Genomic DNA, 57,671 nt, shown 5'->3' with positions numbered 1-57,671 from the left:
GAAGATGACAAGATTGAAGGGTTAGCTCGCCTGGCTCAAGCCATCAAGGACCAAGGAGCTTTAGCAGTCTTACAAATCTATCATGGAGGCCGCATGGTTCCCCCAGTTTTAATTGAAGGAAAACCAGTAGCTCCTAGTGCTATTATTGGTTCCCATGGTAATGTGGTAGAACCTCGTTCTCTTAAGCATTTGGAAGTAGATGAGATATTACAGGCTTTTCTTGATGCAACGAGAAGGGCCATAAAAGCAGGTTTTGATGGAGTGGAGTTACATGGGGCCAATACTTACTTAATCCAGCAATTCCTTTCTCCCCATTCCAATCGACGACAAGATAAGTGGGGAGGTAGTTTGAATAACCGTATGCGGTTTGCCAAGACCTTGGTTAAGCAGGTCAAAAAACTAGTCAAGGAAGAAGCAGATAGACCGTTTTTGGTTGGCTACCGTTTCTCCCCAGAAGAGATTGAAGATCCAGGTATTGAATTATGGGATAGTTTGCAGCTGATAGAGCAGCTGATTGCAATGGGGGTAGACTACCTTCATCTCTCCTTAAGTCATGTTTTCCGACCTTCCCTGCGGAATCCTAAGTCACCAGAGCCGATTATTCACTCCGTCATAAAAAAAATCAATGGACGAGTGCCCCTGATTGCAGTTGGTGGGATTCAGACCTGTCAAGATGTGGAAGAGATTCTAGCAGAAGACATCCCACTCTTCTCTGTTGGTAAGGCCATGTTACTAGATCCCGACTGGCCAATCAAGGTTTCTCAAGGACGGGAGTATGACATCATTACCCGCTATCGAGATGAACTGCAAGAAGAGTTGAGACTCCCGACAGCATTTGTCAATTCCTTACGGGATTATTTAGAGGGAAAATAATGACGTTCAGGAATGAGGTATCATGTGTGATGGAAATGCTGAACAGTAGATACCTATTCTTACAATAAAGGAGTAAAAGGTGAAAAAAACATTTGAGACACGTAAGCTATATTTTGGCTTTCCAGTATTCTTTTTGGGTTACAAAGATGATATTCATGGATACAATATAACAACCTCAAGTTCTGCTTATTCTTTAGGCAGTATGATGGTGATTGGCATGAGGACAAAGGGAAATGCAGTGACTGAAATCAGCAAACATGGTCACTTTACTGTCAATGTTCCAAGAGAAGAGTTGATTGAGGAAGTGGAACTTGCTGGTTTTAATAGCCGTAAAGATAAATTTTCCTTAACTGGCTTGACCTACACAGTTGGTGAAACAGTTGATGCTCCTTTGGTAAATGAATGCCCAATTTCTATTGAGTGCGAAGTTGTTGAACTTGTAGAATGTGGTAAGTTGACCAACATTATCGGAAAAGTAACGCGCAGAGTAGTAGAAGAAGACTTGCTTGATGAGCATGGTGATTTTAAGGGCAGTGAATTTTCACCTATCAGCTATATCGGTGATGGTTCAGGTCGACACTATCGTTACTATAATGAAAAATCCTTACGAATGGGAACGCTGATCAAAAAACGAAGAGAAGCGGAAGGGAAGTCGGATTAGACAAAATAAACCACCCTTCATTTCGAGGGTGGTTTGTCGTTTATGTTAAGAAAGCATTTATACATCCTTGTATAGTCTGTTAAGCATCATTGATTAACTGTGGCTTTCCCGATTATCGGCCCTGCTTCGTTGCAGTAAGGTAGTTTTTCTACCTTTAGAAAATGAAAGGTACTTAAACGTAGAGCCAATAATGGAAAATACCGCAGTAGATGCGCTATCCAAACTGACATCACACCTTACATCGAGGCGTGAGATCTACTAAAATTTGAAACCAAAGACCTGACTTAAAGCAAAGCTTATCACAGTGGCGGGACCGCGTTGGATTTGCACCAAACTTCCATGTTTTCAAAAGTACTAAAATCAATTCCTAGCATCATTATTATAACTTATCTCCGCCAGTTTGACAACTAATTTGTATCAAAATGACGGCCTTTATTATAAAACCTTTATTATAAACTGAGAAGCTCTATTCATACATCACTCCATTATAAGAGAGCATCTTTCTCTCATCAAGGCAGATTTTAGCGGGGATACAAAAGAAGAAGCTGAATGATGGGAGCTTGAAAACTAGTCATAGATAGAAGTGCTGAATGAGGACCACAGGTTCTTAGGTGGTCATTTAGGTAAGGGTACTAGGAGTAAAAAAGTTCATAAAAATTTCAAGAAAAATCATTATTTCTGTTGATATGTTAATGGCTTTATGTTATAATTTTTTCGTGGTACAAAGGCGTACTAATCAATAAGCAATGTAGCTATATGAAACGACTATGACTTAATGGAGAGTTTTAGTCTGGTTTTCATATGGCTTATTTTTATGGAAAAGTTACATAGAAAGGAGAAGAAATGTACAAGATTTTCTATAAAACAGAATTGTGCATAGGAGAGGGTGCTCTAGAGCAGCTAAGAAGTTATAAGAATGAGCACATCTTGGTTGTTGCAGATCCCTTCCTAAAGCAAACGGGTCAGTTGGACAGTGTATTAAGTCATCTGGATCCTAGCAATCAGAGTCATGTTTTTGATGATATTGTACCAGATCCACCGATTGAAACCATTATTGCGGGTATTCAGTCAGTAGGTGGTCAACAAATCAGTATCATCCTTGCGATTGGTGGTGGTTCCGCTCTTGATGCAGCTAAAGCTATTTACTATTTTGGTAAGAAAATGGCTGTGTTCACAGATGTGATTCTAATTGCTATTCCAACAACCAGTGGAACCGGTTCAGAAGTGACAGAATTTGCCGTTATTACTGATAGGCAAAAAGAAATCAAGTATCCCTTGGTTTCAAGAGAAATACTACCAGATGTAGCCATTTTAGATTCCTGTTTAGTATCTTCTTTACCTGGAAATATAACAGCAGATACGGGGATGGATGTTCTGACCCATGCTATTGAAGCCTATGTTTCGACCAAGGCAACGGATTTTTCAGATGCTCTAGCAGAAAAAGCCATAAAATTAGTTTTCGAATACCTACCTAAAGCCTACCAAAACGGAAACGATTCAGTGGCTCGTGAAAAAATGCATGTTGCGTCAACTCTGGCAGGCATGGCCTTCAATACTGCATCCTTAGGGATCAACCATGGCTTAGCCCATGCGACAGGAGCAAAATTCCATATCCCTCATGGACGAGTAAATAGCATTCTAATGCCCTACGTCATCCAGTATAATGCCAATATCAGTGCTCGTGGCTTAGGTGATAGTGATAGAGCAACAGCTATCCGTTATCAAGAAATTGCTAAGCTAATCGGTTGTAGCGCGACTAGTCCTGTTTTGGGTGTTCGACAGCTGATTGACGCAGTGAAAAAATTGCAACGAAAACTTGATTTGCCGATGACCTTACGGGAATATGGTGTGTCTGTTAGTGACTTTAATCAGTACAAGGAAGAAATTGCAGCAGCAGCGGTAGTAGATAAGTGTACTGCTACAAATCCACGACAGCCGAGCACGGAAGAAGCTTTGGCAGTTTTGGAAAATGCTTTCTAGATTTATGTTGATAACTACCCTACTTTGTGTTATAATATACTAACTAGGGCGTTATCCAAACTTCTATTGAGAGAAGGTGGACAAACTGGAAGAAAAACAGAGAATGATACAAGAGTATGTACCAGGGAAACAGATAACCCTGGCCCATCTCATTGCAAATCCTGATGAAGTCATTTATGAAAAACTAGGTTTGCTGGTCGATAAAAAAGGAGCTATTGGCATACTGACGATCACTCCTAGTGAAGCTTCCATTATTGCGGTGGATCTTGCGACCAAGGCGGCAGATGTTCAGATCGGTTTTGTTGACCGATTTAGTGGCTCTGTTGTCATGACGGGAGATGTGTCTTCTGTTGAAGCTGCTCTAGTGGCTGTGTTACAGGGCTTGGAGGAAATTCTTCATTTTTCAAGTACAGTTGTAACGCGGACATAAGCTTTCAGAAGAGGTAGGTATGAAAGGTAGAATACTAATAGCAGACAAGGATCCAATGGTCAGACGTGAAGTCAGACAACTATTGGAAAAGGCTGATTTCGAAGTTGTGGCAGATGCTAGCGATGGCTTTGAAGCAATTGAACTAAGTCAAAAATACCGTTCAGATTTAGTTGTGATGGCTATCCAGCTACCTTTATTGGATGGTTTGACAGCTAGTAAAAAAATATTGGATGATGAACTGGCCTATGGTGTTCTATTACTAACTACCCAAAGTGATGAACAGCATATCGAAAAAGCCAAACGATATGGTGTTAGTGGCTACTTAGTAAAACCTCTGGATGCCAAATCATTGATTCCCATGGTGGAAGTATGTATTGCAAAAGGCAGACAATTTCAACAAATGAATCATGAGATGGCTAAATTATCAAAAAAAATCAATGACCGTATCATCATTGAAAAAGCAAAAGGCTTATTGATGTCTCGTGATCATCTATCAGAATCAGCAGCCTTTAAGCATATTCGAACCATCAGTATGCAGAAAAGAGTTCCCATGGTGGAAATTGCTAAACTATTGGTCATGCATGATGAGTTTTAATAATGATACAGTGAAGCAAATCCTGTAACCATGTCACTGTGACGGTGATAAATAGTGCAGGATTATAATTGAATAGAAGAGGCTGACAATGATGTGAGCCTAAAAGCAATGACGCTTGAAGAATGGTAATAGAAACTATCTATTAGCATTACTTTAGGTGTCTTTTTTTGGAGGTAAGGTGATGTCCGATAAGATATTAAGTGTTGGCATTGATATTGGTACCGCTACAACTCAACTGGTGTTATCTGAATTGATTGTGGAAAATATAGCCTCCGTTTTCACTATTCCACGTGTATATATTACAGATAAGCGAGTTCTGTATAGGAGTGAAATTATCTTTACTCCCATTTTTGAAAATCTTTTGATAGATGTTGAGTCTATAAAAGAATTTGTCAGATTGGAATACCAAAAAGCAGGTATTTCGAAGGATATGATTCAGATGGGGGCTGTCATCATAACAGGTGAAACAGCTAGAAAGGATAATGCTAGTCAAGTCCTAGAGGCCTTAAGTGGCTATGCAGGTGATTTTGTTGTTGCTACTGCTGGCCCAGACTTGGAGAGTATTATTTCTGGTAAGGGAGCAGGTAGTTATCAGTACTCTCAGGAGCACCACACTTCTGTAGCAAATATTGATATTGGTGGAGGAACATCAAATATCTCTGTTTACCGTGAAGGAGACTTGATTGATACCGCTTGTTTTGATATTGGCGGTAGGCTTGTGAAAATTGATCCAGCTAGTCACTATATTACCTATATTGCTCCAAAACTACAAGAAATTATTATCAAAGAAAAATTAAACTTGGCGGTAGGAGCTCTCCTTAATCGACCAGATCTGGAACGCCTGATAGCTATTTTGGTATCTGTACTAGAGCAAAGTTTGGGCTTAGATACAAATAGTCCTTACTATGAATTGCTCCAAACTAATCATGGTTTGAAATTGGACTATCCTATCCAGTGTGTTTCATTCTCAGGTGGTGTGGCCGATGCGATTTTTCAAGCGGATCGTTCTGTCAGTGAATTTCACTATGGAGATATAGGGATACTACTTGGAAAAGCAATAGCACAATCGAAAATCTTCTCAAACAAGAAGGTAATTGAGTCGGTAGAAACCATTAGGGCTACGGTAGTTGGTGCTGGAAGCCATACGACAGAGGTAAGTGGGAGCACTATTACCTATATTTCAAAAATTTTGCCGATCAAGAATATCCCAGTTTTGAAATTATCTAGTCAAGATGAGATGGGGGCGCAGCAAAAGTTGGCGGAGGCTATCAGGGAAAAAAGCCGATGGTTCATGCTTGAAAATGAAGTTCAAGAATTGGCTTTAGCCTTAGATGGTATAAAGAGTCCAAGTTTCGTAAGGGTACAAGAATATGCCCAGGCTATTCTTGAAGGGATGAAAGATAGTATTGATCGAGGAATTCCTTTGTTGGTTGTTGTCAAGGAAGACATGGCAAAGGTACTTGGTCAAAGTTTGTTTGCATTGTTGCCTAAAGATTATCCCTTTGTTTGTATCGATTCTGTTGATGTGCAAAATGGAGATTACATTGATATTGGCAATCCTTTAGTTGAAGGCTCAGTTTTACCAGTCGTTGTAAAAACCCTAGTATTCAGTTAATCAGTCAATATCAAAAGGAGGATAAATTTAATGATATTAAAAACAAAGTTATTTGGTCGAGTCTATGAATTTCATTCTGTAAAAGAAGTCTTGGCCAAGGCTAATGAATTTAAATCAGGAGATCATTTGGCTGGCGTAGCGGCCGAGTCGGCAGAAGAACGCGTGGCAGCCAAGGTAGTTTTGGCTCAGCTAAAACTTTCTGATTTGTTCAATAATCCAGTCGTTCCATATGAAGAGGATGAGGTAACGCGTATTATCATTGACGACGTTAACCTTCGTACCTATGAAAAAATAAAAAACTGGACAGTTGAAGAACTGCGTGAATGGATTTTGGACAATAAAACGACCAATATCGATATTCAATGGTTATCACGTGGTCTGACCTCAGAAATGGTTGCTGCAGTAGCTAAGCTAATGACCAACTTGGACTTGATAGTAGCAGCACAGAAAATTATCATTACTAAGACTGCAAATACAACAATTGGTGTTCCAGGAACCTTCTCATCTCGTTTACAACCTAACCACACAACTGATGATCCAGACGGTATTATGGCTTCAACCATGGAAGGATTTGCATACGGATGTGGAGATGCCTTGCTTGGTTTGAACCCAGTGGATGATTCAGTGGAAAGCACCAAACGGATTTTGCATAAGTTCAATGACTTCATTGAAGAATATAAAATTCCAACTCAACATTGCGTGCTGGCCCATGTAACGACACAAATTGAGGCCATGAATCAGGGAGCTCCGACAGGATTGGTCTTCCAGTCTATTGCTGGATCTGAGAAAGGAAATACAGCCTTTGGTTTTGATGCTAAAATCATCCAAGAAGCGCGTGACACAGCCTTGAAAGTCGGAACTGCAGCAGGTCCAAACGTCATGTACTTTGAAACTGGTCAGGGCTCCGAGTTGTCTTCAGATGCCCACCATGGAGCTGACCAAGTAACTATGGAAGCTCGTTGTTATGGCTTTGCAAAACGTTTCGATCCTTTCCTTGTCAATACCGTAGTTGGTTTCATTGGTCCAGAATATCTTTACGATTCAAAACAGGTTATCCGTGCAGGTTTGGAAGATCATTTCATGGGTAAATTGACAGGTATTTCTATGGGATGTGACATTTGCTACACCAACCACATGAAAGCTGATCAAAATGATGCTGAAAACTTGCTTGTTCTTCTTGGTGCTGCAGGTGTCAACTACATCATGGCTATTCCACATGGTGACGACATTATGTTGAACTACCAGACAACTGGTTACCATGAAACAGCGACCATGCGTGACTTGTTAGGTAAGCGTCCAATCAAAGAATTTGAAATCTGGATGGAAAATATGGGCTTAATGAAAGATGGCCATCTGACTGAAATTGGTGGTGATGGTTCAGTCTTCATGAAGTCAAAGATATAGGAGGAAGTCACTGTGAATGAACTAGAATTAAAAGAAATGATTCGCTCCATTTTGAATGAAATAACTGAAACGCCAGTTGTGTCAGAACAAATGGATGCCCCTTCCTCTTCGCATCAACCTAAGCAAGAAGATTGCCAAATTGAAGATGGAATCATTCCTGATATTACCGAGGTAGATATTCAGAAACAATTCCTTATTCCAAATGCTATCAATGAAGAGGCCTATCGTAAGATTAAACAATTTACACCCGCTCGTTTAGGTTTGTGGAGGGCAGGAAACCGTTATAAAACGCAAACAATTTTGCGCTTTAGGGCAGACCATGCTGCGGCCCAAGATGCTGTTTTCTCCTATGTCTCAGAAGATTTCGTTAAAGAAATGGGCTTTATCCCAGTACATACCAAGGCTTCCTCTAAGGACGAATACCTAACACGACCTGATTTGGGAAGAATTTTCCCAGAAGATCAGCAGGAAATCATTAAAAATAGCTGCAAGAAGAATGCTAAGGTTCAAATTGTTGTAGGTGATGGATTGAGTTCGTCAGCCATTGAAGCAAACATAAGAGATTTCCTTCCAGCCTTGAAGCAAGGCTTGAAAATGTTTGGTCTAGAATTCGACGAAGTACTCTTTATCAAACACTCCCGTGTTGGAGCTATGGATCATATTGCAGAATTAACAGGTGCTGAAGTCGTTTGTATCTTGATTGGAGAACGTCCGGGACTAGTAACGGCAGAATCTATGAGTGCTTATTTGGCCTACAAACCTACAATGGGCATGCCAGAATCACGTCGGACAGTTGTTTCCAATATCCACAAAGGTGGTACTCCTGCGGTTGAGGCAGGTGCTTATGTTGCGGAAATCATTAAAAAGATTTTGGACAATAAAAAATCAGGTGTTGATTTGAAATAAAAAGGAGGTCCTATTGTGATAAACGAACGTTTAGGAGCATCTGTACTTAGTGCTCTACTCATTTCCAATGTTGATGCTAGCCTGGCTGCTTCCTTGGAGCTAAAACCGCATCATAGAAGTTTAGGGATTATTACATCAGATTGTGATGATGTAACCTATGTTGCGCTAGATGAGGCAACTAAGTCTGCCGATGTTGAAGTGGTTTATGCAAGAAGTATGTATGCTGGTGCTGGTAATGCCTCAACAAAACTTGCTGGTGAGGTCATTGGTATTTTAGCTGGTCCTACTCCCGAGGAAGTACGAAGTGGCTTGGATGTTGCCATTTATGAAATCGAAAACGGTGCAAGCTTCTATAGTGCAAATGATGAGAACACAATCCCATATTTTGCCCATTGTGTTTCCCGTGCAGGTTCTTATCTTTCCCAAGGCGCAAATGCCGAAGAGGGAACTGCTATTGCTTACTTGATTGCACCGCCAGCAGAAGCAATGGTTGGACTTGACGCAGCTCTGAAAGCTTCAGATGTGACCATTGGTGCCTTCTATGGTCCACCAAGTGAAACAAACTTTGCTGGAGGTCTTCTAGTAGGTTCGCAATCAGCTTGTAGAGCTGCCTGTGATGCCTTTGCTAGAACAGTCATCTCTATTGCAAGCAACCCGAAGAATTATTAAAGGGGGATTAGATGGCTAAAAGAGCACTAGGACTAATTGAAGTAAAAGGGTATCTAGGTGCTGTTGTAGCTGCCGACCTAGCTGTAAAAGCTGCCAATGTTTCCATTATCAATATTGAGAAAATCAAATCTGGTTTGAATACCGTACATATTACAGGAGATGTTGGTGCTGTAAAAGCAGCAGTAGCTGCTGCAGTCGCAGAACTCGAAAATAAATCTTTTTATCGTGGTAGCCATGTCATTGCTAGTATGGATGAGCAGACTGAAAAACTGATCAGGGCTGAGAAGAAACTCAAAAAAGAAGAGCCCCTTCCAGTTGAAGAACAAAAAGTGGAAGAGCAAGCTGAGCCTCTCAATCCATTGAAGGAAGAAGTTGCTGTTTCTGTAAATCTTGTAGAAAGCCCTGAGCCATTGGGAACTACAGAGCAAGTTAATGAACAAGCTAAGGAAACTACTGAAGTAGTGAAAATACCTACAAGCATAGAAGAGGAAGCGGTCGAAACACCTTTTGTTCCTAAGTTTTCACAAACAGAGCTGGAAAAATTAAAAGTTGTCAAACTCAGAAGCATAGCTTACCGTGAAAAAGATATTCAATTAAGCAAAAAAGAAATAAAATTTGCTAACAAGCGTCAGCTTGTCCAAGCCTTGATGGAACTCTCAAGAAAGGAGTAATACTGAATGTACTTAGAAGATAAGGATTTAGTATCAATACAGGAAGTTCGCAACCTTGTTCGCCAAGCAAAGATTGCTCAACGTGAACTAGCGCAGATGTCCCAAGAACAGATTGATACGATTGTCAAAGTCGTTGCAAAAGCTTGTTACGATGAGCGTGAACGACTGGCTAAGATGGCTGTTGAAGAAACGGGATTTGGTCGCTGGCAGGATAAAGTTATCAAAAATACAGTGGCATCAAAGGTTCTTCTGGAGCATATCAAGAATATGAAGACTGTAGGTATCTTGCGCGAAGATACAGAGAAAAAGATTATCGAAGTTGGTGTACCAGTTGGCGTGATTGCTGGTCTGATTCCTTCGACAAACCCGACCTCAACAGTCATGTATAAAGCCCTCATCTCCTTGAAGGCTGGAAACAGTATCGTCTTTTCTCCACACCCAAGCGCCTTGAAGTGTATTGTTGAAACAGTGGAGATTATTAAACGCGCTGCTAAAACAGCTGGCTGTCCAGATGGAGCCATCAGTGTTATTGAAAAAACTTCCATTGCGGCAACTAATGAGCTCATGCGCCACAAAGATACAAATCTTATTTTGGCAACAGGCGGCACAGCCATGGTAAAAGCAGCTTATTCATCTGGAACGCCTGCGATTGGTGTAGGACCTGGTAATGGACCAGCCTTTATCGAACGGAGTGCGGATATTCCAACAGCTGTTCGCCATATTATTGAGTCTAAAACTTTTGATAATGGTGTGATTTGTGCCTCTGAGCAATCTGTCATTGTTGAAGAGGACATGAAAGACATTGTTATCGCAGAATTTAAAAAGCAAGGTGCGTACTTCTTACCACCTGCTGATGCTAAAAAATTGGGAGAGTTTATCATTCTTCCAAGCGGTGCAATGAACCCGAAAATGGTTGGTAAGACACCACAAATCGTTGCTGAACGAGCAGGTATCTCGGTACCAGCAGACGCAAGGGTCTTGATTGCAGAAGAAACACGAGTTGGAAAAGATGCACCATATTCAATGGAAAAACTAGCTCCAATTCTTGGCTTCTATACTGTTAAAACATGGGAAGAGGCTTGTGATTTAAGTATTAAAATTCTGCATCATGAAGGGGTTGGACATACCCTGTCCATCCACTCTAAGAATGATGAGATTATTCGTGAGTTCGCCCTGAAAAAACCAGTTTCTCGTCTATTAGTCAACACCCCTGCAGCTCTTGGTGGTGTTGGTGGCACAACAGGTTTGTTCCCAGCCTTCACCTTAGGATGTGGAGCAGTCGGAGGAAGTGCAACATCTGATAACGTTAGTCCACACAACCTTTACAATATCCGTCGTGTTGCTTACGGAACATCTGAATACATAGATTTCTTAAAAGCAGAAAATTTGATGGATAGTTATAAGGGAACAGTTGCGGATGCAACAAGGGAATCTCTCTCATCTTCAAGTCTTAAAGAAGATGAACTGGTTGAACTACTTGTAAAACAAGTATTAGCTAAATTAAGTCATTAAAAAATAATTTTTGGAGGTCATAACAATGGCAAGTGCAAACGCATTAGGAATGGTAGAAACACGCGGCTTGGTTGGCGCAATCGAGGCAGCAGATGCAATGGTCAAAGCAGCAAACGTTACCCTTGTTGGTAAAGAACAAGTTGGTGGCGGCTTGGTAACTGTATTGGTACGTGGAGATGTTGGCGCTGTTAAAGCTGCAACAGATGCAGGTGCAGCGGCAGCAGAAAATGTAGGTGAATTGGTATCTGTACACGTTATCCCACGTCCACATTCAGAAGTAGAAGTTATTTTACCACAAGCTAAAAAAGAAGAAGAATAAAAAATCGGAGGACATCACAATGGCAAACGCAAACGCATTAGGAATGGTAGAAACACGCGGCTTGGTTGGCGCAATCGAGGCAGCAGATGCAATGGTCAAAGCAGCAAACGTTACCCTTGTTGGTAAAGAACAAGTTGGTGGCGGCTTGGTGACTGTATTGGTACGTGGAGATGTTGGCGCTGTTAAAGCTGCAACAGATGCAGGTGCAGCGGCAGCAGAAAACGTAGGCGAGTTAGTATCTGTACACGTCATCCCACGTCCACATTCAGAAGTAGAAGTCATTTTACCAAAATAGCGAATAAGTGTACTGGCTACCTAGATGTGTAAAAGGATTTGGGTAGCCAGTTGATTAAAAAATCGTTAAAGGATGTGAGTGTATGTCGGTTTTTACAGAAGTAAAGATTAGAAAGCTACTCAAGGAGCTTTCTATTGCTGACGGAGGAGTTTTCCAGTTAGGTGAACATGAAAAACTGACTCCATCAGCAAGAAGTTACTTGAATGACCATCATATTCGAGTGGTCCAAACGCGTTCCAATAATCAGCAACTTACGACATCTCCACAAGCGATACATCAAAAAGTAACTACTTTAGAAGATTCAGCAATCTATCCACTATTATTTCGTCTAACGACACTGTATCCACATTTTCTTAAAAGTAAACGTGAACTCTATCTTTCATTCGAACAATCAAAATTTGAGAAAGTCAGCAAAGTATTGACAACGATTGAAAGTATGGTATCTGGTCAGATACTGGATGAACTTCACGATTATGATGACCTACTACCGTCGGTGACAGAACTGGATGAATATAGTCAGCAAAGGGAACTGGATTTTAAAAAGCTTTCCTTAACCTGTGCTGTAACGAACTGGAAACTAGCTCTGTACGAAACTTACATAGCCTTAGCTACGCTTGAACAGGAGCTATCGCTGATAGGTTCTCGAGAAAATGATCTATATTTGGCTAAGCTTATTCATTTGTTACATTCTCTTCAGATTTTCCTTTGGATGACGATGGATGAGTGAAAGGTAAGGAGTGATTAGAATGGAAATGCAAGAACTAATTGATAAGATTGCTACAAGAGTTCAGGATGAATTAGAAGGAAGCTTTGAAATTGAGGCAAGTGGACGCCATATCCACCTTTCTCAAGAAGATTTGGAAACCTTATTTGGAAAAGGTTATTCTCTAACCAAAGCCAAAGATTTATCCCAGCCTGGACAATTTGCTTGTAAAGAGCGCTTGACTATTCTGGGTCCCAAAGGCTCTTTTCAGAATGTGGTGATACTTGGTCCCGTCCGTGGTGCTACACAAGTTGAAGTTTCATTGACAGATTGCTTGAAGCTCGGTGTCAATGCGCCTATTCGCGAGAGCGGACAGATTGAGGATACTCCAGGAATTGTCTTGATAAATGGAAGTCAGGTAGTATCTCTGGACAAGGGATTGATTGTTGCTAAACGTCATATTCATATGACCCCAGAAGATGCCGCTAAAGCAAATGTAGTGAATAAGGAAATTGTGCAAGTAAAAGTAGGTGGAGAACGAGGACTAATTTTTGATGATGTAGTCATTCGAGTTCACCCTAAGTTTGCGACCTTTATGCACATTGACTATGATGAAGCCAATGCTTGCGGATTTAAAAAAGGAATGCGTGGTCGCATTATAAAAAAAGGATAGAGATGGGGTAGAAAGGGTTAAAAATGGATAATTTAGAATTTTTAGTTCAAGAGATTACCAATCGCCTTCTAGACCGCCTTAATGGTAGTTCCCATCACATCAATCTGTATCTTATTGGCGATAAGACAGTGAGCGGGTTTTCAGAAGAATATCGTATTGTGCAGGGTATTGATGAGGCAGAGTATATTATTGCAAATGGTTTGCCCTTAGATTCCCTCTTACGAATTGCTCAGCTTTGTCCCAATAGTTCAGAAGAAACGGAAGTTGTTAATAGTCTATTAGCTGGTAGAAAGGTTCTGGTTTCAAATGAATCTTTTGACCTAGAGTGCTACAGACAGTCAGCTAAGAAGTTGCTTTACCAAGAACTACTTCAGAGAAAATTAAAACTGGAGCAGTATGGTGTGCAGTTTTACTCTCAGAAGGACTTGCCAGCCCTTTTGAAACAAGGCCATATAGAGGTTCAACCCACTCATCAAACTACTGAGAAAAAAGTTTCAAAAAAACCAAAACTCATCACAGAATCTAGGCTGCGTGCCTTAGATTTGGAAGATGATGGAATGTTTCATGTTGAAAAGGGGACCATTATAACTGCCTTGGCGCGTGACTATTTAAATCGCCGTCGAATAACAATCATAGAATAAAAGGAGAGAGAGTATGTTTGTTGGAACAGTAAAAGGGAGTCTTTGGGCTACTAGAAAAGATGAGAACTTAAATGGATTGAAGTTTTTAGTGGTCGAGCGCCAACTAAATGAACAACAAACAGATCCATCTTTGGTTGTTGTCGCGGATTGCATCGGTGCTGGAGAAGGTGATCAAGTGATGGTGACTACAGGCAGTGCAGCTAGAGTTAGCTTGAATAGAGAAAATATTCCTGTTGATATGGTCGTTGTCGCTATTATTGATAAGGTTGAGTACACAGCTGATGCAGAATAAATTCACTAGAAAGTGAGAAGGGGAATTATGAGTATAAATGAAATCATCATCTACATCATGGTCCTATTCATGTTGGCCGGTGCAGTTGATAAATGTATCGGAGGAAAGTTAGGGCTTAGTGAAAAATTTGAGGAAGGTATCATGGCCATGGGGGCTTTGGCACTTTCGATGGCCGGTATTATGGTTGTTGCACCATTATTAGCGGATATTCTCAAACCAATTATTGTCCCGCTATACGGCATGGTTGGTGCAGACCCATCTATCTTTGCTACAACATTCATTGCTAACGATATGGGTGGAGCACCATTAGCTCTTAGTCTAGCTGATGATCCTGTAGTTGGAAACTTTGCTGCCTATGTACTAGGATCGATGATGGGACCAACGATTGTATTTACCATCCCGGTTGCATTGGGAATCATCGAAAAAGATGATCGTCCATTACTGGCTAGAGGTATTTTATACGGCTTGGTAACAGTTCCAGTTGGCTGTTTAGTAGGAGGATTCTTGGTTCCGGGCTTACCTGTAGGGACATTGATGATTAACCTCATTCCGATAGTGATTGTTTCTGCTTTGATTTTTATAGGTCTTTTGTTAGCACCGAATGGAATGATTAAAGGCTTTGAGATTTTTGGTCATATTATTGTGGTGATTGCAACACTCGGTTTGGCTTTCGGTGCGGCTCAACTATTAACAGGTAATGAATGGTTAAATAGCCTTTATCCAAGCGGGGCAGAAACACTAATGGAAGCCTTTGGTGTCGTTGGTTCTATTGCTGTGACCTTAGCAGGAGCCTTTGGTTTAGTGGCTATCTTTACAAAAGTTGCCAATAAGCCACTTTCAGCAATTGGTAAATCGTTGGGTATGAATGAAGTCGGTGCAGCAGGTCTAGTCGCATCTTTGGCAAACAATATTGCCATGTTCCAAATGATGAAAGATATGGACAAACGCGGTAAGATTATCAACGTTGCCTTCGCTGTATCAGCATCATTTGTTATTGGCGATCACTTGGGCTTCACTGCTGGTCAAAATCCAGATATGATTCTTCCGATGATGGTCGGAAAATTGGTTGGTGGTGTAACGGCAGTTCTACTTGCTTTTGTACTCACTAAAAAAGAAGCTGAGTAGTGGAGGGACTTTATGAGTGACATCAATCGTAGCCAAATAGAAGAACTGGTTAGAAAAATTTTATTAGAAAGTTTTGTAGCTGGAGATTCTTTTAAAAAATCTAGCTCGACAGGTATTGTTTCCTTCAACCTACCTCATATAGAGGTTAGGCCTGAGGATCGTTTAGACACAGGCAATAGCAAGGATGTGGTCTATACCCGTGACCTCCTAACTCTGGAAGAAAGTCCTCGTCTGGGACTTGGCTTGATGACAATGGAAAAAACAACATTCCCATGGCATCTTGACTATGATGAAGTGGATTATGTCATTGAGGGACAATTAGATATCATTACTGGCAATGAGGTGATGACCGCAGGGCCTGGTGAAATTCTCTTTATTCCTAAGGGAAGTGATATTCAATTTTCTGTTAAAGATAAGGCAAGGTTTATCTATGTAACCTATCCTGCGGATTGGCAAAATCAGTAAAAATTTTTAAAACAAAATGTAAGCGTTATCGCATTAGGCGATGTAAATGAAAACAAAAAAATAGAGGAAGATTATTATGGCAAACAAATGTAATGTTACCGAATTTATTGGTTCAAACCCTATTGGTGATACTATTGGATTGGTGATTGCAAATGTCGATCAACAAGTACTCAGTGCGATGAAGTTGGAAAAATCTTACCGTTCCCTTGGTGTGGTAGGTGCTCGTACTGGTGCTGGTCCTCACATTATGGCTGCAGATGAAGCAGTAAAAGCAACCAACACAGAAATTGTTAAAATTGAATTACCTCGTGATACCAAAGGTGGTGCTGGTCACGGTAGCTTGATTATCTTTGGTGGTGATGATGTTTCAGACGTGAAACGGGCGGTAGAAGTAACTCTTGGTGATATTGCTCGTACATTCGGTGATGTCTATGCCAATGAAGCAGGGCATATCGAATTGCAATATACTGCTCGTGCTAGCCATGCTTGTCAAGCGGCTTTCGGTGCAGAAGTTGGTCGTGCCTTTGGTCTGATTGTGGGAGCCCCAGCTGCCATTGGTGTTGTGATGGCTGATACCGCTGTAAAAGCAGCAGATGTAGATGTGATTGGTTATGCTTCTCCAGGAAATGGAACAAGTAATTCAAATGAAACCATTCTCTTCATCAGTGGTGATTCTGGTGCTGTTCGTCAAGCTGTTATCTCTGCCCGTGAAATCGGTAAAGAATTATTAGGAACGCTTGGAGATACTCCAGTTAACTCTCAACCTTCATACATCTGATAGATAGGGAGAAAGAAATATGAAATCAAAACGTTTTGAGGCATTAAGTAACCGCCCAATCAACCAAGACGGATTTGTAACAGAGTGGGTTGAAGAAGGTCTTATTGCAATGGAAAGCCCCAACGATCCAAAACCAAGTATTAAAATTGTAAACGGTAAAGTGGTTGAATTGGATGGGAAACCAAAAGAAGAATTTGACCTGATTGATCAGTTTATTGCAAACTATGGTATTGATCTGGCTCATGCAGAAGAAGTCGTGAAGATGGACTCGAAAGAAATTGCCAATATGATTTTGACTCCTTCTGTACCTCGTTCTGAAATTGTTAAATTGACCAAGGCTATGACTCCAGCTAAAATTGTTGAAGTTGTTAGTCATATGAACGTCGTAGAAATTATGATGGCTGTTCAGAAAATGCGTACCCGCAAACAGACAGCTACTCAATCACACGTTACTAACGTAAACGATAACCCTGTTCAAATTGCAGCGGATGCGGCAGAAGGTGCCCTTCGTGGATTTGCAGAGCAAGAAACAACAGTTGCGGTTGCTCGTTATGCCCCATTCAACGCCCTAGGGATTATGATTGGTTCTCAAGTTGGTCGTCCAGGCGTATTGACCCAATGTGCCTTGGAAGAAGCAACCGAGCTAGACCTTGGTATGAGAGGATTCACAGCTTACGCAGAAACCATTTCTGTTTATGGTACTGAAGATGTCTTTACAGATGGTGATGATACCCCTTGGTCTAAAGCCTTCTTGGCATCTGCCTATGCTTCTCGTGGTCTGAAGATGCGTTTCACATCAGGTACTGGTGCAGAAGTGCAGATGGGACAAGCAGAAGGCAAATCTATGCTTTACCTAGAAGCTCGTTGCTTGTATATCACAAAAGCAGCTGGTGTACAAGGTACCCAAAACGGTTCTGTATCTTGTATCGGTATTCCTGCGGCCGTTCCAAGCGGTATCCGTGCAGTCATTGCTGAAAACTTGATTGCTACCATGCTTGACTTGGAATGTGCTTCTTCAAATGACCAAACCTTTACTCACTCAGACCTCCGTCGTTCTGTCCGCACCTTGATGCAATTGGCACCAGGTACAGACTTTATTAACTCAGGTTACTCTTCTACACCAAACTACGACAATATGTTTGCTGGCTCTAACTGGGATGCAGAAGACTACGATGATTATAATATCTTGCAACGTGACTTGCGTGTTGATGGTGGTTTGCGTCCAGCTCGCGAAGAGGAAGTTGTTCAAGTTCGCCGTAAAGCAGCCAAAGTTATGCAAGCCCTCTTCAAAGGTCTTGGTTTGCCAGCTATTACAGATGAGGAAGTTGAAGCAGCTACCTACGCCCATGGTTCAAAAGATATGCCAGAACGTGACAAGGTTGAAGACATCAAGGCAGCTGTGAATCTCTTAGAACGCGGTGTACAAGGCGTAGACCTCATTAAAGCCCTTGCCAATAATGGTTTCCCAGATGTTGCCAATGAGCTTGTAAATCTCTTCAAACAACGTGTTGCTGGAGATTTCTTACAAACATCTGCTATCTTTGACCGCAATTGGAATGTTATCTCTGCAATCAACTCACCAAATGACTACGTCGGTGTCGGCACAGGTCACCGTCTGGTTGGAGAAGAGTGGGAAAAAGTGAAGAACATTCCAAATGCCATTGATCCACGTGATATCTAGGAGGTAATCATTATGACAACCATCAATGAGGACGTACTACGTTCCATTATTGCAGAAGTAATCAAGGAAGTTGGCCTGACAAATCCTACTCCTGCAACTCAAACTACTACAACTACCAAGAAAGAAGTCCTGCCAGAAAAGGCTGTTGTTCGCACCGTCGGTGTTGCTAAACCAAGCCAATCTGTTGATGAAGTGGTCATTGCAGTAGGTCCTGCTTTTGGCACCCAACAAACCAAGACCATGGTTGATATTCCCCATACTGAAGTGTTACGACAAGTGATTGCAGGTATTGAAGAAGAAGGCTTGAAGGCGCGTGTTGTCAAGGTATATCGCTCATCAGACGTTGCCTTTGTGGCAGTAGAAGGCGACCACCTATCTGGTTCAGGTATTTCAATCGGTATTCAGTCTAAAGGAACAACCGTTATTCACCAAAGAGATTTACCACCATTGAGTAACTTAGAACTCTTCCCACAAGCACCACTGCTGACAGCAGATACTTACCGTTTAATTGGTAAAAATGCTGCTAAGTATGCCAAAGGTGAAACACCAAACCCTGTTCCAACCTTGAATGACCAAATGGCTCGTCCTAAGTACCAAGCCTATTCAGCCTTGCTTCATATCAAAGAAACCAAGCTTGTTGAAAAAGGTCGTCCAGCTGATGAAATTGAATTGATTTAAGAAAATCTTCAAGGAGAAATCGAAATGAGTGAATCAGTAGAACTATTAGTAAGAAAAATCTTAGAAGAGATGAATGGACACGACAAACCTGTAACCAGTGGTCTACCAAAAGGTACAGAAGCTACTGCAGCAGACTATCCGATTGCACAAAAACACCCAGACTGGATTGTTGTTGGTGATAACAAGAAATTTGAAGACATTACCTTGGAAAATATTGTCAATGGTAGTATCACTTCAAAAGACTTGCGGATTAAGCCAGAAATCCTCTTAAAACAAGGAGAAATTGCGCGTAATGCTGGTCGTGAAGCTATCGAATACAATTTCTCACGCGCGGCAGAATTGACCAAGGTACCAGATGAACGCGTATTGGAAATCTATAACGCCCTTCGTCCTTACCGTTCTTCTAAGCAAGAACTATTGGACATCGCAAATGAACTTGAAAATGTCTATGGCGCAAAAATCTGTTCAGGATTTGTCCGTGAAGCAGCAGAACACTATGAACGTCGTAAGAAACTAAAAGGTGATAACTAATCTGAAAATCGAAAGGAGGAAGAAGGAATGAAGTATATTATCGGTATTGACATTGGAAATTCATCAACTGAGTCTGCCTTAGCTCAGCTATACGATAATGGAACCGTCCAGTTTCTGTCCTCTGCGATTGCAGATACAACTGGTATTAAGGGAACAAAAGAAAATGTTCATGGCATTTACCAATCCCTGAAATTACTCTTAGAACCAACCTCTGTTGGTATCAAGGATGTTGCACTGATCCGTATCAACGAAGCAACCCCAGTCATTGGAGATGTTGCAATGGAAACCATCACGGAAACAGTCATAACCGAATCAACCATGATTGGCCACAACCCAAGGACACCAGGTGGACTTGGGTTGGGGGTTGGTTATACCGTTGATGTCTTGGATTTGATCAATAAGCCAATGACAGATAGCTATATCGTTGTGGCTTCTAAGCAAGTGGATTTTGATGCAGTTGCTCAACTTATCAACGCCTATGTTTCAAGAGGCTATAAGATTGTTGGTGCTGTCTTGCAGGCTGATGATGGCGTTCTGGTCAATAATCGTCTGGAGAAAAAGATTCCAATTGTAGATGAAATTTCCTATATAGACAAGGTACCGCTAGGAATGTTGGCAGCTGTTGAAGTTGCAGAAGTTGGTAAAGTTATTTCACAACTCTCCAACCCTTATGGCATTGCGACTGTCTTCCAGCTGGATGCCCAAGATACCAAGCAGGTCGTACCGATTGCCCGTGCCCTGATTGGAAATCGTTCAGCCGTTGTCATCAAAACACCAAAAGGAGATGTTCAAGCAAGGACAATTCCTGCTGGAACTATCAAGATTATTGGTCAGCAACAGAATACCAGCGTTGATATTTCAAAAGGTGCAGAAGCCATTATGGACCATGTTTCCCGTATTCAACATATTGAAAATGTTCTGGGTGAAGCAGGCACAAATGTGGGTGGTATGCTTGAGAAAGTCCGGCTTACCATGGCAAATTTAACTGAGAAACAACTGGATCAGATTAAGATTCAGGATATTCTGGCAGTGGATACTTTTGCTCCTATCACTGTAAAAGGTGGTCTTGCCGGAGAATTTTCAATGGAGCAGGCCGTTGGAATTGCCTCCATGGTTAACTCTGACAGATTACAGATGTCCCTTATTGCTCAGGAAGTTGAAAAGGAATTGGGTGTACCTGTTGAAATCGGGGGAGCTGAGGCTCACTCAGCTATTCTTGGAGCTTTAACAACACCAGGTACTAGTCAACCAATGGCTATTCTAGACCTTGGGGCTGGTTCCACAGATGCCTCCATTATTAACCAAAAAGGGGATATCCAAGCTGTCCACCTAGCTGGTGCTGGTGATATGGTCACCATGCTTATTAACACAGAGTTGGGTCTTGAAGATAGGCATTTGGCAGAGGATATTAAAAAATACCCCCTTGCCAAGGTAGAAAGTATTTTCCATATTCGACATGAGGATGGCAGTGTCCAATTCTTTGACAAACCTCTGAGCGGAGATTTATTTGCCCGAGTAGTCATCGTCAAAGACACTGGAGAATTAGTACCGCTTGACACAGACTATTCTATCGAAAAAATCAAGATTGTTCGCCAGACAGCCAAAGAAAGAGTCTTTGTGACCAACGCCATTCGGGCCTTAAAGACGGTCAGTCCAACTCAAGACATCAGAGATATTCCATTTGTGGTTATAGTAGGCGGGTCCGCCTTAGACTTTGAAGTACCGCAGTTGATAACCGATGCCCTATCTCAGAGCAATATCGTGGCTGGTCGAGGAAATATCCGAGGAACTTCTGGACCAAGAAATGCAGTAGCAACAGGTTTGGTACTTTCATACTGTAAAGAAGAGTGGGGTGATGCTTATGTTCTATCAAGCAACTAAGCCAGTTATTCTTATTTACAAGTTGGGAAAGGTGCCTGAAGAAAAGTTGACTCAGTTAGTGCTTGGTATGGAGGAAGAAGGAATTCCATTTTTAAAAGAAACTATAGAACTTTCTTCGGAAAGTATCGTTTCTCTGGCCCATCAAGCTGCTCAGTCCTCACCACTCTCGGTTGGTTTAGCTATCAATGAAAGAGAAATTGTTCTCCATTATCGAAATTTACAAACGGAACAGTTTTTCTATCGTTTAAGTAACTATCCAAACCAGTCTAATCGTGTCTTAAGGATTTTAGGGACTAATGCAGCTAAACTTGTTAAAGGAACTCCATTGATACAGGATTCTGCCTTGGAAACATCCTTTTAGAAATAGGTAATCGGAGAGAAAAGATGACACAAAATCAAATCGATGAAATCCTGCTTCAAAGAATCATTCAAAAATGTCAAGAGCTCTTAGAAAAAAAAGATGATTTACACAGCATAAATCTCTATGACCTAGCTTTTGATATTGTAAATCGTGCCAGAGAAAAAGCACAGGAATTGAAAGTACCTGTTGTGATTACCCTGGTGGATGCAGGTGCTCATGTAATCCTATCCTATCGCATGGAAGATTCCCTTTTGGTTAGCTACGATATGGCCTATAAAAAAGCCTACACAGCTGTTGGCATGAAAATGCAGTCAAAAGACCTAGCTCTATTAACAAAACCCAACCATTGGCTCTTTCAACTAGAAACAATGTCAGAAGGTCAGATTGTTAGTTTAGCAGGTGGAATTCCTATTTATTCCAAGGGACGGATTATCGGAGCAATTGGTATCAGTGGCGGCAACGCCATAGAAGATCAAACAATTGCCGAGTATGCAATTGAAGAAATAAATCTAAAATAATATTAGAAGGAGATTCTCACGATGGAGAAATACATTGGTGAATTTTTAGGAACAATGGTTCTGATAGCCTTTGGTACAGGCTTCGGATCCTCAATTAGTTTAAAACACGCCCTATCCAAAAATATGTCCCCTAGTTTCCTAACTGTAATCTTTGCCTGGGGCTTTGCCGTAATGTGCGGTGTTTATGTTGCTGGTTTCTTTGAAACAGGTGGGCACCTAAATCCCGCAGTCACAATCGCTTTTGCCTTAGGCGGCTTGTTTGATTGGAGTATGGTGGCAGGTTACATCATTGCACAAATTCTCGGCGCCTTTACTGGTGCAGCAATCGTTGTTTTGCATTACTATCCACATTTCCAAGCAACAACAGCTGAGGAAGGGAATTCAGTCGGTATTTTTGCCACTGGTCCAGCTATTCCAAACACAACCTTTAACTTCTTGAGTGAAGTAATCGCGACCTTCTTCTTCATTTTCGTTTTGTTATTGATGAATACTGCAGGTTTTGCAGTAGGTCTTGCTCCTGTTGTAGTTGCTTTCCTAGTTATGGCCATCGGGTTGTCATTCGGTTCAACAACGGGTTATGCCATCAACCCTGCGCGTGATTTCGGTCCTCGTTTGGCCTATGCCCTCTTACCTATTCCAAATAAGGGCGGAGCGAATTGGGGCTATGCTTGGATTCCAATTGTTGCACCAACTGTTGGTGCAACTCTAGCTGTATTCGTATTTAAAGCCTTGGGAATGGGCTAATCCCTCTCTCATTGTAAAATGTGATTAAAGAAAGGACGAGTAATGAGGAAAATTTTTGCAATCAATGCTGGTAGTTCATCTTTAAAATTTCAATTATTAGCCATGCCTGCTGAGGAAATCATCGCTAAAGGCATATTTGAAAGAATTGGAGAACCGGAATCGGCATTTACTTTGGTTTACAAAGGACAAAAGGAGACAGAAAAACTAGTTCTTTCAAGTTATAAAGAGGCAGTAAACTATCTATTAAAAAGATTAGATGAAAAAGGTATTATACAATCTTTAGCAGATATTGCTGGAATTGGGCATCGTGTGGCCCATGGTGGTGATTATTTTAAGGCATCGGCTTTGGTTGACGAAAGTGTCTTGACAAAGATTGATGAATTGTCCTTCTTAGCTCCAAGTCATAATCCAGCAAACTTAGAGGTTATTAAAGCCTTCAAGGAGCTTTTGCCAAATACTCCAAATGTGGCAGTTTTTGATACAGCCTTTCATCAAACCTTAAGCGAGGAATACTACCTTTACCCTCTACCTAGAAAGTATTATGACAAATACCGTTTACGCAAATACGGTTTCCATGGCACCAGCCATAAATACATTTCTTTAATTACCAAGGAAGTATATAGACAGCAAGCTCTTGATACGGATCAGTTGAAGGTCATCAGTTGTCATCTTGGCAATGGAGCAAGTATCTGTGCCATTAAGGGGCAACAATCCATCAATACTTCCATGGGCTTTACCCCCTTGGCAGGCTTAATGATGGGATCCAGAAGTGGTGATATTGACCCAGCCATTCTTCCTTTCCTAATGGAAGAAGAAGGCTTGACCCCTAGTCAAATCACAGCCATTCTGAATAAAGAGTCTGGCCTATTAGCTGTTTCCGAAATTAGTAATGATTTGCGTGATATTGAAGAAGCCTATCATAAAGGCTATTCTCAAGCCATCACAGCAATTGAAATGTTTACCAATCGAATTGCTCATACCATTGCGACCTATATGGTAGATTTAGGTGGAGCAGATGCCATTGTTTTCACAGCAGGAATAGGTGAAAATTCCAGATTGATACGTGAGAAAGTCGCAGAAAAACTTTCTGTTTTCGGTGTGAAACTTGATCATGAAGCAAATGAAAGTAGTAAAAAACTGATTAGTAAAGACGATTCCAGTATCAAATTATTTGTGCTTCCAACCAATGAAGAACTAATGATTGCAAGAGATACAATGGAATTGATCTCATAAAATTACATATTTCCTCCATTCTAGCCCTAATGAAAGGGCTAGAATTTTTTTGTTTGAATAAAAAAATAAAAAAATCGCATAAAAATACACAATAACTGTTGACAATTGTATAAAATTACTATATACTAGACATATCTTTTGAAAAGAGGAAGAAAATATGGAGAAAATTACTTTCAAGGTCCGATGATTCATTAGGAAAAATGACATCGTTTTAATAAAGAAGGAAAAAGAGGATAAAAAATGAAAAAACTATTTACTTTAGCAGCTACCTTGTTAGCTGGACTTACACTAGCAGCTTGTTCTTCAACTAGCTCATCTTCAAGCCAATCGACGCTTGAGAAAATTAAAGAAAAAGGAACCTTAGTTGTAGCGACAAGTCCTGACTATGCACCATTTGAATTCCAAACGCTTGTAGATGGCAAAAACGAAGTTGTTGGAGCAGATATTATGCTGGCACAAAAAATTGCGGATGAGCTTGGTGTGAAGTTGGAAGTCTCAGCCATGAGCTTTGACAACGTTCTGAACAGTGTCCAATCTGGCAAGGCTGACATTGCAATCGCTGGTCTATCTTACTCTGAAGAACGTGCAAAAGTTTTTGACTTCTCAGAAAGCTATTACCAAATCGCTGACGTCCTACTTGTTAAGAAAGAAAATGCGGAAACCATCTCAAGTGTTGATGCTCTTGCAGGAAAATCCTTGGCTGTTCAAAAAGGTTCTACCCAAGAAACCTATGCTAAAGAAAAAATGGCAGATGCAAAAATTATTTCATTGACACAAATGGGTGAAGCAGTTAATGAATTGAAAACTGGCAAGGTAGAAGCAGTCTTGATGGATTCTCCAGTTGCGGCAGGTTATGTTTCACAAAACAGTGACCTTGCTATTGCATCAGCACAGTTTCCAACCATTGATGAGAACTCAAAAGTTATCGCCCTTCCAAAAGGAAGTGCAGAGCTAAAAGCTGAGATTGACAAGGTCATCGCTCAAGTGAAAGCAAGTGGCGAATTTGATACCTTCCTTGAAAAAGCAGCAACTTATACAGCTGTTGAATAAGTCAGACAAACAATCATCGGAAACGGTGGTTGTTTTTGCATACAAAAAAGAATGAAGTTTTGAACTCCATTCTTACATGCTCTTATTTCACCCGCTCTAGATAGAAACTAGTCAAACGTGGAACTGTGATTCTAGCACCGTTTTCATCTGGGTAGAGGTTAAAGGTTTCCATTGGAAGGACATTTGATGAGAAGACCAGTTTGTACTCGCTATCAGTAGGCAAATCCAAGTGGACATCAAACAATTCTTGATCGTTAAAATTATGAATAGTCAAGATTTCTTGGTCATCACTCATGCGTGAAAAAGCATATAGACTAGCTTCGCTGTCAATTTTGACCCACTGGAATCCTTTATCGTAGGCCTGGTAATCATACTTCCAAAAAGCATCGTGTTCACGATAGAAAGTAGACAGGGTCTTCATCATTTGATAAAAACTGTCATGGATTGGATATAGTTTAAGTCCCCAGTCCATTTCGGTGTATTCATGCCATTCGCGGATGTGGCCCCATTCATTGCCCATAAAGAGTAATTTCTTACCTGGATGAGCAAAATAGAAGCTGTAGTAAACACGGGCCAAGTGGAATTTGTCTTCGTATTCCCCATTCATTTTATCAATGATAGATAGTTTTCCATGAACCACTTCATCGTGAGATAATGGCAGGAGGAATTGTTCATTTTGGTTGTAATACATACCAAAAGTGATTTCATTGGAATGGTATTTACGATAGACAGACGGACGTTCAACAAATTTCAAGGTATCATTCATCCAGCCCAAATCCCATTTCATATCAAAACCGATACCACCGTCTTCGAGAGAATGGGTGACCTTAGGATAACTTGATGAATCTTCCGCAATCATCAAAACACCTTTATAGTCGGTGTGAACCATGGCATTGACACGCTTGATAAAATCAATCGCTCCATGGTTAATCTTGTCATCTTCCGTTTCCCCACGCCAGTAGAGCAGGTAGGACAGGGCATCCACCCGAATGCCGTCAAAATGGAAGTTTTCCAACCAGTATTTGAGGTTTGAGAGAAGGAAAGAACGCGTCAAGCCCTTACCTAAATCAAAGTTAGCTGTTCCCCACTGGTGATTTTCGCGGTCTTGTTCGTGCGGGTATTCGTAGAGCCAACTACCGTCAAATTGATAGAGGCCATGGGCATCCTTACAGAAATGAAGTGGAACCCAATCCAGAATGACCCCAATTCCAGCCTGGTGACATTGATCAACCAAATACTTGAGTTCATCTGGCTTGCCATAGCGACTGGTAGGGCTGTAATAACCTGTAACCTGGTAGCCCCAAGATGCATCTAGAGGATGCTCAGTGATTGGCAAAAGTTCAATGTGAGTGTAGTTATTTTCCTTGACGTGTTCAATGAGAAGCGGAGCAATTTCCTTATAGTTATAAAAGGCTTCTAGTGGTGCACCACCCTCATTTTTATTGACAAATTTCTGTTTCCAAGAACCCAAGTGAACTTCGTAGATAGAAACAGGTTGCTCCTTGAAATCGTAATTGACGCGATGGTACATCCAAAGATCGTCTTTAAACTTGTATCGCGGATTGTAGGTTGTAGAGGCAGTGTTGGGACGTTCTTGGCTGAAAAAGGCATAAGGATCAGCCTTGTAAATTTCCCGACCATCGTGGGTGATAATCACATACTTGTAGTCCTCGAAAGATTTCAAACCTTCAACATAAAGCTGATATACACCATCAATTTCATGCTGTAGGGGATGGGTTCGTTGCCAATCGTTAAAGTTTCCAACCAAGAAAACTTCTCTAGCATTTGGAGCATAGACACGGAATTGCGTGCCAAGGATTTTATTGCGCTCCTTCACCAAATGAGCACCCATTTTTTCATAAAGAGTGGTATGCTCACCGGAATTCATATAGTATAAATCCAAATCAGTAAATTCTGTCATAGCAATCTCCCTTGTGGAAAAGGAGTGGACGTTGGTCACACTCCTTTTCAGTTTGTTACAAATCTTATCTAGCCACTAATTTCACGATAGAGCCAGATGTATTTCTCAGCAGAAGCAGTCCAGCTGAAATCACGTTCCATAGCCTGTTTGACCATAGCGTACCAGTCTTCTGGACGGTCATAGTAGGTCTGAAGTGCCAAATCATATACTTGACGCATATTGTAGGCATCACGACCACCAAATGTAAAGCCGGTGCCTTCTTTGCTGCCGATGTGATATGGTGTCACCGTATCTACCAAACCACCTGTTTCCCGAACCAATGGAAGCGTACCATAGTGCATAGAAATCAATTGGCTGATACCACATGGTTCAAACATAGATGGCATGAGGAAAAGGTCACTTGCTGCATAAATTTGGTGGGCAAGCGGTTCATTATAGCCACGGTAGAAGGCAAATTTTTCAGGATAGGCATGCTTGAAATGGTTAAAGGCATTTTCAACATCAGCTTCACCGTTACCCAAAATCACAAATTGGACATGGGCTTGAAGAAGATGGCTGAGTACCTCTGTTAAGAGATAGAAACCTTTTTGCCAGGTCAAACGAGATACGATACCAATCATCAGGACATGTTCATCCTGTGGAAGTCCGAATTGAGCTTGTAAAGCCAGTTTATTGGCTTTCTTATCTCCGATTGTTTCAAGACCGTAGTTCTTCACAAGATAGTGGTCTGTTTGACTGTCCCAACTATCGTAATCTATACCATTGACAATACCAACCAAGTCATGCTTACGAAGTTCCAGCACATGTTGCATATTTTCACCGAATTCTTCAGTCAAAATTTCACGCGCATAGGTATCTGAAACAGTTGTCACCTTGTCAGCATATAAGATACCCAATTTCATAAAGGAAATGCATTCGTCATGGAAACGAGCGATCCCATCTAAGTAGTAGCTGTAGTCCATTCCCAGAGCAGACCAAAGGGCTTGTTTATGGAAAATACCTTGGAAAGCTAGATTATGGATGGTGAAGACATGTTTGATGGCACGGAATTCCTCACGGTAGCTGTAGAAAGTACGGCAGAGGAATGGAAGTGCAGCAGTGTGCCAGTCATGCGTATGAATGACATCTGGGAAGAAATCCAAGGCTTCCAATAGACGACAGGTTGCATGCTGGAAAAATCCGAATCGCATAGCATCATCGTCATAGCCATACAGTTCATCACGTTCAAAGAAGTCACGGTGTTCAATGAAATAGAAGGTAACACCATCGATTACTTGGCTGTAAACATTAGCCATGGACTGAATGTCGCCTGCACGAACATCAAAACTGGACACATAGTCAAAATCAGCATGGTTATTGATAGCAATTTTCTTATAGAGTGGTAGAACCACACGGACATCCAACCCCTGTTTTACCAATTCTTTAGGTAAGGAACCGATTACATCGGCCAAACCACCAGTCTTGATGAATGGAAGTCCTTCAGATGCAACAAAGAGAACAGATTTTCTTGTCATGATTTCTCCTAGATGATTTGATGTGCTTTGATGTAGGCTGGATTTGCTTCACTGCCCTTAATATCTGTAGAATGAACAATCTTTGTCGACTTGTCAATGATGGCATTTTCAATTGTTGAACCATTTTTGATAGTTACACCATTGAGAATGATTGAGTTCTTGACAACAACACCTTCTTCAATAATCACATCACGGTCAATCACAGAGTTTTCTACCTGACCATTGATATTGGCACCGTTGGCAATTAAACTACGTTTGACTTCTGCCAGTGGACCATAGAGAGTAGGAGAAGAATCACTTGTTTGCGTATGAATTGGCCAGTCATTCTTGAAAAGAAGTTTACGTGTATCGCGGTCAATCAAATCAATCTGTGTTTTGAAATAAGATTCCACATTATTGATACAAGCTACAAAGTCACGGTGTGCATAGCCCATGATTTTGTATTGATCGACTGTATCACGAAGAATATCTTTCAACCAGTAGAGTGATGAAACCTTGTTGGCACGTTTGATCAACTCGATAAAGGTTGTACGTTTCATAATATAGGCTTCTAGAGAAACAGGACGGTTTTTATATTTACCATGGTTTTCTTCAAAGGCAACCACGCGTTTGTTATCATCGAATTTTAAGGTTTGGCAACCAATAAAGTTTTCTTTTGCGTCTGTAATATTTTTATAAAGCACAGTAATGTCTGCACCCGTTTTCTCATGTTCATCCATGACATTGGTAAAATCTTGGCTGTAGATGAAGTAAGAAGGGGCAATCAACACATATTCTTTGGTTGAATTTTCAATGAAATGAAGGTTGTCAGAAAAGGCATTGATATCATGTTGATAAACAGAGTTTGGATCTGTCACACTGTTGAGCAAACGAAGAGAGCCACGTTTACTGTTGATGTTGTAGTGTTTACCTGTACCAACGTGCTGGATAGTTGAGCGCATACGAACAGGCATATAAACTTGGAACTCTGTAATACCTGAGTTTGACATGTTTGAAAGAACGAAGTCAATTAGTCGATAGCGTCCTAAAAAACCAAAGGCTTGTACGCCACGATGTTCCATTACGTCACCAAAGTGTACATTGTTTCCTTCAATATTTACAATTCCTAGAGTATTTCTTAACATAGCAGTCCTTTCTTACTTGGTTACATTCTTATCGATCAAGAGGATATTATCAGCGTCACCAGAGAGCTTCGTTCCATCCGCAATCTTAACATTTTCAGCAACGATAACATAGTCTAGCTCAACTCCCTCACCGATGATAGCGCCAGGAAGAAGGACGGAGTTTTTCACAACAGCTTCTTTATGAACCTGAACATCAGTTGAAATGACAGAGTGTTCTACATATCCGTCAATGATAGCCCCTTTGTCAATGTAGGCTGACTTAACAGTTGCGGTTGCACCGATTACTTGAGCTGGAGAGCCCTTGTCTTCTGAATAAATTCTCCATGAACGGTCTGAAAGATCCAAGTCACCAGCATGGTCGATCAAGTCCATGTTTGATTCCCAAAGGCTGTTTACAGTACCAACGTCCTTCCAGTAGCCACGGAATGGATGTGCGATAAGGGTACGCCCGTCTTCCAAGTATTTAGGAATGATGTCATGGCCAAAGTCATGTGAAGACGTCTCAGATTTATCATCCTCTTGGAGATACTTTTTCAAGGTCTTCCAAGTAAAGATATAGATACCCATAGATGCCAAGTTGCTCTTCGGATTTGCAGGTTTTTCTTCGAATTCTTCGATACGATAGTCTTCGTCGGTATTCATGATACCAAAGCGAGAAGCCTCTTTAATTGGCACTTCGATAACAGCGATGGTTGCATCTGCTTTTTTCTGAATGTGGGTGTCAAGGAGTTTGTCATAGTTCATCTTGTAGATGTGGTCACCTGACAAGATCAAGACATATTCAGGATCGTTCAAATCAATAAAGTCAATGTTTTGGGTGATAGCGTCAGCAGTACCTTTATAAAGACCAAAACCTTCAATCTTCTCACTTGGAGGAAGTACAAAGACACCAGAGCCTTGAACATCCAAACCCCAACGTTGTGACTGGGCAACGTAAGAGTTCAAGAGTACAGGTTCGTACTGGGTCAATACTCCGACAATGTCGATACCTGAGTTGGCACAGTTACTAAGAGGGAAATCAATAATACGATATTTTCCTCCAAATGCGACCGCTGGTTTGGCAACTTTCTTGGTCAAACCTTCTAGACGTGTTCCACGTCCACCAGCAAGAATCATAGCTAACATTTTATTTTGAGCCATCTAATCACTCCTTAATATATTTTATACATAGATTATATCATACAAACAAAAAAAATGAAAGCGTTTCCTAGACAAAAATTGAAATATTTCAATTTCCTTTTCAGAAAGCTTTCATGAATATATTATAACATATTGTTTTGTGTTGGTCTATATAAATTTGGATTTATTTTTTACTAAATTTCACTTCTTCTAATAAATGACTGATAAATTTTTCGCCCATATCTGATAGCATAGCTTTTTCATGCTGAATATAGACCAACTCAATCTCGTCATCAAATTCAAGTGGGATAGACACGATATTATCACCATTGAGATTGGAATTAAGGATACCGGTAGCGATAGTGTAGCCATCTAGACCAATTAAGAGATTAAAGAGGGTGGCACGGTCGGAAACGACAATGGATTTCTTGTGGTGCTCTTGTGCCAATATTTCTTCAGCGAAATAGAAGGAGTTGTGGATACCTTGCTCGTAGCTAAGATAAGGGAAATCAGCTAATTCGTCCAAAGTTATCGATTTCTTCTGTGCCAGTGGATTTGTCTTGCTGACAAAAACGTGGGGCTTGGCAGTAAAAAGATGGGTATAGGATAGACGATTATCGTCCAAGAGTTTTAGCAAAACATCTCGGTTGAAATGGTTGAGGAAAAGCACGCCTATCTCTGAACGGAAGTTTTTTACGTCATCGATGATTTCCCAGGTCCGTGTTTCCCTTAGAAAGAGTTCATAATCTTCTAAGTCCGTGTCTTTTAAGAGGGATACGAAGGCATTGACAACAAAGGCATAGTGTTGGGAAGATACGCTGAAGAGTTGGCGTTTAGCATTTGGATTTTTATAACGATCCTCGAGGAGTTCCGTCTGTTCAACGATCTGGCGGGCGTAGGAAAGAAATTCAATACCATCCTTGGTCAAGGTAATCCCCTTGGAATTGCGGAAGAAAATCTTGATGCTAAGTTCCTTTTCCAAGTCGCGTACGGCATTGGAAAGACTGGGCTGAGTGATGAAGAGTTGTTTGGCAGCCTCATTCATACTGCCGGTTTCTGCGATTTTGATAATATAGTATAATTGTTGAATTCTCATACCTCTATTGTATCATGATTTGACAAATAATTCTAAAAAATGTATAATGCTGAAAATATATCCTTTAACTGAGTCCAGAGAGGCGAAGAAGGGAACGTGATAAATAGGGCAGATACTGCCTTCTTTTCGTGTAACCTTGCTAGCCAGCAAGGTTTTTCTCTTATATCGACTTTCTTGTTTTCTGCATTTGCATAGAATAGGAGAAAAGATGATTTTAAAAGAACAAATGTTGCTTGTTGAACAAGTCCAACTTGCCCCACGTATTTTTGCTATGACCTTACAGGGGGAGATGGTTCAGGATATGAAGATGGGGCAGTTTGTCCATATTCGTGTTCCTGATGATTCCATGCTTTTGAGAAGACCAATTTCTATTTCCGAGATTGATAAGGTCAACTCTCAGTGCAGGCTCATTTATCGAGTGGAAGGTCAAGGGACGGAAGTCTTTTCTAAGATGACTGTCGGACAACATTTAGATGTCATGGGACCGCTTGGGAAAGGTTTTGAAGTGGATTTCCTTAAAGCAGGTGACCATATTCTCATTATTGGAGGGGGAATCGGTGTTCCTCCCTTGGTCGAGGTGGCCAAACAGGCTGCGAAACGTGGCGCCAAAGTCACGTCAGTCATTGGCTTCGCCACAAAAGAGGCAGTCATTTTGGAAGAAGAATTGGCGTCTTATGGACAGGTCTATGTCACAACGGATGACGGTTCCTACGAGCGTAAGGGGAATGTCGCAACAGTTGTCGAACAGCTGACAAACGACTTTGCGGCCATTTATTCCTGTGGTGCCCCAGCTATGATGAATTATGTTGACCAACGTTTTCAGGACCATCCCCACGCCTACATCTCCCTTGAGGCGCGCATGGCTTGTGGCATGGGAGCTTGCTATGCCTGTGTGGTCAAGCCAAAGCAGGGCCAAGAGCATGAAAATAAGCGTGTCTGCAAAGAAGGTCCTGTCTTTGCAACCGGCAGTCTGATTTTATAGGAGGGTAAGATGAAAGAACGATTAGCCATTTCCTTGCCAGGCTTGGACTTGAAAAATCCCATTATTCCAGCCTCAGGTTGTTTCGGTTTTGGTCAGGAGTATGCGGACTACTATGACCTCAACCAGCTTGGCTCCATTATGATTAAGGCAACGACACGCTATCCTCGTTATGGCAATGCGACTCCCCGTGTGGCTGAAACACCAGCAGGTATGCTCAATGCCATTGGACTTCAAAATCCGGGTGTCGACACAGTCTTATCCGAAAAACTACCATGGTTAGAGCAACAATTCCCAGACTTGCCAATTATTGCCAATGTGGCAGGTTTTTCCAATGAAGAATATGCCTATGTATCAGGGAAGATTTCACAAGCTCCAAATGTAAAAGCCATCGAACTCAACATTTCCTGTCCAAACGTGGACCATGGTAACAATGGATTGCTGATTGGACAGGTGCCAGAATTGGCCTACGATGCTGTAAAGGCTGCGGTAGAAGCTTCCTCTGTGCCTGTCTATGTCAAATTAACACCGAGTGTGGCAGATATTACCCTCTTGGCAAAGGCGGCTGAAGATGCTGGTGCCAGCGGTTTGACTATGATTAACACCTTGGTTGGTATGCGTTTCAATCTTAAAAATCGCCAGCCAATCTTGGCAAATGGTACAGGAGGAATGTCAGGTCCAGCGGTCTTTCCAGTTGCCCTCAAACTCATTCGGCAGGTGGCACAGATGACCAAGCTACCAATCATTGGCATGGGTGGTGTAGATTCGGCTGACAAGGCTTTAGAGATGATGATTGCTGGAGCTTCAGCCATTGGGGTTGGAACGGCCAACTTTACAGACCCATTTGCCTGTCCAACCATTATCAAGGATTTACCAAAACGTATGGATGTTTATGGGATTGACACCTTAGAAAATTTACGCCAAGAAGTTAGAGAAAGCTTGGGTAAGCGTTGACAAAAATAAAATAAAATAGTATTATTAGAGTAACATCGTCCTTTAACCACGTCCAGAGAGGCTGAAAAGGTGACATAAAATAGCTTGAAAGTTGATTTTCAGGCGGATTTCGTCTACCTCCCTGTCCAATCTGGCAGGGTTTTTGTGTCGATTTGGAAAGGAACCTATGAAAGAGAAACGTCCAATTATCGCCTTAGACTTTGCGAGTAAAGGGGAAGTTCAGTCCTTCCTGGAACAATTCCCAGCCCATGAAAAACTGTATGTGAAAGTGGGAATGGAACTCTACTATGCAGAAGGTCCGAGCATTATTTCTTATCTAAAAGACTGCGGACACAGCATTTTTCTAGATTTAAAATTGCACGACATTCCCAATACAGTCGAATCCGCCATGCGGGTTCTGGCAAAACTAGGTGTGGATATGACCAATGTTCACGCTGCTGGTGGGGTTGAGATGATGAAGGCTGCCCGCAGAGGCTTAGGGGCGGATGCTGTCTTAATCGCAGTCACTCAGTTGACTTCTACTTCTGAAGAGCAAATGCGAAGCGACCAAAATATCCAGACCAGTTTACAGGATGCGGTTGTTCACTATGCTCAAAAGGCGGCACAAGCTGGTCTTGACGGAGTCGTTTGTTCAGCGCATGAAGTTGCATTGATTAAAGGTGCTACGAGGTCGGATTTTGTCTGTCTGACACCTGGTATTCGACCAGCTGGGGACGATGTAGGTGATCAAAAACGAGTGATGACACCGGCTGAGGCAGCGAGAATTGGAAGTAATTATATTGTGGTTGGTCGTCCGATTACGAGATCAGAAAATCCCTATCAGGTCTATTTGGCTATAAAAGAGGAGTGGGCACAGCATTCCTAGAAATAGAAATTCTATAGATAAACATGTACAAATCTGTTTGGCGAAATAGGTTTGACATTCTTTACGCACTTTAAGGAGGTCTATCATGACACTAGCAACAGAAATCGCATCACATTTGTTGGACATTAAAGCAGTTCATCTGCGTCCAGAAAAGCCATTTACATGGGCATCAGGTATTAAATCTCCGATTTATACAGACAACCGCATTACCCTGTCTTATCCTGAAACACGGAACTTGATTGAAGATGGCTTTGTTCAGCGTATCGAAGAAGAATTTCCAGAAGTCGAAGTTATTGCAGGTACTGCGACAGCAGGTATCCCACATGGAGCTATCATTGCTGACCGTATGAATTTGCCCTTTGCCTATATTCGTAGCAAACCAAAAGAACATGGGGTTGGCAATCAGTTGGAAGGTCGCATTGTCAAGGGACAAAAAATGGTGGTCATCGAAGATTTGATTTCAACAGGTGGTTCTGTACTGGATGCTGTTGCAGCGGCAGAGCGTGAAGGTGCAGATGTTATCGGTGTGGTGGCCATTTTCACTTATGAATTGCCAAAAGCAGAGCGTAATTTTGACAATGCTGGCGTGAAATTGGTAACGCTCAGCAATTACTCCGAACTCATCAAGGTCGCAAAAGTACAGGGTTATATCAACGCTGATGGCTTGACCTTGCTTAAGAAATTCCGCCAAAACCCAGCGACTTGGTTAGAAGATTAAGTAGTCATGTTTAAACGCACGATTTCTGGGAACTTATCTTCTAAAATGGTATAATGGAACCTATAGTATGTCTGACATACAATTTTTGACCGTATGAGGAGAAATAGATGATTTCAGTTATCGTGCCTTGTTTTAATGAAGAAGAGGTAATTCCCTATTTTTACGAGGCTATGGAAAAGGTTCGTAAGGAAATGGGGGAAAAATTTGAATATATTTTTGTAAATGATGGTTCCAAGGATGGCACTTTAAAAGTCTTGCGTCAGTTGTCTGGTCAGGACCAAGCTGTTCGCTACCTATCATTTTCAAGAAATTTTGGTAAAGAAGCAGCCCTCTACGCAGGCTTACAGGCGGCTCAAGGTGACTTGGTCACTGTTATGGACGTAGACTTACAGGATCCACCTGAGATGTTGATAGAAATGAAGGCTATACTTGAAGCTAATGCAGATTTGGACTGTGTGGGAACCCGCCGAGTCAGTCGTGATGGTGAACCTCCTATTCGTAGCTTTTTTGCCAAATTATTTTATAAATTGATGAATAAGATTAGCCATGTCGATGTGGTAGACGGTGCGCGTGATTTCCGACTTATGCGTCGTCACATGGTCGATGCCATTCTCTCTGTGTCTGAATACAATCGCTTTTCAAAGGGGATTTTTGCCTGGGTTGGTTTTGAAACGGAATATCTGCCCTACAAAAATGTTGAGCGAGTGGCTGGTCAAACAAGTTGGTCTTTCTGGAAATTGCTTTCCTACTCGATTGAAGGGATAATCAACTTTTCAGATACACCGCTAAATATTGCTTCCTATACTGGATTTTTCACCTTCTTGCTGTCCTTGGTCTTGATGGTGTTCGTTGTATTTAAAACTTTGGTATTTGGCGATCCTACCATCGGTTGGCCATCAACTATCTGTATCATCTTGTTTTTGGGTGGCTTGCAGTTGATGACTATTGGTATTCTTGGTAAATATTTGGCCAAAGTCTTCTTAGAAACCAAGAAACGCCCTGTTTATATTGTCAAAGAAAAAAGTTCAAACTAGGAGTTGTGTATGGAACATTCAGCCTGGCATGAATTGATCAAGGAACAGTTGCCTGAACATTATTTCGGTAAAATCAATCAATTTTTGGATAAAGCTTATGCAAGTGGGACCGTTTACCCGCCTCGCGAGAAGGTATTTGTTGCCATCCAGACAACAGCATTAGAAAAGGTCAAGGTGGTTATTTTGGGGCAGGATCCCTATCATGGACCTGATCAAGCTCAGGGCTTGTCCTTCTCTGTGCCAAATTCGGTGCCAGCTCCGCCATCGCTCCAAAATATCCTCAAGGAATTGACTGATGATATTGGAGTAAAAAAAGACCATGATTTGACAGCTTGGGCAGAGCAAGGGGTTCTCTTACTCAACGCCTGTTTGACTGTGCCGGCTGGTCAGGCCAATGGTCATGCGGGTCAGATTTGGGAGCCGTTTACAGATGCTATTATCAATGTAGTCAATAGCTTAGACCAGCCTGTCGTCTACATTCTTTGGGGTGCTTATGCTCGCAAGAAGAAGGCACTGATTACCAATCCCAACCATTTGATTGTCGAATCAGCTCACCCAAGCCCTCTATCAGCCTACCGAGGATTTTTCGGAAGCAAGCCATTTTCAAAAGCAAATGCCTTTTTACGTTCAAAGGGAAGTTCAGAAATTGACTGGCTGCGTTAAAAGCAGTTGGCTGTTAAAAGGAGAAGTCGAATGTTATTAGTAAAAAATGGTCGTGTTGTCGATCCACATTCGGGATTAGACGAAATTTGTGATGTCTTAATTGACGGAAAGAAAATCGTCAAGATTGCTGAATCGATTTCGGAAGATGTGGAGCAGGTTATTGATGCGACAGGTTTGGTGGTTGCACCAGGCTTGGTCGATGTTCATGTGCATTTTCGTGAGCCAGGTCAGACCCACAAGGAAGATATTCATACCGGGGCTCTTTCTGCGGCTGCAGGCGGCTTTACCTCTGTGGTCATGATGGCCAACACCAGTCCGACGATTTCGACTGTCGAAACACTGAAGGAAGTATTAGAATCTGCTAAAAAAGAAGCTATTCACATTTACAGTGTAGCAACCATCACCAATCAATTTGATGGGCAAAACCTGACAGATTTTCCTGCCTTACTAGAGGCTGGTGCGGTAGCCTTCTCGGATGATGGTATTCCTTTGACAAATGCTGGCGTGGTGAGAAAGGCTATGAAATTAGCCAAAGCTCACGACTGCCTCATCAGTCTGCATGAAGAAGATCCTGATTTGAATGGTATTTTGGGGCTTAACGAGCAAGTGGCTGAAAAGCATTTCCATGTCTGTGGAGCAACTGGCGTGGCAGAATACAGTATGGTTGCGCGTGATGTCATGATTGCCTATGAAACAGGTGCCCGTGTCCATATCCAGCACTTGTCTAAAGCGGAGTCAGTCAAGGTTGTCGAATTTGTTCAAGGCCTAGGAGCTAAGGTAACAGCAGAAGTAGCACCCCAGCATTTTTCACGGACTGAGGACTTACTTTTGACCAAAGGTGCCAACGCTAAGATGAACCCGCCCCTACGTCTAGAAAGTGATCGCTTGGCTGTGATTGAAGGTTTAAAATCAGGCGTCATTACCGTTATTGCGACAGACCACGCTCCTCATCATACTGATGAGAAAAATGTGGAGGATGTAACTCAAGCTCCGTCAGGTATGACCGGTTTAGAAACCTCGCTTTCATTGGGTCTAACTCACTTGGTAGAAGATGGGCATCTAAGTCTCATGCAATTACTTGAGAAAATGACCATTAACCCTGCCAAGCTCTATGGCCTTGATGCTGGTTATCTTGCCGAAAATGGACCTGCCGACTTGGTCATTTTTGATCCGACTGTAAATCGTTTGGTCACAGCAGACTTTGCATCTAAGTCAGCCAATTCTCCATTTGTAGGAGATAGCTTGAAGGGCGAGGTTCGTTTTACAATATCGGATGGTGGGATTGTTTTTGAGAAATAAGCAGTAAGCGGATTGGGAAACTAATTCGCTTTTCTCGAACCTTTTTTCTGTAAAAACGATTTCAATGTTTCTATTTTTATGAAATAAGTGTATAATAGTCTTGTGAATTCTGCACAAGAAAGGTTTGTTTATGAAAAAGAAAGATTTCTTATTACCGGTACTGTCTACTCTATTGTTGTCTCCGTTCGTATTGGCACAACAAGTGCAGGCTGCTGAAACTACGCCATCGAGTACTACGGCAAGTACCACAGCTGCTAGACAAGAAGTAGCTCCGACATCAGCTTCAACAGAAACAGCTACCACTGGAAGTGAGGAAGCGGCTGTAACAAGTCAAACTTCAGAAACAGTTGAAGCAGTTATCATCCACACAAACGATGTTCATGGTCGTATTCTTGAAGATACCCGTTCTGGCGTTATCGGTGATGCCAAGGCTGCTGCTGTTATTGAGGAAGAACGTGCAAAGGTTGAAAATACCATCGTTGTAGATGCTGGAGATGCCTTCCAAGGTTTGCCAATTTCTAACTCGACCAAGGGTGAAGATCGTGCCAATATCATGAATGAGGTTGGATACGATGCTATGGCTGTTGGTAACCATGAATTTGACTTTGGTATGGAACAGGCTATCAAGTACAAAGAAACCTTGAATTTCCCACTCCTTAGTGCCAATACCTATGTTGATGGAGCTCGTGTCTTTGAAGCTTCAACCATTGTTGATAAAACTCCAACAGTTGTTGGTGATGAGTTTGTTGTGATTGGTGTTACAACGCCTGAAACAGCGACTAAAACGCACCCTAAAAATGTTGAAGGTGTTACTTTTGCGGACCCAATCACTGAAGTCAACAAAGTTGTTGACGAGGTAGAAGCGCGTGCCTTGGCTGATAACCGCGTTTATAACAACTACATTATCCTAGCTCACTTGGGTGTTGATACAACAACTCCTGTTGAATGGAGAGGTTCTACCTTGGCACAGGCTCTTTCTGAAAACAGCAAGTTGGCTGGCAAACGTGTTATTGTGATTGACGGACATTCTCATACAGTCGAGTCAACAACCTATGGAAATAACGTTACCTACAACCAAACAGGTTCATACTTGAATAACATTGGTAAGGTAACCTTGAAATCTAACCAGTTGCTAGCTGAAGCAGGTCTAATTTCTGCAGCCGATGCTAAGAGTGTGACACCAAATGCGAAAATTGAGGCTCTAGTTGCTGAAATCAAAGCTAAGTACGAAGCTGAAAATGCTCAAGTTGTTATTGCCAACAATCCAGTGGAATTGAATGGTGAACGTTCAAACGTCCGTGTCCGTGAAACAAACTTGGGTAATGCGGTGACAGATGCGATTTACGCTTATGGTCAAACAGGTTTCTCAAACAAAACAAGCCTTGCTGTGACCAATGGCGGTGGTCTTCGTGCAACTATCGCTAAAGACCAGCCTGTCACAAAAGGTGATATTATTGCTGTCTTGCCATTTGGTAACATCGTTTCTCAAATCACTGTAACAGGTCAGCAAATTGCTGATATGTTTGCCAAGTCTTTATCTGCTACCTTGCAAGCAGATAAGGAAACTGGCGCTCCTGTATTGGATGAAAATGGACTTCCACTTTTAGAAGCTAGTGGTGGTTTCTTGCACATTTCAGGTGCCCAAGTATTCTACGATACAACCCTACCAGCTGACCAACGCGTTCTCTTGATTGGTATCCTCAATCCTGAAACAGGCCTCTACGAAGAATTAGATCTAGCAAAAACATACTACTTAGCAACCAATGACTTCTTGGCAGCTGGTGGTGATGGCTACACTATGCTTGGTGGCGCTCGTGAAGAAGGTCCTTCAATGGACAGTGCCTTCGCTGAGTATTTGAAATCCGCTGACTTAACCGTCTATGAAGTTGTTAATCCAAACTCTCGTTTAGTTTCAGTTAACTCGACTTTGGATATAGATGGTGATAATTTCCCTGACTACATTGAAGTATTGGCAGAAACTGACCCAACTGATGCTAATTCAAATCCAGAAACACTTGTTAAACCAGTGGAAAAACCAACGGCTCCATCTACACAAAAAGATGCACAAACTGGTGGTCAAACACAGACACCTGTGACAGAAGGACAGCAAGCATCTGTTGCTAAACCAGCTGTTAAACCAGCCTTGTCTACTAGTACTCCAGTTGCTACTTCTAAAACAACTACTAGCTCAGCAGCTAGCCTGCCAAATACCGGTGATCAATCAAGCCTAGCACTTAGTCTATTTGGCCTTGGTCTTGCTGGACTTGCAGTGACCGTTCGTCGTCGTAAAGTAAACTAATCAAATGACAGAAACAGGGTCTTAGGGCTCTGTTTTTGACTGGAGGAAATATGCAAACTGTATTTGACTATCAAAAAGAAGGAAGTCGACCAATCCTTACTTCCTATGTTTTGCTCAGTAATTCGCCTAGACGTAAGCAATTATTGGAGTTTCTAGAGCCTCGCATCCAATCCGTTGAAGTTGATGAACGGGGGATTGAAGAGTATTTTATGGAAAAATTTGCTAGCGATGATTTTCTTACTCGAGCAGCAAAGACATGCTGTGAAATTTCCAAGGCCAAGTCGGATATGGAACTAGAACAAGGCTATCTCTATATCTCGGCCGATACGATTGTGGTGGCAGACGGACAGATTTTCAACAAACCTCGGGATTTGGCTGAGGCGGAAGCCATGTTTCGTTCCTATTTTGGCAAGAGTCATTATGTAGTGACTTCTGTTTGTCTTCGAAGTTCTCAGTCATTAGATGTTTTTTATACGCTGGCACAGATTGATTTTGTTGACTATTATCCAGCGCTTGAGGAACACATCCAAGCTTATATTCATGAAAAACAGCCCCTCGATAAGGCAGGTGCCTACGGTATTCAAGAGCTGGATCCACGCTTTGTGGCAGGCATTTCGGGAGATATTCATACCATCATCGGTCTGCCCGTGGCTGAAGTTTCCCGCAGGATTTTTGGGAGTGGGAAAGAACTCTACTAATCTCAAAGAGTTCGTCAACAAGTCCGTATTTCCAGTTGTTGAGCTGAAACAGTCTATTCCCAGACTGTTCCACTCCCACCCCCGCATAGCTCCAAAGGTTTGGGGAACCTTTGGAGGTCGGAGATAGAGCGAACTTTGTTCGCAACAGTCGTAATGGCCAGATTTGGAGTGCAAAACACGAACAAATCTGCCAATCAACCTCTGCGCTGAGATGTTGACACTAACCTTATTAAGTGATGCTATAATTTAGCTCAGCATTTTTGAAAAATAGCAGAGCTGAAAAGTTTGTTTGTGGTATAATAGAGGTCGAAAAGGAGAGTTTATGACTGTAGATATCGAAAAATACAAGCAGCTGGCCCAGCAGAAACAGGGAGAACATCGAAAATTTCTAGCCAACCTCAAGAAGAAAGCACCCAAAAATCTGGACAGAATTGTTCAAGATATCCATGCGGAAGTTTTTTCGGAAATTGACTGCACAGAGTGTGCCAATTGCTGCAAGACCTTGGGCCCGCTTTTTACAGAAGCTGACATTACTCGAATTGCCAAGCATTTGCGCATGAAATTACCTGTTTTTGAGGATATGTATTTGCGCGTGGATGAGGATGGCGATAAGGTTTTTCAATCCATGCCCTGTCCCTTCCTTGGAGGTGATAATCTCTGTAGCATCTATGATGCTCGTCCTAAAGCCTGCCGAGAATTTCCGCATACGGATAGGAAGAAGATTTACCAAATTAACAATCTAACAATAAAAAATACTCTTATCTGCCCTGCGGCCTACCTCTTTGTTGAGAAATTGCGTGAGCGAATGTAAGTTTTATAGCGGTTGGTATCATCTTAAAGCAGTTGGTGGTAATATAGAGTGTTATTTCCTGTTTATCAGACGAAAGTTATTCATAAGTGGTAACAGATATAGCTAATAACTATACCTTTTTGCATAGAAAAAGTATTAGCCAAGATGGAAAAAATAGGGTAGAATACAGAAAAGTCCAAAGGAGCTATCACTATGACTAGAGAATTTTCATTTGAAACCCTTCAACTTCATGCAGGACAAGAGGTTGATCCCGCTTCAAAATCACGTGCTGTACCAATTTACCAAACTACTTCTTATGTTTTTGATGATGCACAAGAAGCAGAGGACTTATTTGCTTTACGTAAACTAGGAAATATCTATACTCGTATTACCAATCCAACGGTTGCTACTTTTGAGAATCGTATTGCTGCCTTAGAAGGTGGCATTGGGGCGCTCGCAACAGCTTCTGGTATGGCAGCTATCACCTATACTATTCTAGCGCTGGCACATGCTGGAGATCATATTGTGGCGGCAACGACACTCTATGGTGGAACTTTTAACCTATTCAAAGAAACTCTTCCACGTTATGGAATAACAACAAGTTTTGTCGATATTGATGATTTTGAAGCAGTAGAAGCTGCCATTCAAGACAATACAAAGCTTGTATTTATTGAAACCCTTGGGAATCCTGTTATCAACATTCCTGACCTTGAAAAACTGGCAGGTATTGCCCACCGTCACAATATCCCACTCGTTTCAGATAATACCTTTGCTACTCCTTATTTAATCAATGTATTTTCACATGGTGTAGATATTGCGGTACATTCTGCAACCAAGTTTATTGGTGGACATGGTACGACCATTGGTGGTGTGATTGTCGATAGCGGCAAGTTTGACTGGGCGGCATCTGGTAAGTTTCCTCAATTTGTTGAAGAAGATCCAAGCTATCACAACATTAGTTACACTCGTGATATTGGTGAAGCAGCATTTATTGTAGCAGTTCGTGTACAATTACTTCGTGATACAGGTGCAGCCCTTGCTCCATTTAATGCCTTCTTACTTTTACAAGGATTGGAGACCTTGTCTCTCCGTGTAGAGCGTCATGTATCAAATGCTGAAAAGATTGTTGATTTTTTGTTGAATCACCCTAATGTTGAGTCGGTCAATTATCCATCGCTTCCAGATAGCCCTTATAAGGCTTTGGCGGATAAATACCTGCCAAAAGGTGTAGGCTCTATCTTCTCTTTCCAAGTAAAAGGCGGAGCAGAAGAAGCTCGTAAGGTTATTGATAGTTTGGAAATATTTTCTAATTTAGCAAACGTTGCTGATGCTAAATCATTGGTAGTTCATCCAGCTACAACCACCCATGCTCAATTAGCACCAGCAGACCAAATTGCAGCAGGTGTGACACCAAATCAAATCCGTCTTTCTATCGGACTTGAAAACGTCGATGATTTGATTGAAGATCTGCAACTTGCTCTTGATAAATTATAAGCTATGTGTTAATTTGCTTGACTTCATTCTTTATGAATAAATAATAAAAGGAAATATGGCGTGTGAACCATTTTCCTTTTTTATATTTGTTCTAGTTCTTCCAGTCCACTATCAGTTAGTCGGTAGATTCTTTGACAAACTTCTTTCAAAAAGCGTCTGTCGTGTGATACGCATACCAAGCCACCTGGATAGTCGGCAAATAACTGACGTATATAAGGCTGAGAAGTAGGAGAGAAGTTTCGACTGGGTTCATCTAATAAGAGAAAATTGGCTTGAACAAGTACCATTTTTAACAAGAGTAACTTGGCTTTTTGTCCCCCTGAAAGTTGGCAAATCTTGTGATGAACTTCTTGTCGTGTAAACTGCAGACTGGCTAGATGTGTTAAGATAAGTTGTTCCTGCTCACGATTGCTATTTTCCAATAAAAAATCTAGTGGAGTTTTAGACTCATCAAGCACTTCTGAATAGCGCTGGGGCATGTATCCCAAGTTTATATCTGCTCGTTGCCTGAGTTCTTGATAGATTAGCTTTAGAAAACTGGATTTACCAATTCCATTCGGGCCAATGACGCCAATCTTATCTTGCCCATTTATGTTGAAATGGATGTTTTGAACGAGTAGTCGTTCGTCAACCTTTAATTGGAAGTTTTCTAAGTGAAGTACTTGCTTTCTAGCTGGTAGTGGTGAAATGTCTGAGAAGAAGAGGGAAATGGTATCTTCATGAAAAGGAACTTGTGTGAGGTTTGCCCTCATTCTTTCATAGCGTTTTTCGCGTGATAAGACATTCTTCATTTTCTTGGCTATGAGCCGTCCTAGTGTGGCATCATGGGTGTTGAGCAAGGTATGACGAACCTGTGATTTTTGTCGTAGGTGCTTATTCATGGCTTTGTCAAATTCTTTTTGGTCATTCCGAGCTTGTTGAACTTGTTTCTGATAGGCTTGTTGGCGTCTCAATGCGTAATCCTGGTAATCTAGTTCTTCAACCTTGGTCTGAGCAAGTGTTTTCTTTTTAACCGATTCTAGGTGAATGATTTTTGTGGCTGTTTTGCTGAGGAAGTCTTCATCGTGAGAAACAAATAGAATGGTGTTAGGGCTCGTGATGATATAGTTTTCAAGCCAAAGTAAGGTATCCAAATCTAAATCATTTGATGGTTCATCTAGAAAGATGATGTCAGATGGAATAGACAGTAATTTGATCAACTGAATTTTTAATTTTTCTCCACCTGACAGGCTTCCAATCAATTGCTGGCTGGAAAACCGTACGCTGTCAAACTGGAGCTGGTCAGCATAGAGGTAGAGTAGGCCGTAGTCAATGTCGCTGTCCAAGTCAGCGAAGAAGTAGTCGTTCAAGGTTAGCTCTGCTATTTCCAGTGGAAGACTTTGAGGAATGTAGACTGGCGAGTGAAAATATCGGTGAATATTGCCTGATAGGAGTAGGTAGTCTGTGACAAGAGCTGCATCCATTAAGGTTAGTAGTAGACTGGATTTGCCATTTCCTTCTTCCCCGATGATGGCTATTTTATCGCCAGGGTTGACAATGAGGTTTAGGTCCTGAACCAAGGTTCTTAAATCTTTTTGATGGTCGAGAGATAAATGTTGAGTGCTTAGTAGCATAAGGCCTCCTTTACAAGTAAAAACACACTACCTATTTAGTAGTGTGTCGAAATCTGCTCAAAAAGACCCTATTCATGGAACAGAGAAACAGAAAAATGGACGCAAGAAAACTACTAAATAAGCATAGAACTTAGTTTGAGTTTACTTCTTATTGTCCATTTCTCCCTACCTCGCTTGCTACATTTGTTTTAGTATAGCATATCGATAAAAACTTGTCAATATACTGTTTTTGTACGGAAATCTTGTCGAAGAATGAAGAAAAAATGAATTTTCTTTCATCAGGAGAGCACACAATCGTATTTTTGGCTAGGCTTAGGTTATAATAAGAGAAGCTGTGTTTAGACAGGACTCTAAAGCAATAGCTAAAAAATAAGGAAATGAAAATGTTATGGATATTTTATTAAGTGTTTTTCCAATTATTCTCTTGATATTTTTGATGATCAAGATGCGTTTGGCAGCCAGTTATGCCTTACCAGCGATTGCAGGCTTGGTTTATTTGATTTTGTTGGTGTATTTTAAGACGGATTTTGCCTTGTTAAATTCAGGCTTGGTCACAGGTTTTTGGGCTACCCTAACGCCGATAACAGTGATTATGGGAGCGGTGCTATTTAATAACTTTCAACGAAAAACAGGAAACCAAGCTATCATCAACAGATGGATGTCTAGTTTGACACCCAATCCTGTTGCTCAGATGATGATTATCGGTTATGCCTTCGCCTTCATGATTGAAGGGGCATCTGGTTTTGGAACTCCCGCAGCAATTGCAGCCCCCATCTTGATTGCTTTGGGATTTGAACCCATCAAGGTTGTGCTAGCAGTATTGATTTTTAATTCGATTCCTGTATCTTTTGGTGCTGTCGGTACGCCGACTTGGTTTGGATTTGGTTCTTTAGGTTTGACCAGTCAGCAGATTGGAGAGCTGGGCTTAAAGGCAGCTCTAATTCATTTAACCGCAGGCTTGCTCATTCCCTTGATTGCCCTTCGTTATGTCTTTTCTTGGTCACAAATCAAGGCCAATCTGCTCTATATTTATTTGACAGTCTTTGCTTGCGCCTTGCCCATGACCCTTTTGGCCACTATCAACTATGAATTCCCATCTCTTTTGGGAGGAGCAATCGGTTTTCTTATTTCAATCTGGTTAGCCAAAAAACAGATTGGCTTGAATTCGGTCGAAAACAAGAAAAATTTTGTGGAACAAGTTACAGCAAAAGAACTCTTTATGGCTACTCTTCCCTTGATTTGCTTGGTTTTGATACTGGTGATAACCCGTGTTCCTCAGCTAGGGATTAAAGGCCTGATGAGAACGGATGCCCTGCTTTTAAGTACAGATATTGGCTTTGCTAAGCTAGAAATTACAAAGGCTCTGAAATTCACGTTAGCCAATGTATTTGGTACTAGCTCGACAGAATCTTATGAATTGCTTTACGCACCAGCATTCATTCCTTTCTTCCTCATTGTGTTGACCCTATCGAGCCTCTATCCGAGTATGAAAGGTCAAGTATGGAAGATGATTGGGCAAACCGCCAAACAAGTGTCGGAACCCTTCTTTGCCCTTCTAGGTGGTGTGACCATGGTAAAATTCATGCTACTTAATGGTGATCAGTCTATGGTATCCATTATCGGGATGTCCTTGGCAGCAGCAACTGGTCCTTATTGGGGTCTCTTCGCTTCCTATCTAGGTGCCATTGGAGCCTTCTTCTCAGGTTCTGCGACAATTTCCAATCTCATTTTTGGTGGTGTCCAACAATCCATCGCCACGCAAACAGGTCTGAACATGACCAGTATCTTGGCCATGCAGTCTGTCGGAGGAGCAATGGGGAATATGACCTGTGTCAACAATATCATTGCGGCCTCATCCGTTTCCGGAGTGCGTCGTCAAGAAGGATTTATCATGCAGAAAACAGCCGTGCCTATGTTTATCTACGGAATTATCGTTGCCCTAATTGGACTATTTTTATAATTAAGAAAACCTCAGAAATGAGGTTTTTTTGATGTTTGCCTTACTAGATGAATAGGAATGGCTATTCTCATCTATTCAGATTTGTGATAAAATTGACCTACCGAGATGAACTAGTAAGGAGATATTCATGGCGATCGAAGGAGTAGAGCAGGCGGCAGTATTAGAAATTGACAATCAAATTCGGCTTCGTAGATATGATGGAATTCATGATTTTGCTTTGATATGGCACCAAGATCTAGAATTGGTCTGGCTCATTGATGGTGATCAAGAACGTTATAGTCAGGACTTGCTCAATCGTATGTATGAATACTTGTCAACGAATGGAGAATGTTACTTTATTGAAATTTTTGAAGACGATCAGTTTATCCCAATTGGTGATGTGACGCTGTTTGCAGATGATTTTGCCATTGCCATTGGAGATAAGCGGTATTGGAAAAAGGGAATAGGAACCAAGGTATTGCAGCGAATGATTAATCGAGCAAGGGAGCTGGGCTTTGTGGAAATACTTGTCGAAGAAATTTATGATTGGAATACGGGCTCCCGTAAACTATTTGAGAAATGTGGCTTTGAAGCTGTTGAAAAGAAAAAGAAAGGTTGGTCCTATAAAAAGAATTTATAAATCATTGTGAGATGCAAAAAAAGCCTTGACTGCTAGTCAAAGGCTTTTCGTTTAGCTTACACATTCAAGACCTTATCTAAGAAGTCTTTCAAACGTGGGTGTTGTGGGTTGTCAAAGATTTGCTCTGGTGTTCCATCTTCAAGGAATTGACCGCCATCAGTAAAGATAACGCGGTTAGCAACCTTGCGTGCGAAGCCCATCTCGTGGGTAACGATCAACATGGTCATTCCTTGCTCTGCCAAGTCTTTCATAACGTTGAGTACGTCCCCAACCATTTCTGGGTCAAGGGCAGAAGTAGGTTCGTCAAAGAGCATAATGTCTGGGTTCATAGCGAGGGCACGAGCGATGGCAACACGTTGCTTCTGACCACCTGAAAGGCTATCTGGCATAGCGTCGCGTTTGTCAGCCAAACCAACTTTTTCCAACAATTCCATGCCGACTTTTTCAGCTTCAGCCTTGTCCATCAATTTGTGTTCGATAGGAGCAAACGTGATGTTATCCAGTACAGTCATATGTGGGAAAAGGTTGAAGTGCTGGAATACCATACCAACATTTGCTCGAAAGGCATCGACATCTGTCTTAGGATCTGTCAAATCATATCCGTCAACAGTTACTTGACCACTTGTAATGGTTTCAAGCAAGTTCATGGTACGAAGGAAGGTAGATTTACCAGAACCAGAAGGACCGATGATACAAACCACATCGCCTTCATAGAACTTAGCAGTGATACCTTTCAATACTTCGTTTTTTCCATAATACTTGTGCAAGTCATGGACGTTAATTTTTAATTGAGCCATTATTTGCCTCCTTTTTCAAGATTACGAGCCAAGCGAGTTAAGAGCGTGATAACCACCAAGTAGATAATGGCAAGGATTGCATACATACGGAAGGATTGGTAGTTACGAGCGATGATGATTTTACCTGCTTGGAAGAGTTCCACCAAACCGATAGCAGAGATGATAGTCGTATCTTTCAAAGTGATAACGAATTGGTTGATGAAGTTTGGCAACATGATTTTACCAGCCTGTGGCAAGATAATCTTACGCATGGTTGTTCCGTAAGAAATACCCAAACTGCGAGACGCTTCCATTTGACCAGCAGGAACAGCCTGAATACCACCACGAACAATCTCAGCGATATAGGCACCAGAGTTGAGGGATAGGGCAATAGTACCAGCAACGAAGTCGTTAATTGGTGACTGTTGACCTGTGATAGATTCAATCAAGTTAGGAATACCCCAGAAGATGAAGGCAGCTACAATCATCAAAGGAATACCACGAACCACATCAACGAAAACAGATGCAGTTACACGGAGGGCTTTGATTGGACTAACCGCGAACATACCGAAGATAATACCGATAACAATAGCAATGGCAAATGAAAGAAGGGCGAGGCCGATTGTGATACCAAGACCTGAAAGCAACTGACCATAGTTGTTTTTCAAAAGACCAACAATGGTTGTTTCGTCTACGGTTGAAGTAGTTGCACTTGTTTCTTCTGTTGCGTTGAAATATTTATTAAGAATTTCGTCGTATTTGCCAGATTCTACAAGGGCAGCCATACCATTGTTGAACATTTCAATCAACTCAGGGTTTGTGCCTTTTTTAACAGCGAAACCGTACTCACCAGATTTTTCACCTGGGACTGGAGTTGCAAAGTCACGACCTTGTTGGATAGCGTAAAGCAATACAGCTTCGTCATCCATGAGGGCATCAATAGAACCTGAGTTCAAGCTGTCATACATACCAGATGCTTCGTCAAAAGCCTTTAGAGTATAACCGTACTTGTCTTTGTTGCTTTCCAAGAAAGTGTAAGAAGCAGTACCGTTTTTAGCACCAACAGTTTTACCTTTCAAATCTTCGTACGAAGCAATGTCACTACTGTTCTTGACAGCAAGAAGGATGTTGGATGAATAGTAAGCATCTGAGAAATCAAAGATTTCCTTACGAGCGTCCGTGATAGACATACCAGCGATAACTGCATCAGCTTGTCCAGCCTGAACAGCGTTCAAGGCTGCATCAAAGCCAGGGTTTTGAATGGTAATAGTGAAACCTTGTTGTTCCGCAATAGCCTTAATCAATTCCATATCAATGCCGACATACTGACCAGTTTCATCCTGGTATTCAAATGGGGCAAATGATGAATCAGCAACGATTGTGTAGCTTGATTTTACCGGTGTTGCCTTTGTAGTGGCGCTACCAGTCAAGCTAAGACGAGAAGAGTAGTCAGTGGTTTCAGCAGAAGCTGTTGTTGCTCCCAACCACTTGTTCATGATTTGTTGGTAAGTACCGTCTTCCTTCATTGCAGCAAGGGCCTTGTTGAAGTCTTCTACAAGGTACTCATATTGGCTGCCCTTTTTAACAGAGAAACCAAATGAACCAATCGCTTCTCCAGCGATGTCAATGCTAAGGTCTTGCCCTTTTTGGATAGCGTACTGGATAACGGCTTCATCATCCATAACAGCATCTACTGCACCAGCAGAGAGACTGTTATACATCAAATCACCTGTATCAAAGGTTTTAATGGTGTAACCGTACTTATCCTTGTTTTCCTCAAGAAAGGCTTGAGCAGCTGTACCATTTTTTACCCCAACTGTTTTGCCATTGAGGTCTTCGTACTTAGCAATCGTGTTTGACTTGGTTGTAGCAATAACGATTTTGGTATCGAAGTAAGGATCAGAGAAGGTAAAGACCTTCTTACGTGGTTCTGTAATGGTTGTACCAGCCATGAGGGCATCGGCAGATCCAGCTTGAACTGCGTTGACAGCAGCATCAAAACCTGGGAATGACTGGTTCATAGTCCAGCCAGAACGCTTCGCTACTTCATTGATAATATCAACGTCTAATCCTTTATAAACTTGGTCTGAGTCTTTAAACTCGAATGGTGCGTAGGCATTATCGAAGACAATATCAATGGTATCGTCAGCCTTAACACCTGTAAAAATAAAGAATATCGGCAGTATGCTTGCCAATAACATGAGTAGTTTTTTCTTCATTTTCATACTCCTTCTATATAAAATAACTGTCCTAGTATATCACAATCTGAAAAATATTGCAAAAACTACCAATTAGTCATGTAAGAAAACATGACATCCAAGGTTATTAAATTGTGTGAAAATTTAATGTTTTTTGAGAAAATGTCTAGTATCTGATTGAATAAACTTGTGATACAATAGTCTTATGAACGATTTAATCAAGCACAAATTGGAGTTGCTGCCGGATAGTCCGGGTTGCTACCTCCATAAAAACAAGTACGGAAAGATTATCTATGTGGGTAAGGCCAAAAACCTGCGCAATCGGGTCCGGTCTTATTTTCGTGGTGCCCATGATACCAAGACAGAGGCCTTGGTATCTGAAATTGCCGACTTTGAATTTATCGTGACGGATTCCAATATCGAGGCGCTCTTGCTGGAAATCAATCTGATTCAGGAAAACAAGCCTCGCTATAACATCATGCTCAAGGATGACAAGTCTTATCCTTTTATTAAAATTACCAAGGAACGTCACCCACGGCTGATCATTACACGGCAGATAAAAAAGGACGGTGGTCAGTATTTTGGTCCCTATCCAGATGTGGGTGCGGCCAACCAGACCCTCAAACTATTGGAACGCCTCTATCCTTTCCGCAAGTGTAAATTGCCTGAGAACAAGTATTGTCTTTATTATCATTTGGGGCAATGTCTGGCCCATGGGGAAAACCTGCCCAGCCTGTCTGACTATAACAAGATGAGTAAGGAGGTTGCCCAGTTCTTGACGGGGCATGATGATAAGATTGTCAAGGAAGTTCAGGACAAGATGAAAACGGCAGCTGCTAATCTGGAATTTGAAAAGGCTGCGGAATACCGAGATGTCCTGCAATCCATTTCAACCCTGCGGACCAAGCAACGTGTGATGGCCCATGACTTGCAGAATCGGGATGTCTTTGGCTACTATGTGGACAAGGGCTGGATGTGCGTGCAGGTATTCTTTGTTCGTCAGGGGAAACTGATTGAGCGGAATGTCAATCTTTTTCCATATTATAATGATGCGGACGAAGACTTTTTGACCTATATTGGTCAGTTTTACAGGGACCAGCAACATTTGATACCGTCTGAGGTCTTGATACCGCAGGATATTGACCAAGAAGCCGTAGAAGCTCTGGTGGATACCAAGGTCATCAAGCCTCAGCGTGGCGAGAAGAAGCAACTCATCAATCTGGCAACCAAGAATGCCCGTGTCAGTCTGGAGCAGAAGTTTAATCTCTTGGAGAAAAATCTGGAGAAGACCTACGGTGCTGTGGAGAATATCGGTCAGCTTTTGGGGATTCCGACTCCTGTGCGGATTGAGGCTTTCGACAACTCCAACATCATGGGGACCAGTCCTGTGTCGGCTATGGTGGTCTTTGAAAATGGGGTGCCTAATAAAAAGGAATACCGCAAGTACAAGATTAAGACGGTGGAAGGACCAGATGACTATGCTTCCATGCGAGAAGTGTTGCAGCGGCGGTACAGTCGGATGCTTCGTGACGGTTTGACACCGCCTGATTTGATTATCATTGACGGTGGTCAGGGGCAAGTTAATGTCGCCAAGCAGGTCATCGAGCAGGAGTTAGGTATGTCCATTCCCATTGCAGGTTTGCAGAAGAATGACAAGCACCAGACCCACGAGTTGCTTTTTGGTAATCCGCTGGAAGTAGTTGAGTTGCCCCGTAATTCTCAGGAATTTTTCCTCCTGCATCGGATTCAAGATGAAGTGCACCGCTTTGCCATTGAGTTTCACCGTCAGGTTCGGTCAAAAAATTCCTTCTCATCCAGATTGGACGGCATAGAAGGTCTAGGACCAAAACGCAAGCAGGCTCTGATGAAACATTTCAAGTCTATTGGCAATATCCAGTCAGCAAGTTTGCAGGAAATCGCAGAAGCTGGTGTGCCGTATAAGGTGGCGGAGAAGGTGAAGGAAAGTTTGAGTTCCAAAGGATGAAATTTGAAAAATTGCTAGTAAAATGATAAAATAAAACGATATTGCAAAATAAGGAGAAAGCTATGGCGTTTGGTGAAGTAAAACATAAGAAAACATTTTTTGAGAAAGTGACGATTATCATCGTTATCGTGATGGTGCTAGTAACCTTAGCTGGTTTGATTTTGCCAGCTATCAACGTATTGATGAACTAAACGCTTCTAAGCGTTTTTTTCTAGGAAAGAATAGGTAAATTATGAGTATGTTTTTAGATACGGCCAAGATTAAAGTCAAGGCTGGTAAGGGTGGCGATGGCATGGTGGCCTTTCGCCGTGAGAAGTATGTCCCAAACGGTGGTCCTTGGGGCGGTGACGGTGGTCGCGGTGGTAATGTGGTCTTTGTCGTGGATGAAGGCTTGCGTACCCTTATGGATTTCCGCTACAATCGTCGTTTTAAGGCTGACGATGGTGAAAAAGGGATGACCAAGGGCATGCATGGTCGTGGTGCGGAGGACTTAATTGTTCGTGTACCACAGGGGACAACTGTCCGCGATGCAGAAACAGGAAAAGTCATTACGGACTTGGTAGAGCATGGCCAAGAATTTATCATTGCCCACGGTGGTCGAGGTGGTCGTGGAAATATCCGCTTCGCGACACCAAAAAATCCTGCTCCAGAGATTTCTGAAAATGGAGAACCAGGTGAGGAACGTCATTTGGAGTTGGAATTGAAGGTTCTTGCTGACGTTGGTCTTGTTGGTTTTCCATCTGTTGGTAAATCAACCCTGCTCAGTGTCATTACAGCTGCCAAGCCCAAAATTGGTGCCTACCATTTCACCACCATTGTGCCAAACTTGGGCATGGTTCGGACTAAATCTGGTGAATCATTTGCAGTGGCCGACTTACCAGGTTTGATTGAAGGGGCTAGTCAAGGTGTCGGTCTAGGTACCCAATTCCTTCGCCACATTGAGCGAACACGTGTTATCTTGCATGTCTTAGATATGTCAGCAAGTGAGGGTCGTGATCCTTATGAGGACTATGTAGCTATCAACAATGAGTTGGAAACCTACAATCTTCGTCTCATGGAACGCCCGCAGATTATTGTTGCCAATAAGATGGACATGCCGGAAGCAGCTGACAATCTGAAAGAATTTAAGAAAAAATTGGCAGCTAACTATGATGAATTTGACGAACTGCCACAGATTTTCCCAATTTCAGGGATTGCCCACCAAGGTTTGGAAAATCTCTTGGAGGCAACAGCAGAATTGCTAGAGAAAACGCCAGAATTCTTGCTTTATGATGAATCAGATTTCCAAGAGGAAGAAGCTTACTATGGCTTTAACCCAGATGAGCCAGAATTTGACATCAGCCGTGCAGATGATGCTAGCTGGGTTCTGTCTGGTGACAAGCTCGAAAAACTCTTCACTATGACCAACTTTGACCGTGATGAATCTGTCATGAAATTCGCCCGCCAGTTGCGTGGCATGGGTGTTGACGAAGCCCTCCGTGCGCGTGGAGCCAAAGACGGCGACACCGTCCGCATCGGCAAGTTCGAATTTGAGTTTGTTGATTAGTGAAAAAGTCCAGTGGACTTTTTCAGCCCGAGCCTGAAAACTCGAAAGCGAGGCCCCAACCTTACTAATTCCGTTCAGGCAGTAATATCGACTGCCTGTACTCCATGTCGCACCTGTCCAGTTTTTGGGAACTGTTTTATCTGTCTTCTCGAACTAGGACCAGTAAACAATTATCAAAGAAATTGGAGGTTTGTATGGGTGATAAACCGATATCCTTCAAGGATAAGGATGGAAATTTTGTTTCTGCAGCAGATGTTTGGAATGCTGAGAAGTTAGAAGAACTCTTCAATACACTCAATCCCAATCGGAAATTGCGTTTGGAGAGGGAGCGTTTAGCAAGAGAGAAAGAAAATGAGTAAACTTGACCTGTTAGTTTTCAAATAACTAGCAGGTTTTTGGTATTGAATTTTAAAAATGGTAGTGAATGTGCTATAATATAATTAGGGGAAATGCTCTGTTTTTCGAATATATAATACGAGGTTATATCTCAATCAATAGAATATGGAGAAAAATATGAGCAAAAAAAGACATCCTATCAACCCAATGATGGACATTGCAGCTAAAAAAGTGTTTAGCGATCCAGAGGTAACCACAGATTTCATTGAGGCATTTTTAGGTTTCAGACCAAAAGAGGTCAAAATTATGAATGGAACCCTAGCTGATTTGAAGAAAGAGCAAGATGGCTACTTCACTACGACCGTTGATGTGCTTGCTTCCTTGGAAGATGATACTCAAGTAGTGATTGAAATCCAAGTCGCCCACCAAAGAGGCTTTTTGAAACGATTGTGGACCTATATTTGCCAACACCTGGTCGCAAACCTGCCCAATGTTCGACAAAAAGTTGCCAAAACCCATAAGATGTACGATAAAATCCAACCTGTCTATGGTATCGCCGTAGTTGCAACCGACTACTTTAAAGATGAAAGACCAGTCCATTCATTTATTATTACGGATTCAGAAACAGGTCAGGTCTTGCAGTTTCCATTTGGTAAACAAGAACAAGCGAGAAAGCCCTTCGAGATGGTTATTGTAGAACTGAAGAAACTAAAATTAGGAGAAATGGATAGGAAACAACAGCTTTGGATGGAATTCTTCTCTAACAAAGAATTTAGCTTCAAACAAACCAGTGCAATCCAAAAGGCAGAGTATCTTTTGGATGTGAATAATTGGACACAGGAGGAAAGAACAATGATTGATACATGGAACCGAAATGCCGCTAGTTATTACGAAACTATGCAGGAACGTTATGAGGAAGGAATAGAGAAAGGCATAGAGAAAGGTGCAGAGCAAAAAACGCAAGAAGTTTTGATTTCTCTTTTTCAAGTTGGTATGTCTGATGAGAATATTTCTCTGGTTCTGAAAATCCCTATTGAGCAAGTGAGGGTGTTGCGGAAGGATACTGTCACAGAAGAAGGTCATGAACATGGCAACTAATCTTGAAATACTCCACCTGCACCGCGCCGCTAGTTTTTACGAAACTATGCAGGAACGCTTTGAAGAAGGCTATGAGGAGGGTGTTGAAGATGGTTTTGAGAAAGGTATAGATACCGAAAAACTAGGCACTATCAAACGGATGTTAAAAGCAAATATGTCTGATGACATGATTGCTATTGCAACGGAGTTTACCCTTGAGCAGGTAGCAAATTACCGCAATCAATTCCAATTAGAAAAAGGTCCTGAACATGGCAACTAATCTTGAAATACTCCATATGCACCGCGCCGCTAGTTATTACGAAACTATGCAGGAACGTTTTGAGAAAGGAATAGAGAAAGGTATAGATACCGAAAAACTAGGCACTATCAAACGGATGTTAAAAGCAAATATGTCTGATGACATGATTGCTATTGCAACGGAGTTTACCCTTGAACAGGTAGCAGCCTACCGCAATCAATTTCAAATAGAAAAAGGTCCTGAACATGGCAACTAATCTTGAAATACTCCACCTGCACCACGCCGCTAGTTACTACGAAACTATGCAGGAACGCTTTGAAGAAGGCTATGAGGAGGGTGTTGAAGATGGTTTTGAGAAAGGTGCAGAGCAAAAAACGCAAGAAGTTCTGACTTCTCTTTTTCAAGTTGGCATGTCTGATGAGGATATTTCCCTAGTTCTGAAAATCCCTATTGAGCAAGTGAGGATGTTGCGGAAAGATATTGTCACAGAAAAAAGCCCTAAATATGGTAACTAACTGTTAGAATGGCTTTCGATAAATAGACACGAAATAGACAGAGCAGAACTCTACGACGGCAGGGTTCTGTTTTTTCTTCTATTGTGATAGATGAAACTGTGAGAGGTCATAGGCAGCCGTAGCACCTGGTTCCTAAAACCATCTTCGCGCTAGCTCCTTAGAAACCTCAGCCCATCACCAATCCATCAAAACAAGTAGGTCAATTTTTGGGACTTTTGTCAAAGGCTTATCCAATCGTTTGAGATTTTTCTCCCCAGTTTGTCTCTCTTGAAAAGCCTGTGTTAGCAGACTTTCTTGATCAGTCAAATAATTTGAAACCCCTAACATTTGGAGATGTGCAGAAAAATATAAAAAAATATGTTAGTTTGATACATTTTACTTGATTATAGTTAGACAATATTGTAGAATACAGTAGTTATTACTGAAGATTTCATTTTTTTCTTTCAGAAGAAACGGAAAATTCATGTAATTAATACATTAACAAAAAGGGGGGATTTTTTTCAATGCGTAAAGCTAAGAAAAAATCATTTGATTGGTACGGAATGAAGCAACACTTTTCAATCCGTAAATATCATTTTGGTGCAGCCAGCGTTTTGCTTGGTATGTCGCTAGCCTTGGGTGCTGGTGCGCAAGCCGCTAAAGCAGAAACAACTCTTGCATCATCTGAAACGACAACAGCGACATCTACAGTTGCATCTTCAACAGAAGCAAGTGCAGAAGTAGCACCGTCAACTACTACTGAAACGTCAGCGACAGTAGCTGCAACCGCTACTGAAACGACAGCGACAGAAGCAGCAACAGCGACAACAACTGAAGCAACAGCAACAACTACAGAAGTAGCTGCGACAGTTGAACGTTCAGCAACCATTAACTACATCGTGAACTATGTGCTAGAAGATGGCACCCTTGTAAACGCAGTAGTGAAATCAGCTACAGT

59 protein-coding genes and 1 riboswitch (1 of these 60 running past the window's edge) are annotated in these 57,671 nt (G+C 41.7%); of the genes, 51 read left to right on the top strand and 8 right to left on the bottom strand.

Translation table 11 applies throughout. The features are described from left to right. From C1G49_RS05465 to C1G49_RS05325, 29 genes are all read left to right on the top strand, one after another. Positions 1 to 873, top strand: partial view of an NADH-dependent flavin oxidoreductase gene (locus C1G49_RS05465; protein WP_105116853.1) — the 3' portion only. Its footprint begins 228 nt before the window's first position; 873 of the gene's 1,101 nt are visible here — the last part of the coding sequence; its start codon lies beyond the left edge, outside the window; its stop codon occupies positions 871 to 873. 79 nt (positions 874 to 952) lie between these two features. Next, the gene (locus C1G49_RS05460) at positions 953 to 1,534 is read left to right on the top strand and encodes a flavin reductase family protein (RefSeq protein WP_105116852.1); all 582 of its coding nucleotides are present in this window, start codon (positions 953 to 955) and stop codon (positions 1,532 to 1,534) included. A 221-nt stretch (positions 1,535 to 1,755) separates the two neighbouring features. Then, positions 1,756 to 1,900: riboswitch (adenosylcobalamin (AdoCbl) riboswitch) on the bottom strand. A 477-nt stretch (positions 1,901 to 2,377) separates the two neighbouring features. Further along, positions 2,378 to 3,514 (top strand): 1-propanol dehydrogenase PduQ, encoded by a 1,137-nt coding sequence (locus tag C1G49_RS05455; protein ID WP_105116851.1) that lies wholly within the window; start codon positions 2,378 to 2,380, stop codon positions 3,512 to 3,514. An 85-nt stretch (positions 3,515 to 3,599) separates the two neighbouring features. Then, positions 3,600 to 3,944, top strand: a complete 345-nt coding sequence (gene eutS / locus C1G49_RS05450) for an ethanolamine utilization microcompartment protein EutS (protein WP_024380898.1) — start codon at positions 3,600 to 3,602, stop codon at positions 3,942 to 3,944. A 19-nt stretch (positions 3,945 to 3,963) separates the two neighbouring features. Further along, on the top strand, positions 3,964 to 4,539 hold the full coding sequence (locus C1G49_RS05445) for an ANTAR domain-containing response regulator (RefSeq protein ID WP_105116850.1): 576 nt from the start codon (positions 3,964 to 3,966) through the stop codon (positions 4,537 to 4,539). 181 nt (positions 4,540 to 4,720) lie between these two features. Continuing rightward, complete coding sequence (eutA, locus tag C1G49_RS05440; protein ID WP_105116849.1) at positions 4,721 to 6,154, top strand: ethanolamine ammonia-lyase reactivating factor EutA; 1,434 nt, start codon at positions 4,721 to 4,723, stop codon at positions 6,152 to 6,154. A gap of 30 nt (positions 6,155 to 6,184) precedes the next feature. Beyond that, positions 6,185 to 7,558, top strand: a complete 1,374-nt coding sequence (locus C1G49_RS05435; RefSeq protein ID WP_105116848.1) for an ethanolamine ammonia-lyase subunit EutB — start codon at positions 6,185 to 6,187, stop codon at positions 7,556 to 7,558. 90 nt (positions 7,559 to 7,648) lie between these two features. Next, complete coding sequence (eutC, locus tag C1G49_RS05430; RefSeq protein WP_419579752.1) at positions 7,649 to 8,464, top strand: ethanolamine ammonia-lyase subunit EutC; 816 nt, start codon at positions 7,649 to 7,651, stop codon at positions 8,462 to 8,464. Positions 8,465 to 8,479: 15 nt separating this feature from the next. Then, on the top strand, positions 8,480 to 9,133 hold the full coding sequence (eutL, locus tag C1G49_RS05425; protein WP_105116846.1) for an ethanolamine utilization microcompartment protein EutL: 654 nt from the start codon (positions 8,480 to 8,482) through the stop codon (positions 9,131 to 9,133). Between the two features lie 11 nt (positions 9,134 to 9,144). Then, the gene (locus C1G49_RS05420) at positions 9,145 to 9,804 is read left to right on the top strand and encodes a BMC domain-containing protein (RefSeq protein ID WP_105116845.1); all 660 of its coding nucleotides are present in this window, start codon (positions 9,145 to 9,147) and stop codon (positions 9,802 to 9,804) included. 6 nt (positions 9,805 to 9,810) lie between these two features. Continuing rightward, positions 9,811 to 11,316, top strand: coding sequence for an acetaldehyde dehydrogenase (acetylating) (locus C1G49_RS05415; RefSeq protein WP_105116844.1), 1,506 nt, complete (start codon positions 9,811 to 9,813; stop codon positions 11,314 to 11,316). Positions 11,317 to 11,341: 25 nt separating this feature from the next. Further along, positions 11,342 to 11,635 (top strand): ethanolamine utilization microcompartment protein EutM, encoded by a 294-nt coding sequence (gene eutM / locus C1G49_RS05410; RefSeq protein WP_024380890.1) that lies wholly within the window; start codon positions 11,342 to 11,344, stop codon positions 11,633 to 11,635. 19 nt (positions 11,636 to 11,654) lie between these two features. Next, positions 11,655 to 11,930 (top strand): propanediol utilization microcompartment protein PduA, encoded by a 276-nt coding sequence (gene pduA, locus C1G49_RS05405; protein WP_024380889.1) that lies wholly within the window; start codon positions 11,655 to 11,657, stop codon positions 11,928 to 11,930. A gap of 82 nt (positions 11,931 to 12,012) precedes the next feature. Beyond that, complete coding sequence (locus C1G49_RS05400; protein WP_105116843.1) at positions 12,013 to 12,657, top strand: hypothetical protein; 645 nt, start codon at positions 12,013 to 12,015, stop codon at positions 12,655 to 12,657. A 25-nt stretch (positions 12,658 to 12,682) separates the two neighbouring features. Beyond that, entirely contained in the window at positions 12,683 to 13,306 is a 624-nt protein-coding gene (gene eutD, locus C1G49_RS05395) for an ethanolamine utilization phosphate acetyltransferase EutD (RefSeq protein ID WP_419579751.1), read from the top strand. 23 nt (positions 13,307 to 13,329) lie between these two features. After that, on the top strand, positions 13,330 to 13,947 hold the full coding sequence (locus tag C1G49_RS05390) for an ethanolamine utilization protein (protein WP_105116841.1): 618 nt from the start codon (positions 13,330 to 13,332) through the stop codon (positions 13,945 to 13,947). Between the two features lie 13 nt (positions 13,948 to 13,960). Next, positions 13,961 to 14,239, top strand: coding sequence for a EutN/CcmL family microcompartment protein (locus tag C1G49_RS05385; protein ID WP_105116840.1), 279 nt, complete (start codon positions 13,961 to 13,963; stop codon positions 14,237 to 14,239). A 27-nt stretch (positions 14,240 to 14,266) separates the two neighbouring features. Then, positions 14,267 to 15,364 (top strand): ethanolamine utilization protein EutH, encoded by a 1,098-nt coding sequence (locus C1G49_RS05380; protein WP_105116839.1) that lies wholly within the window; start codon positions 14,267 to 14,269, stop codon positions 15,362 to 15,364. 12 nt (positions 15,365 to 15,376) lie between these two features. Then, positions 15,377 to 15,829 carry a cupin domain-containing protein gene (locus tag C1G49_RS05375; protein ID WP_105116838.1) on the top strand — a complete coding sequence of 151 codons (453 nt, stop codon included), beginning with the start codon at positions 15,377 to 15,379 and terminating at the stop codon, positions 15,827 to 15,829. Positions 15,830 to 15,905: 76 nt separating this feature from the next. Beyond that, on the top strand, positions 15,906 to 16,607 hold the full coding sequence (gene pduB, locus C1G49_RS05370) for a propanediol utilization microcompartment protein PduB (protein WP_024380882.1): 702 nt from the start codon (positions 15,906 to 15,908) through the stop codon (positions 16,605 to 16,607). A gap of 19 nt (positions 16,608 to 16,626) precedes the next feature. Then, entirely contained in the window at positions 16,627 to 18,288 is a 1,662-nt protein-coding gene (locus C1G49_RS05365; protein ID WP_024380881.1) for a propanediol/glycerol family dehydratase large subunit, read from the top strand. Positions 18,289 to 18,300: 12 nt separating this feature from the next. Then, positions 18,301 to 18,966 carry a propanediol/glycerol family dehydratase medium subunit gene (locus C1G49_RS05360; protein WP_105116837.1) on the top strand — a complete coding sequence of 222 codons (666 nt, stop codon included), beginning with the start codon at positions 18,301 to 18,303 and terminating at the stop codon, positions 18,964 to 18,966. A gap of 24 nt (positions 18,967 to 18,990) precedes the next feature. Then, positions 18,991 to 19,497 (top strand): diol dehydratase small subunit, encoded by a 507-nt coding sequence (locus C1G49_RS05355; RefSeq protein ID WP_024380879.1) that lies wholly within the window; start codon positions 18,991 to 18,993, stop codon positions 19,495 to 19,497. 27 nt (positions 19,498 to 19,524) lie between these two features. Next, a complete protein-coding gene (locus C1G49_RS05350) occupies positions 19,525 to 21,378 on the top strand; it encodes a diol dehydratase reactivase subunit alpha (RefSeq protein ID WP_105124907.1) in 1,854 nt (617 codons plus the stop codon). Further along, positions 21,359 to 21,739, top strand: a complete 381-nt coding sequence (locus C1G49_RS05345) for a glycerol dehydratase reactivase beta/small subunit family protein (RefSeq protein WP_105118118.1) — start codon at positions 21,359 to 21,361, stop codon at positions 21,737 to 21,739. The genes C1G49_RS05350 and C1G49_RS05345 overlap by 20 nt, the downstream gene beginning before the upstream one ends. 23 nt (positions 21,740 to 21,762) lie before the next feature. Continuing rightward, positions 21,763 to 22,257, top strand: coding sequence for a GlcG/HbpS family heme-binding protein (locus tag C1G49_RS05340; RefSeq protein WP_105117781.1), 495 nt, complete (start codon positions 21,763 to 21,765; stop codon positions 22,255 to 22,257). A 21-nt stretch (positions 22,258 to 22,278) separates the two neighbouring features. Continuing rightward, positions 22,279 to 23,001 carry an MIP/aquaporin family protein gene (locus tag C1G49_RS05335; protein WP_024380875.1) on the top strand — a complete coding sequence of 241 codons (723 nt, stop codon included), beginning with the start codon at positions 22,279 to 22,281 and terminating at the stop codon, positions 22,999 to 23,001. Positions 23,002 to 23,043: 42 nt separating this feature from the next. Further along, positions 23,044 to 24,234 carry an acetate/propionate family kinase gene (locus tag C1G49_RS05330; protein ID WP_105124906.1) on the top strand — a complete coding sequence of 397 codons (1,191 nt, stop codon included), beginning with the start codon at positions 23,044 to 23,046 and terminating at the stop codon, positions 24,232 to 24,234. A 240-nt stretch (positions 24,235 to 24,474) separates the two neighbouring features. Then, positions 24,475 to 25,284, top strand: coding sequence for a transporter substrate-binding domain-containing protein (locus tag C1G49_RS05325; RefSeq protein ID WP_105124905.1), 810 nt, complete (start codon positions 24,475 to 24,477; stop codon positions 25,282 to 25,284). Between the two features lie 82 nt (positions 25,285 to 25,366). Here the strand turns inward: C1G49_RS05325 and glgB are convergent, their stop codons facing one another. From glgB to C1G49_RS05300, 5 genes are all read right to left on the bottom strand, one after another. Then, a complete protein-coding gene (glgB, locus tag C1G49_RS05320; protein ID WP_105124904.1) occupies positions 25,367 to 27,205 on the bottom strand; it encodes a 1,4-alpha-glucan branching protein GlgB in 1,839 nt (612 codons plus the stop codon). Between the two features lie 68 nt (positions 27,206 to 27,273). Next, positions 27,274 to 28,719, bottom strand: a complete 1,446-nt coding sequence (locus tag C1G49_RS05315; RefSeq protein WP_105124903.1) for a glycogen synthase — start codon at positions 28,717 to 28,719, stop codon at positions 27,274 to 27,276. A gap of 8 nt (positions 28,720 to 28,727) precedes the next feature. Further along, complete coding sequence (gene glgD / locus C1G49_RS05310; RefSeq protein ID WP_105116828.1) at positions 28,728 to 29,843, bottom strand: glucose-1-phosphate adenylyltransferase subunit GlgD; 1,116 nt, start codon at positions 29,841 to 29,843, stop codon at positions 28,728 to 28,730. 12 nt (positions 29,844 to 29,855) lie between these two features. Then, on the bottom strand, positions 29,856 to 30,983 hold the full coding sequence (locus C1G49_RS05305; protein WP_105116827.1) for a glucose-1-phosphate adenylyltransferase: 1,128 nt from the start codon (positions 30,981 to 30,983) through the stop codon (positions 29,856 to 29,858). 163 nt (positions 30,984 to 31,146) lie between these two features. Then, positions 31,147 to 32,058, bottom strand: coding sequence for a LysR family transcriptional regulator (locus C1G49_RS05300; protein ID WP_105116826.1), 912 nt, complete (start codon positions 32,056 to 32,058; stop codon positions 31,147 to 31,149). 208 nt (positions 32,059 to 32,266) lie between these two features. On the opposite strand from C1G49_RS05300, the gene C1G49_RS05295 reads away from it, so the two are divergent. From C1G49_RS05295 to C1G49_RS05245, 11 genes are all read left to right on the top strand, one after another. Continuing rightward, complete coding sequence (locus tag C1G49_RS05295; RefSeq protein WP_105124902.1) at positions 32,267 to 33,040, top strand: dihydroorotate dehydrogenase electron transfer subunit; 774 nt, start codon at positions 32,267 to 32,269, stop codon at positions 33,038 to 33,040. Positions 33,041 to 33,049: 9 nt separating this feature from the next. Further along, the gene (locus C1G49_RS05290; protein WP_105124901.1) at positions 33,050 to 33,991 is read left to right on the top strand and encodes a dihydroorotate dehydrogenase; all 942 of its coding nucleotides are present in this window, start codon (positions 33,050 to 33,052) and stop codon (positions 33,989 to 33,991) included. Between the two features lie 166 nt (positions 33,992 to 34,157). After that, positions 34,158 to 34,856, top strand: coding sequence for an orotidine-5'-phosphate decarboxylase (gene pyrF / locus C1G49_RS05285; protein WP_105124900.1), 699 nt, complete (start codon positions 34,158 to 34,160; stop codon positions 34,854 to 34,856). A gap of 85 nt (positions 34,857 to 34,941) precedes the next feature. After that, the gene (gene pyrE, locus C1G49_RS05280; protein WP_105124899.1) at positions 34,942 to 35,574 is read left to right on the top strand and encodes an orotate phosphoribosyltransferase; all 633 of its coding nucleotides are present in this window, start codon (positions 34,942 to 34,944) and stop codon (positions 35,572 to 35,574) included. 107 nt (positions 35,575 to 35,681) lie between these two features. Then, entirely contained in the window at positions 35,682 to 36,608 is a 927-nt protein-coding gene (locus C1G49_RS05275) for a glycosyltransferase family 2 protein (RefSeq protein WP_105124898.1), read from the top strand. A 9-nt stretch (positions 36,609 to 36,617) separates the two neighbouring features. Then, on the top strand, positions 36,618 to 37,271 hold the full coding sequence (locus C1G49_RS05270; protein WP_105124897.1) for a uracil-DNA glycosylase: 654 nt from the start codon (positions 36,618 to 36,620) through the stop codon (positions 37,269 to 37,271). Between the two features lie 30 nt (positions 37,272 to 37,301). Beyond that, positions 37,302 to 38,570 (top strand): dihydroorotase, encoded by a 1,269-nt coding sequence (locus C1G49_RS05265; protein ID WP_105124896.1) that lies wholly within the window; start codon positions 37,302 to 37,304, stop codon positions 38,568 to 38,570. Positions 38,571 to 38,700: 130 nt separating this feature from the next. After that, a complete protein-coding gene (gene nt5e, locus C1G49_RS05260) occupies positions 38,701 to 40,869 on the top strand; it encodes a cell surface ecto-5'-nucleotidase Nt5e (protein WP_153048223.1) in 2,169 nt (722 codons plus the stop codon). A 50-nt stretch (positions 40,870 to 40,919) separates the two neighbouring features. After that, positions 40,920 to 41,567 (top strand): Maf family protein, encoded by a 648-nt coding sequence (locus C1G49_RS05255; RefSeq protein WP_105124894.1) that lies wholly within the window; start codon positions 40,920 to 40,922, stop codon positions 41,565 to 41,567. 322 nt (positions 41,568 to 41,889) lie between these two features. Then, positions 41,890 to 42,378: a YkgJ family cysteine cluster protein gene (locus C1G49_RS05250; protein WP_105124893.1), complete on the top strand. Its 489-nt coding sequence runs from the start codon at positions 41,890 to 41,892 to the stop codon at positions 42,376 to 42,378. A gap of 192 nt (positions 42,379 to 42,570) precedes the next feature. Continuing rightward, a complete protein-coding gene (locus C1G49_RS05245) occupies positions 42,571 to 43,851 on the top strand; it encodes an O-acetylhomoserine aminocarboxypropyltransferase/cysteine synthase family protein (RefSeq protein WP_105124892.1) in 1,281 nt (426 codons plus the stop codon). An 80-nt stretch (positions 43,852 to 43,931) separates the two neighbouring features. Here the strand turns inward: C1G49_RS05245 and C1G49_RS05240 are convergent, their stop codons facing one another. Continuing rightward, positions 43,932 to 45,464 carry an ATP-binding cassette domain-containing protein gene (locus C1G49_RS05240; protein ID WP_105124891.1) on the bottom strand — a complete coding sequence of 511 codons (1,533 nt, stop codon included), beginning with the start codon at positions 45,462 to 45,464 and terminating at the stop codon, positions 43,932 to 43,934. Positions 45,465 to 45,852: 388 nt separating this feature from the next. Here C1G49_RS05240 and C1G49_RS05235 point away from each other — a divergent pair, with 388 nt between their 5' ends. Both C1G49_RS05235 and C1G49_RS05230 read left to right on the top strand, forming a co-directional pair. Then, on the top strand, positions 45,853 to 47,424 hold the full coding sequence (locus tag C1G49_RS05235) for an L-lactate permease (RefSeq protein WP_105124890.1): 1,572 nt from the start codon (positions 45,853 to 45,855) through the stop codon (positions 47,422 to 47,424). A 127-nt stretch (positions 47,425 to 47,551) separates the two neighbouring features. Further along, entirely contained in the window at positions 47,552 to 48,043 is a 492-nt protein-coding gene (locus tag C1G49_RS05230) for a GNAT family N-acetyltransferase (RefSeq protein ID WP_105124889.1), read from the top strand. Between the two features lie 56 nt (positions 48,044 to 48,099). Here C1G49_RS05230 and C1G49_RS05225 read toward each other — a convergent pair whose 3' ends face one another. Continuing rightward, entirely contained in the window at positions 48,100 to 48,840 is a 741-nt protein-coding gene (locus C1G49_RS05225) for an amino acid ABC transporter ATP-binding protein (RefSeq protein ID WP_105124888.1), read from the bottom strand. Further along, positions 48,840 to 51,038: an ABC transporter substrate-binding protein/permease gene (locus tag C1G49_RS05220; protein WP_105124887.1), complete on the bottom strand. Its 2,199-nt coding sequence runs from the start codon at positions 51,036 to 51,038 to the stop codon at positions 48,840 to 48,842. Before C1G49_RS05220 ends, C1G49_RS05225 begins: the two co-directional genes overlap by 1 nt. Before the next feature lie 184 nt (positions 51,039 to 51,222). Here C1G49_RS05220 and uvrC point away from each other — a divergent pair, with 184 nt between their 5' ends. From uvrC to C1G49_RS05175, 9 genes are all read left to right on the top strand, one after another. Further along, a complete protein-coding gene (uvrC, locus tag C1G49_RS05215) occupies positions 51,223 to 53,001 on the top strand; it encodes an excinuclease ABC subunit UvrC (RefSeq protein WP_105124886.1) in 1,779 nt (592 codons plus the stop codon). A 62-nt stretch (positions 53,002 to 53,063) separates the two neighbouring features. Beyond that, a complete protein-coding gene (locus tag C1G49_RS05210; protein ID WP_105124885.1) occupies positions 53,064 to 53,192 on the top strand; it encodes a DUF4044 domain-containing protein in 129 nt (42 codons plus the stop codon). A 41-nt stretch (positions 53,193 to 53,233) separates the two neighbouring features. Beyond that, positions 53,234 to 54,547, top strand: a complete 1,314-nt coding sequence (gene obgE / locus C1G49_RS05205; protein ID WP_105124884.1) for a GTPase ObgE — start codon at positions 53,234 to 53,236, stop codon at positions 54,545 to 54,547. A 194-nt stretch (positions 54,548 to 54,741) separates the two neighbouring features. Next, on the top strand, positions 54,742 to 54,906 hold the full coding sequence (locus C1G49_RS11155) for a hypothetical protein (protein WP_024409594.1): 165 nt from the start codon (positions 54,742 to 54,744) through the stop codon (positions 54,904 to 54,906). Positions 54,907 to 55,060: 154 nt separating this feature from the next. After that, complete coding sequence (locus tag C1G49_RS05195) at positions 55,061 to 55,981, top strand: Rpn family recombination-promoting nuclease/putative transposase (protein ID WP_161942089.1); 921 nt, start codon at positions 55,061 to 55,063, stop codon at positions 55,979 to 55,981. Continuing rightward, complete coding sequence (locus C1G49_RS05190) at positions 55,971 to 56,240, top strand: hypothetical protein (RefSeq protein WP_153048222.1); 270 nt, start codon at positions 55,971 to 55,973, stop codon at positions 56,238 to 56,240. The genes C1G49_RS05195 and C1G49_RS05190 overlap by 11 nt, the downstream gene beginning before the upstream one ends. Next, positions 56,230 to 56,475 carry a hypothetical protein gene (locus tag C1G49_RS05185; protein ID WP_105124881.1) on the top strand — a complete coding sequence of 82 codons (246 nt, stop codon included), beginning with the start codon at positions 56,230 to 56,232 and terminating at the stop codon, positions 56,473 to 56,475. The genes C1G49_RS05190 and C1G49_RS05185 overlap by 11 nt, the downstream gene beginning before the upstream one ends. Further along, positions 56,465 to 56,734 carry a hypothetical protein gene (locus C1G49_RS05180; protein WP_105124880.1) on the top strand — a complete coding sequence of 90 codons (270 nt, stop codon included), beginning with the start codon at positions 56,465 to 56,467 and terminating at the stop codon, positions 56,732 to 56,734. Before C1G49_RS05185 ends, C1G49_RS05180 begins: the two co-directional genes overlap by 11 nt. 503 nt (positions 56,735 to 57,237) lie before the next feature. Continuing rightward, on the top strand, positions 57,238 to 57,671 hold a 434-nt coding region (locus tag C1G49_RS05175; RefSeq protein ID WP_153048221.1), incomplete at its 3' end, for a YSIRK-type signal peptide-containing protein.

The sequence above is a fragment of the Streptococcus suis genome, assembly GCF_002960625.1.
GTDB lineage: Bacteria > Bacillota > Bacilli > Lactobacillales > Streptococcaceae > Streptococcus > Streptococcus suis_T.
This window is presented reverse-complemented; position numbering and strand designations above follow the sequence as displayed.

Coding starts and splice junctions, on each gene's coding strand:
- C1G49_RS05455 (WP_105116851.1), top strand. CDS start 2,378: ATGTACAAGATTTTCTATAAAACAGAATTGTGCATAGGAGAGGGTGCT.
- C1G49_RS05445 (WP_105116850.1), top strand. CDS start 3,964: ATGAAAGGTAGAATACTAATAGCAGACAAGGATCCAATGGTCAGACGT.
- eutA (WP_105116849.1), top strand. CDS start 4,721: ATGTCCGATAAGATATTAAGTGTTGGCATTGATATTGGTACCGCTACA.
- C1G49_RS05435 (WP_105116848.1), top strand. CDS start 6,185: ATGATATTAAAAACAAAGTTATTTGGTCGAGTCTATGAATTTCATTCT.
- eutC (WP_419579752.1), top strand. CDS start 7,649: ATGGATGCCCCTTCCTCTTCGCATCAACCTAAGCAAGAAGATTGCCAA.
- C1G49_RS05420 (WP_105116845.1), top strand. CDS start 9,145: ATGGCTAAAAGAGCACTAGGACTAATTGAAGTAAAAGGGTATCTAGGT.
- C1G49_RS05415 (WP_105116844.1), top strand. CDS start 9,811: ATGTACTTAGAAGATAAGGATTTAGTATCAATACAGGAAGTTCGCAAC.
- eutM (WP_024380890.1), top strand. CDS start 11,342: ATGGCAAGTGCAAACGCATTAGGAATGGTAGAAACACGCGGCTTGGTT.
- pduA (WP_024380889.1), top strand. CDS start 11,655: ATGGCAAACGCAAACGCATTAGGAATGGTAGAAACACGCGGCTTGGTT.
- C1G49_RS05400 (WP_105116843.1), top strand. CDS start 12,013: ATGTCGGTTTTTACAGAAGTAAAGATTAGAAAGCTACTCAAGGAGCTT.
- eutD (WP_419579751.1), top strand. CDS start 12,683: ATGCAAGAACTAATTGATAAGATTGCTACAAGAGTTCAGGATGAATTA.
- C1G49_RS05390 (WP_105116841.1), top strand. CDS start 13,330: ATGGATAATTTAGAATTTTTAGTTCAAGAGATTACCAATCGCCTTCTA.
- C1G49_RS05385 (WP_105116840.1), top strand. CDS start 13,961: ATGTTTGTTGGAACAGTAAAAGGGAGTCTTTGGGCTACTAGAAAAGAT.
- C1G49_RS05380 (WP_105116839.1), top strand. CDS start 14,267: ATGAGTATAAATGAAATCATCATCTACATCATGGTCCTATTCATGTTG.
- C1G49_RS05375 (WP_105116838.1), top strand. CDS start 15,377: ATGAGTGACATCAATCGTAGCCAAATAGAAGAACTGGTTAGAAAAATT.
- pduB (WP_024380882.1), top strand. CDS start 15,906: ATGGCAAACAAATGTAATGTTACCGAATTTATTGGTTCAAACCCTATT.
- C1G49_RS05365 (WP_024380881.1), top strand. CDS start 16,627: ATGAAATCAAAACGTTTTGAGGCATTAAGTAACCGCCCAATCAACCAA.
- C1G49_RS05360 (WP_105116837.1), top strand. CDS start 18,301: ATGACAACCATCAATGAGGACGTACTACGTTCCATTATTGCAGAAGTA.
- C1G49_RS05355 (WP_024380879.1), top strand. CDS start 18,991: ATGAGTGAATCAGTAGAACTATTAGTAAGAAAAATCTTAGAAGAGATG.
- C1G49_RS05350 (WP_105124907.1), top strand. CDS start 19,525: ATGAAGTATATTATCGGTATTGACATTGGAAATTCATCAACTGAGTCT.
- C1G49_RS05345 (WP_105118118.1), top strand. CDS start 21,359: ATGTTCTATCAAGCAACTAAGCCAGTTATTCTTATTTACAAGTTGGGA.
- C1G49_RS05340 (WP_105117781.1), top strand. CDS start 21,763: ATGACACAAAATCAAATCGATGAAATCCTGCTTCAAAGAATCATTCAA.
- C1G49_RS05335 (WP_024380875.1), top strand. CDS start 22,279: ATGGAGAAATACATTGGTGAATTTTTAGGAACAATGGTTCTGATAGCC.
- C1G49_RS05330 (WP_105124906.1), top strand. CDS start 23,044: ATGAGGAAAATTTTTGCAATCAATGCTGGTAGTTCATCTTTAAAATTT.
- C1G49_RS05325 (WP_105124905.1), top strand. CDS start 24,475: ATGAAAAAACTATTTACTTTAGCAGCTACCTTGTTAGCTGGACTTACA.
- glgB (WP_105124904.1), bottom strand. CDS start 27,205: ATGACAGAATTTACTGATTTGGATTTATACTATATGAATTCCGGTGAG.
- C1G49_RS05315 (WP_105124903.1), bottom strand. CDS start 28,719: ATGACAAGAAAATCTGTTCTCTTTGTTGCATCTGAAGGACTTCCATTC.
- glgD (WP_105116828.1), bottom strand. CDS start 29,843: ATGTTAAGAAATACTCTAGGAATTGTAAATATTGAAGGAAACAATGTA.
- C1G49_RS05305 (WP_105116827.1), bottom strand. CDS start 30,983: ATGGCTCAAAATAAAATGTTAGCTATGATTCTTGCTGGTGGACGTGGA.
- C1G49_RS05300 (WP_105116826.1), bottom strand. CDS start 32,058: ATGAGAATTCAACAATTATACTATATTATCAAAATCGCAGAAACCGGC.
- C1G49_RS05295 (WP_105124902.1), top strand. CDS start 32,267: ATGATTTTAAAAGAACAAATGTTGCTTGTTGAACAAGTCCAACTTGCC.
- C1G49_RS05290 (WP_105124901.1), top strand. CDS start 33,050: ATGAAAGAACGATTAGCCATTTCCTTGCCAGGCTTGGACTTGAAAAAT.
- pyrF (WP_105124900.1), top strand. CDS start 34,158: ATGAAAGAGAAACGTCCAATTATCGCCTTAGACTTTGCGAGTAAAGGG.
- pyrE (WP_105124899.1), top strand. CDS start 34,942: ATGACACTAGCAACAGAAATCGCATCACATTTGTTGGACATTAAAGCA.
- C1G49_RS05275 (WP_105124898.1), top strand. CDS start 35,682: ATGATTTCAGTTATCGTGCCTTGTTTTAATGAAGAAGAGGTAATTCCC.
- C1G49_RS05270 (WP_105124897.1), top strand. CDS start 36,618: ATGGAACATTCAGCCTGGCATGAATTGATCAAGGAACAGTTGCCTGAA.
- C1G49_RS05265 (WP_105124896.1), top strand. CDS start 37,302: ATGTTATTAGTAAAAAATGGTCGTGTTGTCGATCCACATTCGGGATTA.
- nt5e (WP_153048223.1), top strand. CDS start 38,701: ATGAAAAAGAAAGATTTCTTATTACCGGTACTGTCTACTCTATTGTTG.
- C1G49_RS05255 (WP_105124894.1), top strand. CDS start 40,920: ATGCAAACTGTATTTGACTATCAAAAAGAAGGAAGTCGACCAATCCTT.
- C1G49_RS05250 (WP_105124893.1), top strand. CDS start 41,890: ATGACTGTAGATATCGAAAAATACAAGCAGCTGGCCCAGCAGAAACAG.
- C1G49_RS05245 (WP_105124892.1), top strand. CDS start 42,571: ATGACTAGAGAATTTTCATTTGAAACCCTTCAACTTCATGCAGGACAA.
- C1G49_RS05240 (WP_105124891.1), bottom strand. CDS start 45,464: ATGCTACTAAGCACTCAACATTTATCTCTCGACCATCAAAAAGATTTA.
- C1G49_RS05235 (WP_105124890.1), top strand. CDS start 45,853: ATGGATATTTTATTAAGTGTTTTTCCAATTATTCTCTTGATATTTTTG.
- C1G49_RS05230 (WP_105124889.1), top strand. CDS start 47,552: ATGGCGATCGAAGGAGTAGAGCAGGCGGCAGTATTAGAAATTGACAAT.
- C1G49_RS05225 (WP_105124888.1), bottom strand. CDS start 48,840: ATGGCTCAATTAAAAATTAACGTCCATGACTTGCACAAGTATTATGGA.
- C1G49_RS05220 (WP_105124887.1), bottom strand. CDS start 51,038: ATGAAGAAAAAACTACTCATGTTATTGGCAAGCATACTGCCGATATTC.
- uvrC (WP_105124886.1), top strand. CDS start 51,223: ATGAACGATTTAATCAAGCACAAATTGGAGTTGCTGCCGGATAGTCCG.
- C1G49_RS05210 (WP_105124885.1), top strand. CDS start 53,064: ATGGCGTTTGGTGAAGTAAAACATAAGAAAACATTTTTTGAGAAAGTG.
- obgE (WP_105124884.1), top strand. CDS start 53,234: ATGAGTATGTTTTTAGATACGGCCAAGATTAAAGTCAAGGCTGGTAAG.
- C1G49_RS11155 (WP_024409594.1), top strand. CDS start 54,742: ATGGGTGATAAACCGATATCCTTCAAGGATAAGGATGGAAATTTTGTT.
- C1G49_RS05195 (WP_161942089.1), top strand. CDS start 55,061: ATGAGCAAAAAAAGACATCCTATCAACCCAATGATGGACATTGCAGCT.
- C1G49_RS05190 (WP_153048222.1), top strand. CDS start 55,971: ATGGCAACTAATCTTGAAATACTCCACCTGCACCGCGCCGCTAGTTTT.
- C1G49_RS05185 (WP_105124881.1), top strand. CDS start 56,230: ATGGCAACTAATCTTGAAATACTCCATATGCACCGCGCCGCTAGTTAT.
- C1G49_RS05180 (WP_105124880.1), top strand. CDS start 56,465: ATGGCAACTAATCTTGAAATACTCCACCTGCACCACGCCGCTAGTTAC.